Below are 57,671 nucleotides of genomic sequence, written 5' to 3'. Positions count from 1 at the left end.
ACTGCGGCAGGAAGGCGGCCAGGGCGCGCGGCGGGACCGGCTCGACCTCCTGGCGCAGGGCCGCCAGCGAGCGGCGGCGCAGCCGGCGCAGCACCTCGGCGTCGCACCACTCGGGGGCGGTGTGGCTCTCGGAGGGCCTGAAGCGGCCCTGGACCAGCCGGCCGGCGGCGGTCAGGCGGTGCAGGGTGCCGGCGACCACGGCGCCGCCCAGGCCGTAGCGGGCGGCGGCCTCCGCGGCGGTGAACGGGCCGTGGGTACGGGCGTGGCGGGCGATCAGATCGCCCAGCGGATCCTTGACCGGTTCGGTGAAGGCCTCCGGGACACCCACCGGCAGCGGCGTGCCCAGCGCGTCGCGCAGCCGTCCGGCGTCCTCGATCGCGGTCCAGCGCCGCTCGCCGGCGATCCGGACCTGGATCACCCGGCGGGCCGCCTCCAGCTCCAGGGCCCAGAGCGGATCGGCGCCGCGGAGCGTCAACTCGGCCTCGGTGAGCGGGCCGAGCAGGCGCAGGGCGTCGGCGACACCCTCGGCGTCCTTGATCCGGCGTTCGGGGGTGAGGCGCTGGAGCTCGGCCTCCAGCTCGGTGAGCACCTGCGGGTCGAGCAGTTCGCTCAGTTCGGCCTGGCCGAGGAGTTCGGACAGCAGCCGGGAGTCGAGCGAGAGGGCGGCGGCACGGCGCTCGGCGAGCGGGGTGTCGCCCTCGTAGAGGAACTGGGCGACGTAGCCGAACAGCAGCGAGCGGGCGAAGGGCGAGGGCTCCGGGGTGGTGACCTCGACCAGGCGGACGGCGCGGGACTCCAGATCGCCCATCAGCTCGACCAGGCCGGGGACGTCGAACACGTCCTGCAGGCACTCCCGGACGGCCTCCAGGACGATCGGGAACGAGCCGTACTCGGAGGCGACTTCGAGCAACTGGGCGGCGCGCTGGCGCTGCTGCCAGAGCGGGGTGCGGCGGCCGGGGCTGCGACGGGGGAGCAGCAGGGCGCGGCCGGCGCATTCCCGGAAGCGGGAGGCGAACAGGGCGGAGCCGCCGACCTGGTCGGTGACCAGCTGTTCGATCTCGCCGGGGTCGAACAGGGCGGCGTCGGCGCCGACCGGTGCCTCGTCCGGGACCGCCTGCTCCGGGGGGCCGCCGAAGTCGAAGTCGGCGGCCAGCAGGTCGGCGTCGGGCAGGCGCAGCACGATGCCGTCGTCGGCGTGCATGACCTGCGGGTCCAGACCGTGCTTCTCGCGCAGCCGGGCGCCGAGGGCGAGCGCCCAGGGGGCGTGCACCTGGGCGCCGAAGGGGGAGTGGATGACGATCCGCCAGTCGCCGAGTTCGTCCCGGAAGCGCTCGACCACGATGGTGCGGTCGTCCGGGAGGTGGCCGCAGGCGGCGCGCTGCTCGGCCAGGTAGTCCAGCAGGTTGGCGGCCGCCCAGTCGTCCAGGCCGGCCTGCTGGAGGCGCGCGGTGGCGGCCTCGGGCCGGAGGGCGCCCAGTTCGCGGGTGAAGGCGCCGAGGGCGCGGCCGAGTTCGAGCGGACGGCCGAGGGTGTCGCCCTTCCAGAACGGGAGCCGGCCGGGGACACCGGGAGCCGGGGTGACCAGCACCTTGTCGTGGGTGATCTCCTCGATCCGCCAGGAGGTGGTGCCGAGGGTGAACACGTCGCCGACGCGGGACTCGTAGACCATCTCCTCGTCGAGCTCGCCCACCCGTCGCCCGCCACCGTCCTTCTTCCCCGTCTTCGAATCGGACGCGGTGGTGCCGGCGATGAACACGCCGAACAGGCCGCGGTCGGGGATGGTGCCGCCGGAGGTGACGGCCAGCCGCTGGGCGCCGGGCCGGCCGGTCACCGTGCCGGCCACCCGGTCCCACACCAGGCGGGGGCGCAGCTCGGCGAATGCATCCGAGGGGTAGCGGCCGGCCAGCATGTCGAGCACGCCGTCGAACGCGGACTGCGGGAGGGTGGCGAAGGGGGCGGCGCGGCGGACCACGGCGAGCAGCTCGTCCACCGGCCAGGCGTCCAGGGCCGTCATCGCGACCAGCTGCTGGGCGAGCACGTCCAGCGGGTTGCGCGGGACGCGCAGCGACTCGATCCGGCCGGCCCGCATCCGCTCGGTGACCACGGCGGACTGCACGAGGTCCCCCCGGTACTTGGGGAAGAACACACCGGTGGAGACGGCGCCGACCTGGTGGCCGGCCCGGCCGACCCGCTGCAGGCCGGAGGCGACCGAGGGCGGGGACTCGACCTGGACGACCAGTTCGACGGCGCCCATGTCGATGCCCAGCTCCAGGCTGGAGGTGGCGACCACGGCGGGCAGCCGGCCGGCCTTCAACTCCTCCTCGACGAGCGACCGCTGCTCCTTGGAGACGGAGCCGTGGTGGGCCCGGGCGATCACCGGGGGCGCGCCCTTGGCCGCGCCCGAGCCGCCCATCAGCTCGGCCGGGGCGTGCGCCCCGGGGACGGCGGTGCCGGTGGCGCGCTCGTGGGCGATCTCGTTCAGCCGGTTGCACAGCCGCTCGGCCAGCCGGCGGGAGTTGGCGAAGACGATGGTCGAGCGGTGCGCCTCGACCAGGTCGACGATCCGCTCCTCGACGTGCGGCCAGATCGACGCCTGCCGCTGCGGGTCGGTGCCGGCGGCGCCGCCGGTGGCCGGGGCGGCGGGCAGGTCGTCCAGGTCGGGGACGGGGACGACCACCGAGAGGTCGAAGTCCTTTTCGGAGGCGGGCTGGACCACGGCGGCGCCGCGCCGGGGGCTCAGGAAGCGGGCCACCTCCTCGACCGGGCGGACCGTCGCGGACAGGCCGATCCGGCGGGCCGGGCGGTCCAGCAGCTCGTCCAGCCGCTCCAGGCTGAGCGCGAGGTGCGCGCCGCGCTTGGTGCCGGCGACCGCGTGCACCTCGTCCAGGATCACCGTGTCCACGCCGCGCAGGGCCTCCCGGGAGGCGGAGGTGAGCAGCAGGAACAGCGATTCGGGGGTGGTGATCAGGATGTCCGGCGGGTGGGTCGCGAAGCGTCGGCGCTCGGCGGCCGGGGTGTCGCCGGAGCGGATGGCGACCTGGACCTCCGGTTCGGGCAGGCCGAGCCGCACGGCGGCCTGGCGCAGGCCGGCCAGCGGGGCGCGCAGGTTCCGTTCGACGTCCACCGCGAGCGCCTTGAGCGGCGAGACGTAGAGGACCCGGCAGCGGCGCCTGGGCTCGGCGGGGGGCGGGGTGGTGCTGAGGCGGTCGAGGGCGGAGAGGAAGGCGGCCAGCGTCTTGCCGGAGCCGGTGGGGGCGACCACCAGGACGTCCGTCCCCCGCTGGATGGCCCGCCAGGCCTCGGACTGGGCGGCGGTGGGGGCGGAGAAGGCGCCGGTGAACCAGGCCCGGGTGGCCGGGGCGAAACCGGCCAGGGGGTCGTCGGCGGGCGGGGTCGGGTGCTGGGGCGCCATGCCCCCATGGTGCCGGGTGGGACCGACAAGTGGAGGTGGGCCGGGACGGGGGCCGGGAGGGGACGGGCTTGAGGTGCGGGGAGGGCGGGCGGAAGGCGCGGGGGGAGGGGTGCAAGCCGGGGAGCAGAAACAACAATCCGCTCATATGGTGAGGAATCGGATGCTTGATCCAGCCGTGACCCACCGGACCGACGAGCGGAGACCGTGCGATGGCGCAGGTGCACCCGTCGGGCAGGACCGTCCGGCGCCGCCGGGTCGGCGGGCCCGCCCGGGCGCTGCTCGCGATGCTGCTCACGGCGCTCGTGGTGGGTGGCGCCGTCCCGTACGTGTCCGGATCGGGGCGGGCGTACCTCAGCTACCTGGTGCTGGCCGAGGGCGAGGACGCCGCCGGCGCGGCCCGGGCCGGTGCGGAGAGCCGGGCCGCGGGCGGGCAGGTGGTCCAGGAGTACCCGCAGATCGGGGCCGCGCTGGTGTACGCGACCGGCCCGTTCGCCGACCGGGTGCGAGCCCGGCCCGGGATCGCCGCCGTCGGGGCGACCAGGACCGCGCCGGTGGTCGCGCCGCCGCGGGTGGTGGCGGGGGCGGGCGACTTCTCGGCGGGCACCGGCACGGGGCCGGCGGCCGGGACGGGGCGGAGCGGGGACGTCCTTCCGCGCGGTGGTGACCGGGCGGACTCGGGGACCGTGACGGTGCCCGATCCGGGGGAGGCGGGCGCCTGGAACCTCGCCATGGTCGGGGGCGCCGGCGTCCGGGCGGGCGATGCCTCGGCGGTGTCCGGTGGCGCGCGGCCGGCCGCAGGCGCGGTGCAGGGCGGGGCTTCGGTGCAGGCCGGGGGTGCGGTGCCGGGCGCCGACGTGCTGCACAAGGTGCTGGTCGCCGTGCTGGACTCCGGCGTCGACGACACCCACCCGGACCTGCGTGCCGCCGTCGACCCCAAGGCCTCCGCCTCCTGCGCGGACGGCCGGCCCGACGCCCGGACCGGCGCCTGGCGGCCGGACCCCGGGGTGGTCGAGAGCGGCCACGGCACGCACGTCGCCGGGATCGTCGGCGCCACCCGGGACGGCCACGGCGTCACCGGGGTCGCGCCGGGCGTACGGATCGCCGCCGTCCGGCTGCTCGGACCGCTCGGGCAGTACTACGCCGAGAATGTCGTCTGCGGCATGCTCTGGGCCGCCGACCACGGGGCCAGGGCGATCAACAACAGCTACTTCGCCGACCCGTGGAAGTACAACTGCCCCGAGGACCGGGACCAGGCCGCACTGACCGCGGCCGTCGGGCGGGCCGTCGGGTACGCCCGGCGGAAGGGGGCGGTGGTGGTCGCCTCGGCGGGCAACGACGGGCAGGACCTCGGCGCCGGGCGGACCGACGACCGGAGCCCCAACGACCGGGTCTCGGGGCCGGCGCCCGTCCGCCACCTGGGCACCGAGTGCGTGCGGCTGCCCGGCGAGCTGCCCGGGGTGGTCACCGTCACCGCGGTCAACCGGGACGGGCACCCGGCGGGCTACTCCAACTACGGGCGCGGACGGGTCTCGCTGGCCGCGCCGGGGGGCGACCCGGACGGCGGGCCGCAGGGCGCGATCGTCTCCGACTGGCCGGACGGGCGGTACGCCGCGCTGGCGGGGACCTCGATGGCGGCCGCGCACGTGACCGGGGCGGTGGCGGTGGTGGCGGCCCTGCGTCCGGAGCTGGGGGCGGACGGGTTGGCGGGGGTGCTGGCGGGGGCGGCGGCGCCGGGGTGTCCTGCGGGGGTGTTCGGCTGCGGGGAGCGGCAGTACTTCGGTGCGGGGCTGCTGGCGCTGCCCCGGTGACGGGGGCGCGGTTTCCGTTGCGGGCGCGCGGGCTGCGCCCCGCGCGCCCGTCGGGTGGTGGGGCGGGGAAAAGCAGGTGACGGGGCGGCGGGACGGGGGTGAGGATCGGGGCATGGGTGAATCGGACGCGGCGGTGTTCCTGACGACCGAGCGGCTGGTGCTGCGGCGCTTCACGGCGGCGGACGCGGACCGGCTCGTGGAGCTGGACGGGGACCCCGCGGTGATGCGCTTCCTCACCGGGGGGAGGCCGAGCCCGCGGGAGTGGGTCGAGGGGGAGTTGTTGCCGCAGTACCTGGAGCACTACCGGCGGTACGGCGACCTCGGCTGGTGGGCGGCCGAGGAGCGGGCGGGCGGGGCGTTCCTGGGGTGGTTCGAGTTCCGGCCGACGCGGGAGGGGGAGCGCGGGGAGGTCGAGCTCGGGTACCGCCTGCGGCGGGCCGCGTGGGGGCGCGGGTACGCGACGGAGGGAGCGCGGGCGCTGGTCCGGCGCGGGTTCGCGGAGCTGGGGGTGGAGCGGGTGGTGGCGTACACCATGACGGTGAACGCGGGCTCGCGGCGGGTGATGGAGAAGAGCGGGCTCTCGTACGTCCGTACGTTCCGCGAGGACTGCCCGGAGACGATCCCGGGCAGTGAGCACGGTGAGGTCGAGTACGCGCTGACGGCCGGGGACTGGCGGGCGCGGTCCGGGATACTCGAGGCATGAGGCTGACGGATTTCTGGCGACGGATGTACGCGCACTTCGGGGAGTCGTACGCGGAGTCGTTCGCGACCGATCATGTGATGAGCGAGCTGGGCGGGCGGACGGTGCGCCAGGCGCTGGAGTCGGGCTGGGAGGCCAAGGACGTCTGGCGCGTGGTCTGCGAGACCCAGGGCGTCTCCGGCGTGCTGCGCTGAGTGCCGGCCCCCGGGCGGCATGGGACAGACTGTTCGGGTGACAAATAGCGCAGAGCAGAAGAATTCGGACCGGAGTGCCGAGGGCGCTCCAGTGGGCGGGGGGCTCTGGGGCGGCGGGATGCCGCGCTGGCTGCCGCGGGCGATGGTGCTGTTCCTGGTGCTGGTGGGGGTATTCCAGCTCGCCGACTGGGCGTTCCGGCAGCTGATCGACCTGTTCGTGATGCTGCTGGTGTCGTTCTTCCTGTCGCTGGCGCTGGAGCCGGCCGTGGACCGGATGGCGGCGCGCGGGGTGCGCCGGGGAGTGGGGACCTTCCTGGTGTTCGTGGCGGTCGGGGCCGCGGTGGTGGGCTTCCTCGCCGCGCTCGGCACGCTGCTGGTCGACCAGGTGGCGAAGATCGCGGGGGACCTTCCGCACCTGGTCGACAATCTGATCGGCTGGATCAACCAGACCTTCCACCAGGACCTCTCGCTGGGCGAGTTGCAGAATCGGTTGCTCAAGGACTCCGGCACCATCGAGAACTACGTCCAGCAGGCCGCCGACAATGTCTGGGGCGTCTCGTCCACCGTGATCGGCGGGCTCTTCCAGGCCTTCACGGTCGGGCTGTTCACCTTCTACTTCACCGCCGAGGGCCCGCGGGTGCGCCGGACGGTCTGTTCGATGCTGCCGCCCGCCAAGCAGGGCGAGGTACTGCGGGCCTGGGAGATCGCGCTCGCCAAGACCGGCGGCTACCTGTACTCCCGGGCGCTGCTCGCGGTGGTGTCGGCCGCCGGGCACTGGGTGATGTTCGAGCTGCTGGACCTGCCGTACGCGGCGGCGCTGGCGGTCTGGGTCGGCGTCATGTCGCAGTTCGTGCCGACCCTCGGGACGTACCTGGCCGGGACGCTGCCGGTGCTGGTGGCGCTGACGGTGGAGCCGGTGGACGCGCTCTGGGTGCTGGTCTTCGTGGTGGTCTACCAGCAGGTCGAGAACTACCTGCTGCAGCCGCGGATCACCGCGCGGACGGTGGACGTGCACCCGGCGGTGGCCTTCGGCTCGGTGATCGCGGGCGCGGCGCTGCTCGGCGCGGTCGGCGCGGTGATCGCGATCCCGGCGGCGGCCACGCTCCAGGGCTTCGTGGGGACGTACGTGCGGCGGTACGAGGTGGCCACCGATCCGCGGATCGACCGGGGCGAGCAGCGGCGGGCGCGGCGGGAGCTGCGCCGGGAGGCGGCCCGGCGGCTGCGCCGGATGGTCGGCGGGGACGGGACGAGGCGCGGGGAGTGACCCGGGGCGCCGCTCCCGGGGGGTGTCCCCGGGGGCGGCACGGCCCGGACGTGCGACGCTTGAATCGAACAGATGTTCTTTGTACTCTCCGGCGAGGAGTTTTCCACAGGCCGAGCCCGGTCGAGCCCGTTTGTCAGTGGGACGCGCTAGCGTCGAGGACGATGAAGCGCACAGCACAGAACCCGAGGGAAAAAGCCATGGCAGGTACGGACCGCGAGAAGGCCCTGGAGACCGCTCTCGCCCAGATCGAGCGGCAGTTCGGCAAGGGCTCGGTGATGCGCCTCGGCGAGAAGGCCAATGAGCCGATCGAGGTGATCTCCACCGGGTCCACCGCCCTGGACGTCGCCCTCGGGGTCGGCGGCATCCCGCGCGGCCGGGTGGTCGAGATCTACGGCCCCGAGTCCTCCGGCAAGACCACCCTGACCCTGCACCTGGCCGCCAACGCCCAGAAGGCCGGCGGCACGGTCGCGTTCGTCGACGCGGAGCACGCGCTCGACCCGGAGTACGCCAAGAAGCTCGGCGTGGACACCGACGCCCTGCTGGTCAGCCAGCCGGACACCGGTGAGCAGGCGCTGGAGATCACCGACATGCTGATCCGCTCCGGCGCGATCGACCTGGTGATCATCGACTCGGTCGCGGCGCTCGTGCCGCGCGCCGAGATCGAGGGCGAGATGGGCGACTCGCACGTCGGTCTGCAGGCCCGACTGATGAGCCAGGCGCTGCGCAAGATCGCCGGTGCGCTGAACCAGTCGAACACCACCGCGGTCTTCATCAACCAGCTGCGCGAGAAGATCGGCGTGATGTTCGGTTCGCCGGAGACCACGACGGGTGGCCGGGCGCTGAAGTTCTACGCCTCGGTCCGCCTCGACATCCGCCGGATCGAGACCCTGAAGGACGGCACCGAGGCGGTCGGCAACCGCACCCGCGTCAAGGTGGTCAAGAACAAGGTCGCCGCGCCGTTCAAGCAGGCCGAGTTCGACATCCTCTACGGCGTGGGCATCAGCCGCGAGGGCGGCCTGATCGACATGGGCGTGGAGCACGGCTTCATCCGCAAGTCGGGCGCCTGGTACACCTACGAGGGCGACCAGCTCGGCCAGGGCAAGGAGAACGCCCGCAACTTCCTGCGGGACAACCCGCAGCTCGCCGACGAGATCGAGCGGAAGATCAAGGGCAAGCTCGGCATCGGCCCGAAGGTGGAGGAGCCGGCCGAGGGCGGGGCCGACGCCGCTGCCGCTCCCGCCGCCGACGGCGCCGCCAAGCCGATCACCGCGACCGCCACCAAGACGGCCGCGGCGAAGAAGACGGCGGCGGCCAAGGCCTGATCCGTTGACGCAGTACGACACAGTGGGCGGCGGCCCGGCGGGCCCGGAGGACGACGACTACGGCCCGCCGGACTGGTTCGCCGCGGTCGCGGAGGAACCGGAGCCGGCGGCGAAGAGGCCCGGGCGGCGGCCCTCCCGGCGCGACCGCCGCTCCACCACGCAGTGGGCATCCGGCCCCGAGCCGGAGTTCGACCTGGCTCCGGACCGGGCGGTGCGCGGCGCGGCGCCCGGGCCGGAGCCGGCGGAAGCATCGGTCGAGGAGCTCGGCCTGGTCTCCGCCTCCGAGCTGCCCACCGGCCGCCGACGGCGGCGCTCGGCCCTGGAGGCCGAGGAACTCGAAGCGGCGGGGCCCGCTTCGGCACCGGCGGCCGTGGAGAGCGGCCGGGGCGGAGGCGAGGCGGCCGGTCACGGGGGTGCGGCCGCCTCGGCCTCCCGTCGCGGCGCCCGTCGGGGCCGTTCCGCGGCCGGGCCGTCCGGGGAGGAGGGCACCGGCCGTGCCTCCCGGAAGCAGGCCGAGGAGTCGGTCGATCCGGAGACCCGCGCGCGGGACATCTGCCTGCGGCTGCTCACCGGCGCCGCCAAGACCCGCAAGCAGCTCGCCGACGCCCTGCGCAAGCGGGAGATCCCGGACGAGGTCGCCGACGAGGTGCTCACCCGGCTCGAAGAGGTCGGGCTGATCGACGACGCGGCCTTCGCCGCGGCCTGGGTGGAGTCCCGGCACGCCGTCCGGGGCCTGTCCCGGCGGGCGCTGACCCAGGAGCTGCGCACCAAGGGCGTCGCCGCCGACCTGGTCGAGCAGGCCGTCGCCCAGGTCGACCACGACGACGAGACGGACGCGGCCCGGGCGCTGGTGGAGCGCAGACTGCGTGCCACCCGAGGGCTGGACGAACAGGTGCGCACCCGGCGGCTGGTCGGGATGCTGGCGCGGCGCGGCTACTCCGAGGGACTGGCGTTCCGGGTGGTGCGCAGTGCGCTGGAGGAGGAGCGGAGTGAACTGTCGGGTCGGGAGTAGTGGCAGTTCTGTAGGCGTCCTGGAGTGAACCAGGTCAACCCTTGACCCTTTCATGACCCCCACCTAGCCTCGCCATCAGTTCCCGGGGCGCCTCCGTACGGCGGCCCGCGCGGCGACGGGGGAGTGGGCGGCACATGGGGATCTCGGCGGGCACCGACCCGGGCGGCTCGCTGGTGGCGGTCGCCGGATCGGCCGCGTTCCTGCTGCTGGTGTTCGCGGTGGCCGCCGGGCTGGTGGTCAGGCGGCTCCGGGCGGCCCGGCACAGCGCGCTGGCCGAGGCCGAGCAGACCCGTCGGCGGGCCGAGGAGCAGAGCGCCGGGCAGCGGGCCGAACTCGCCCGGCGCGAGCAGGACATGGCCGAGGAGCTGCGCAGGCTGCGCCGCCGCGAGGACGAACTGGTGGAGCGCTCGACCGAGTTGGAGCGGTCCCGGAGCGAGTCCGAGGCGCTGGTCGCCCGCCGGGTGGCGGCGCTGGAGCGGGCCGCCGGGCTCTCCGCCGAGCAGGCCCGCGCCGAACTCCTGCGGGAGGCCGAGGAGTCGGTCCGGCGGGAGGCCGCGGTCACCGTCCGGGAGATCGAGCGCGAGGCCAAGGAGGAGGGCGAGCGCCGGGCCCGGGACATCGTCGCCGGGGCGATCCAGCGGCTGGCGACGGAGCAGACGCTGGAGAGCGCCGTCACCGTCCTGCCGCTGCCGAACGAGGACATCAAGGGCCGGATCATCGGTCGGGAGGGCCGCAACATCCGGGCCTTCGAGGCGGTCACCGGCGTGAACCTGATCGTCGACGACACCCCGGAGTCGGTGCAGCTGTCCTGCTTCGACCCGGTCCGCCGGGAGACCGCCCGGCTCACCCTGGAGCAGCTGGTCGAGGACGGCCGGATCCACCCGACCCGGATAGAGCACCTGCACGAGCGCAGCCGCGAGGAGGTCGGGCAGCGCTGCGTCCGGGCCGGCGAGGACGCCCTGCTGGACGCCCGGGTCGGCGCGATGCACCCCGAACTCGTCCGCACCCTGGGTTCGTTGCGCTACCGGGCGTCGTACGGGCAGAACGTGCTCGGGCACCTGCTGGAGTCCGCGCACCTGGCCGGGATGATGGCCGCCGAGCTCGGGGTGGACCCGGAGCCGGTGCGGCGCGCGGCGCTGCTGCACGACATCGGCAAGGCGCTCACCCATGAGTCGGAGGGCAGCCACGCGGCGGTGGGCGCGGAGCTCGCCCGGCGGTACGGCGAGTCCCCCGAGGTGGTGCACGCGATCGCCGCCCACCACAACGAGGTCGATCCCCGGACGGTGACGGCCGTGCTGACCCAGGCCGCGGACGGCTGCTCGGGCGGTCGGCCGGGCGCGCGCAAGGAGTCGCTGGAGCTGTACGTGCGGCGGCTGGCGCGGCTGGAGGAGATCGCGCGCTCGCACCAGGGCGTGGCCGAGGTGTACGCGATGCAGGCCGGCCGCGAGGTCCGGGTGATGGTCCGCCCGGACGCGGTGGACGACCTGGGCGCGGAGCTGATCGCCCGTGAGGTCGCCCGCCAGTTCTCCACCGAGCTGACCTACCCGGGCCGGATCCGGGTGACGGTGGTCCGGGAGAGCCGGGCCACGGCGGTGGCCGGCTAGGACGCCCCGCCAGGAGACCTGCCAGACCCGCCAGGACCCGTCAGGACACGCCAGGACCTGCCGGGCCGTCCCGCCATGATCCGCCAGGACCCGTCAGGACACGCCCTGGCTCGGGGAGTCCACCTCGCGGGGCGCGGGCTGCTCGGCCGGGTCGGGGGTCGGGGTGAGCGTGGCCGGGCCGCCGCGGGCGCGGTCGGCGAGGGCGAGGAGGTCCTCGGCGACGGCACCCTGGGTGACGCCGACGAGGTGGCCGTCCGGGCGGATCAGCAGGACGGTGTGCGGGCCGGCGCCCGGGTAGTCCTCGGTGACCAGCACCTCGGCGGGGACGGGCAGGGCGGCGGCGACCTCGGCGAGGCGGGGCATCAGGCCGGCGCCGAGCCAGTGCTCGGAGGACCAGACGGCGGTGCCGGGGGCGACCAGCAGCAGCAGGAAGGTGGTGCCGAGCCGGGCGTGCAGGTGGTCGGGGGTGCCGTCGTCGGCGAGCACCGGCAGGTCCGGGACGAGCACCCCGGGGGCGGTGGCGGGCAGCAGCTCGCTGAGCGAGGTGGCGCCGCGCGCGCCGCGCTGCAGCGGGACCCGGCCGGGGACGCCGGAGGGCGCCGCCGGGTAGGCGGGCGCGCCGCCGAACCGGCCGGTGCCGAGCTGGCCGTCGGCGAGCAGCGGGGCGTGCTTGCGGAAGCCGCCGACCAGCAGCGAGCGCCGGGTCTGCTGCCAGCCGCGCAGCGGGCGCAGCAGCGGCATGGACTGGTCGACCGCGCGCAGCCGGGCACCGACCGCCCCGCGCCGCTCGGCCTCGTAGCCGTCCAGCAGCGATCCGCCGGGCTGCGGGCCGCCGGAGTGGAGGTGCCAGGCGAGGGCCAGCCGCCAGGCGAGGTTGTCGGCGTCGCGCAGCCCGTCCGGGAGGTTCTGCATGCCGAGGGCGCCGTGCAGGTGGGCGGCGTCGCCGGCCAGGAAGCAGCGGCCGATCCGGAAGCGGGCGGCGAGCCGCTGCTGGGCGGTGTGGTCGGCGGCGGCCAGCAGTTCGAAGCGGGGCAACTCGCCGCACCAGCCGGTGAGGGTGGAGGTGACCCGGGTGAGCAGGGTGTCGCCGGTGACGATGCCGGGCCAGGTGGCGTGCGGGTCGACCGTCTCGGTGGCGGCGGGCCGGCCGGGGGGCAGTCGCCAGTCGAGCCGCCAGACGCCGTCCGGCAGCGGACGGGCGGAGGCCTCGCGGTCGCCCCGCCACGGGGGCTCGCGGTGCAGTCGGGCGCCGTCGAAGGGCAGGTCGACCCGGACGGTGGCGATGGCGTTGCGGTCGACCGCGGGGCGGCCGGGGAAACGGATCTTCAGGAGCTTGCGGACGGTGGATCTGGCGCCGTCGCAGCCGACCAGGTGGCTGCCGCGCCACCAGGTGGTGGAGCCGTCCTGGGTGCCCATGGTGCGGATGCTGACGCCGTCCCGGTCCTGTTCGAGTTCGACGACCCGGTTGAGCGGGACCAGCCTGATCAGCGGGGTGCCGGTGAGGGCGTCGCGCAGCCCGCGCTGGAGGCGGTGCTGGGGCAGGTGGTAGGTGGGCGAATCGGTGAGGTCGATCCGCAGCACCTCCTGGCGGCGGCGCCAGACGGCGAAGGAGTCCCACAGCGCGGAGTCCGAGGCGGCCCGCGGGTAGCCGATCCGGGTCAGGAAGGCGGCGGTGTCGGCGCCGAGCACGAGGCTGCGCGGACCTTCGGGACAGAGCCCGGAGCCCTCGTCCAGGACGATGGTGGGTACCTCGTGCCGGGCCAGGGCGAGGGCCAGGGCCAGACCGACCGGTCCGGCCCCGACCACGATCACCGGGTCCATGAGGGAACCTCCGGGCGCGAACCGGCCGATCGGCCGGCGTCAGTTACCGCTGCCGCATATGCCGCGTGGATGCTCCCGGGAGGTGTCACGAAGAGCAATGCAACAGTTCACCTGCGTGTCCGTCAAGCAGAAGCTGAAGTGCGCCGGTTCGCGCCGCGACGGCCACGTGCTTCGATCCAGCGTGCGAGCGCGGTCAACAGAAGGCACATCACGATGTAGATCGGGCCGATCACGAGCACCACGGGGATGTAGGGGAAGCCCGCGGCGTTGATCGGCTGGCTGGCGATCGCCTTACCGACGAACAGCAGCTCGTGGTACGTGATGACGAAGCCGAGTGAGGTGTCCTTGAGGGTGACGACCAGCTGGCCGATCATCGTGGGCAGCATCGAGCGGACGGCCTGCGGCACCAGGATCGACATCATCACCTGGGTCTTGCGCATACCGAGCCCGTACGCCGCCTCGCCCTGGCCGCGCGGGACGGCGTTGACGCCACTGCGGATGATCTCGGCCTGGACCGCCCCGTTGTAGAGGGTGAGACCGAGCACCAGCGCCCACATCGGCTGCTGGGCGAAGAAGGCGTAGTAGAGCCCGACGATCAGGATCAGCAGCGGCATCGCCCGGAAGAACTGGGTGAAGGCCGTGCAGAACCAGCGGACCGGCCGGTGGTCGGAGAGCTGACCGGCCGCCAGCAGCGCGCCCAGGGTGAGCGAGAACAGCGCGGCCAGGCCGAAGGCCTCCAGGGTGGACAGCAGGCCGTCCACGATCCGCTGCTGGACGAAGGTGTACTGGAAGGCGTCCCAGAGGCCGGCGTCGAACTGGCCGTTGTCGTTCAGCGCGTTGAAGACGTACCAGAGGAGACCGGCGATGCCGAGCACCGAGAGGACGCCGAACGCGCGGTACCGGGTACGGGCCTTCGGGCCGGGGGTGTCATAGAGGACACTCGCCGACGCCTGACGGTTCAGAATGCTCATCGGGCCACCGCCAGTCGGGATTCCAGGAAGCGGAAGAACGTGGCGACCGTGGCGCTGATCAGCAGGTAGGCGCAGGCCACCCAGAAGAAGATGGCGAAGATCGAGTAGCCGCGCTCGGAGAAGGTCTGCTGGGCGCTGTACAGCTCGGGGACGCTGAACGCGCCGGCGATCGCCGAGTTCCTGGGCAGGGCGATGAACACGCTGCTCATCGGGCCCAGGACGGTCCGGGCGGCCTGCGGCAGGACGACCAGGGTGAGGGTCTGGCCGAAGGTCATGCCCAGGCTGCGGGCGGCCTCCGCCTGGCCCAGCGGCACGGTGTTGATGCCGGAGCGGATGACCTCGCAGACGAACGAGGCGGTGTACCCGCCGAGCGCCAGCACCGCGAACGCCAGGTGGCTGAAGTGCACGCCCAGCGGCGGCAGGCCGAAGGTGACGGCGAAGAACAGCAGGGTCAGCGGGGTGTTGCGGAAGAGCGTCACCCAGGTGGTGCCGAAGGCGCGCAGGACCGGCACCGGGGAGACCCGGAAGGCCGCCAGCAGGGTGCCCAGCAGCAGGGCGAGAAGAGCGCTGAGCGCGCTCACCTCGATCGTCTGTAGGAAGCCGTCGCGGAACAACGCGAAGTTGTCGTCCTCGAACAGGAACCCCATCCGGCGGCCCTCCTCTCAGTTCATGGTCGGGAGTCGACGTACGGCGGGCGGATCAGTAGCGCTCGAGGGCCGGGACGTCCGGCGCCGGGGAGCCGGAGGCGCCCAGGGTCGCGTCGTAGGCCTTCTTCCAGTCGCCGTTGTCCTCGTGGGCCTTGAGGGCGTCGCTGATCGCGTCGCGCAGCGCCTTGTCGTCCTTGTTGAGGCCGACGCCGTAGTTCTCCTTGGTGAACGGCTTGCCGACCACCTTGAGCTTGGGGCTGTACTTGGAGGCGTAGCCCTTGAGGATCGCGTCGTCGGTGGTGACCGCGTCGACCTCGCCGGACATCAGCTTCTCGACGCAGGCCGAGTAGGTGTCGAACTGGGTGACCTTCGGGTTGTACTGCTGGATGTTCTTGATCGAGGTCGAGCCGGTGGCGGTGCAGACGTTCTTGCCGCCGGTGCTCTCCGGGCCGGTGATCGTGGTGTTGTCGGCCTTCACCAGCAGGTCCTGGCCGGCGATGTAGTACGGGCCGGCGAAGGAGACGCTCTTCTTGCGCTCGTCGTTGATGCTGTAGGTGCCGACGTAGAAGTCGATCTGGCCCTTGGCGATGGCCGGCTCGCGCTGCGAGGAGACCAGGGTCTGCCACTTGATCTGCTGCGGGGTGAAGCCGAGGTCGGCGGCGATCATCTTGGCGATCTCGATGTCGAAGCCGCTGCGGTCGCCGCTGGCGACGTCCTCCCAGCCGAGGTTCGGCTGGTCGGCCTTGGCGCCGATGATCAGCTGGCCGCGCTTCTTGGCCTCGGCGAGGATCGCGGAGTCCACCTTGACGTCGGTCTTGACCGTGTAGCTCGGCAGCTTCGGGGCGCCGGCGCCGCTGCTCGCGGCGGTGGCGCCGGGGGTGCCGTCCTTGCCGCAGGCGGCGGTGGCGGTGAGCGCGACGGCACAGAGCGCGACGGCGAGGGTGCGGGACGTCCTCATGAGGGTTCTCCTGGGGCTGGGCCGCGGTGTCAACCGGGCTCTGGCGTCTGGAAGGCGTGCACGGGCGGGGCGGGCCGGCACTGCGGCCGGGGGCGGTCCCGCCGGTCTCGAAGCGTCAGTGGTGGAGGATCTTCGAGAGGAAGTCCTTGGCGCGCTCGGAGCGCGGCGCGGTGAAGAAGGCGTCCGGGGTGTTCTGCTCGACGATCTTCCCGTCGGCCATGAACAGGACCCGGTTGGCGGCGGAGCGGGCGAAGCCCATCTCGTGGGTGACCACGACCATCGTCATGCCGTCCGCGGCGAGCTGGCGCATGACCTCCAGCACCTCGTTGACCATCTCCGGGTCCAGCGCCGAGGTGGGCTCGTCGAAGAGCATCACCTTGGGCTTCATCGCCAGCGCGCGGGCGATCGCCACGCGCTGCTGCTGGCCGCCGGAGAGCTGGGCCGGGAACTTGTCCGCCTGCGCGCCGACGCCGACCCGCTCCAGCAGCTCCCGGGCGGTCTTCTCGGCCTGCGGGCGGGGCACCTTGCGCACCTTCACCTGGCCGATGACCACGTTCTCCAGCACGGTCTTGTGCGCGAACAGGTTGAAGCTCTGGAACACCATGCCGACCTCGGCGCGCAGCCGGGCCAGTTCCTTGCCCTCGTCGGGCAGCGGCCGGCCGTCGATCGTGATCGCGCCGGAGTCGATCGTCTCCAGCCGGTTGATCGTCCGGCAGAGCGTCGACTTGCCCGAGCCGGACGGGCCGATCAGTACGACCACCTCGCCCTGGGCGATCCGGAGGTCGATGTCCTGCAGGACGTGCAGCGCACCGTAGTGCTTGTTGACGTTGCTCAGCACGACCAGTGGGGCGGCTGCGGGGGTGGAGTCCTCGACCGGGCTCTCGGTCATCGCGCCTGCTCCCTCTGTCGTCGAATCACGCCTGTCCGAGAAGTCTCAACTCCCTTGACAGGCAATGGTGGTACGGATCCGGGGGCCGAGGCCGGCGGAGCCGCGGCCCCCGGTGGGCCGACCTTAGGAGCCATGACCGCGCGCCGTCAGCCGATCTGAGCGGAACTTGAGGATCACGAAACGGCCACACGGCGCTCGCACGCTGTTCGCGCGGGCGCCGACGGGGCATGTCACAGCGGGAATCCGCTCCGGTGCTCCCCGTTCCCCCCGGGCCCGGTGCGCGGTCGAACCTGGCGCCGGGCCGTTCACTGGCCCATACTGCGCAGGACCGGGACCTGAACGATCGGCCCGGTGATCATCGGTGATCACGTGGGGGAAGGAGGAGGACAGGATGCGACTGCTGCTCGTCGAGGACGACGAACGCGTGGCCGCCGCGCTGGTCGCGGTGCTGGGCCGGCACGGCTTCCAGGTCCGGCATGCCCGCAGCGGGCACGAGGCGCTGGACGCCCTGGTGCCGGACGGCAACGAGCCGTACCGCGTGGTGCTGCTCGACCTCGGACTGCCCGACCGCGACGGCTTCGAGGTGTGCAGCCGGATCAGGGCCGGCAGCGGCGTGCCGGTGATCATGGTCACCGCCCGCGCCGACGTCCGCTCCCGGATCCACGGCCTCAACCTGGGCGCCGACGACTACGTCACCAAGCCGTACGACATGGGCGAGCTGCTCGCCCGCATCCACGCCGTGGCCCGCCGCGGCGCCGCCCCCGCCGCGGTGGCGGCGCCCGCGCCCGACACCGTGCCGCAGCAGCGCGGCCCGCTGGAGTCCCGCGGCATCCGGATCGACCGGGAGCGCCGCCGGGTCAGCGTGGACGGCCGCGACGTGCCGCTCACCCGCAAGGAGTTCGACCTGCTCGCACTGCTCGCGCAGAGCCCCGGCGTCGTCTACCGGCGCGAGCAGATCTTCAGCGAGGTCTGGCGCAGCGGCTGGGAGGGCAACGGGCGCACCCTGGAGGTGCACATCGGCTCGCTGCGCAACAAGCTGGCACTGCCCGGCCTGGTCGAGGCCGTGCGCGGGGTCGGCTACCGGCTGATCCCCGACTGCCCGACGCCCGCCGCGGCCGAACCGGCCCCGAGCGCCCCCGCGGAGCACTGACCGCACGTGCGCACCCGCCTGCTCGGCATCCTGATCGCCCTCATGCTCTGCGTCCTGGCCGCCCTGGGGCTGCCGCTCGCGGCGGCGGTCGCGGCGGCCGAGCAGACCAAGGTGGTCGTCGACCGGCTCGACGACGCCGCCCGCCTCGCCCAGGACCTGCCCACCTCCGGCGCCGCCGACTCCGCCCGCAAGGGCGACCCGGAACCCGCCCCGGGCGACGGCAGCCGGCAGCGCGCGATCGAGGCCGAGGTCCGCCGCTACCACGACCTGTACGGCGTGCGCCTGGGCATCTTCCAGCGCGACGGCGTTCCGCTCGCCGTCGCCCCGGACGACTGGCGGGTGCCCTCCGGGGGCTGGGGCGCCCAGGCCTTCCAGGAGGCACTGGACGGGCGGCGCAGCCACAACCCGCCGCAGGTCTGGCCGTGGACGCCGGACCGGACGATCACCGTCGCCGCGCCCGTGGTGCGCGACGGCGACGTGGTCGCGGTGGTGCTCAGCGAATCCCCGGCCCAGGCGCTGCGCACCCGGGTGGTGCACAAGTGGCTGGTGATCGGCACGGGCGAGGCCGCCGCGATGATCGTCGCCGTGCTGCTCGCCGTCCGGCTCACCGAGTGGGTGCTGCGCCCGGTGCGCACCCTGGACCGGGCCACCCACGACATCGCCACCGGCCGGATGGCCGCCCGGGTCGCCCCGGGCGGCGGACCGCCCGAACTCCAGCGGCTGGCCCGCTCCTTCAACGAGATGGCGGACCACGTGGTGCTCGCCATGGACCAGCAGAAGGCCTTCGTCGCGGACGCCTCCCACCAGCTGCGCAACCCGCTGTCGGCACTGCTGCTGCGGGTCGAGCTGCTCGGCCTGGAACTGCCCGAGGGCCACGAGGAGGAGCTCAGCGGCGTACGGGAGGAAGGCGCCCGGCTGGCCCGGGTGCTGGACGACCTGCTCGGCCTGGCCACCGCCGAGCACGCCCGCCCCGAACCGGAGCGCACCGACCTCGCCGAGCTCACCCTGTCCCGGGTGGACGCCTGGCGGCCGGTGGCCGAGCAGCGCGGGATCGGGCTGCGCTGGGACGGCCCGGCGCTGGCGATCGGGATGGCCGACCCGATCGGCTTCGGCTCGGCCCTGGACGCCGTGGTGGACAACGCGCTCAAGTTCAGCCCGGCCGGCAGCGAGGTGCGGCTGCGGGTGACGGTGCGCCGGGACGAGGTCGCGGTGACCGTCACCGACGCCGGGCCCGGTCTCACCGAGGACGAGCTGTCCCGGGCCGGGGACCGGTTCTGGCGCAGCACGCGGCACCAGAACGTGGACGGTTCGGGGCTCGGGCTGTCCATCGCCCGCACCCTGCTGGCGGCCGGCGGCGGCACGCTCGGCTTCGCGCCGGTCAGGCCGACCGGGCTCGCGGTGACGCTGGCGGTGCCCCGGCCGGAGAAGTAGCCGCCGGGGCACGCCCTGCGCCTACGGCTCCACCGGGCGGCGGCCGCGCGCTACGGCTTCACCGAGCGGTAGTAGCGGGCCGCGCCGGTGTGCAGCGGGAGCGGGTCGGTGTAGACAGCGGTGCGCAGGTCGACCAGCTGGGCCGCGTGCACCTGGGCGCCGATCTGGTCCCGGCTGTCGATCACCGCGCGGGTCATGCCCTCGACCAGGCGCGGGTCCGCGTCGTCCAGGGTGATCAGCAGGTTGGGCACGGCCACCGTGGCGACGGCGTCCTTGGGCTCGGCGTTCGGGTACGTCCCCTTGGGCATGGTGGCCGCCCGGTAGGCGTCGGTGCCGCCGCCCTCGGCCTTGTGCAGGGCCTCGGCGAGGTCGCTCAGCGGCACGACCCGGATCGGGAAGTGGTCGGAGAGGTCGGTGAGCGCGCTGGTGGGCAGGCCGCCGGACCAGAAGAAGGCGTCCAGCCTGCCCGCGCGCAGGTCGTCGGCGGCCTCGCCGATCCCCTTCGGCACCGGGACGATGTCGTGGTCCGGGTCCAGGCCGGCCGCGCCCAGCAGCCGCTTGGTCACCAGGTTCACCCCCGACTGCGGCAGGCCGACGCCGACCCGCAGGCCCTTGAGGTCGGCGGTGCGGCGCACCGGGGAGGAGGCCGGGACGATCAGCTGCAGGTAGTCGTCGTACAGCCGGGCGATGGCCCGCAGCTTCTCCTTGCCCTGGCCCTGGTAGTCGGCGACCGCGTCGGCGGTGGCTATCGCGAAGGCGTCCCGGCCCCTGATCACCCGGGTGAGGTTGTCGATCGAGCCCTCGGAGTTGTCCAGGGCCAGCCGCACCCCGGGCATGGTCCGGGAGACGTGGGCCTGGAGCAGCTGCCCGTACCGGTCGTAGACGCCGCGCTGCACGCCGGTGGCGAAGCGGACCTCGCCGCGCGGGTACCCGGGCGAGCGGCCCGCCGACAGCCACCAGCCGCCGAACCCGGCCACCAGCAGTACCACCACCAGCACCGTGCGCCACAGCGGGCTCCGGGCCGCGGTGCGGACGGCGGCGCCGAGACGGGACGCAGTGGTGGGGGTCATGCAGGGATACTGCCAGGCGCTCCGGCCGAACGGGAGTGGAACGGGTGGTGGAAGCTCAGGGAAAAGCCCTTCGCCGCTGCCCGTACCCTGGTCTGGTGAGCGGTGAGAGCGGATTGAAGAGCTACAAGGTCGTCACGCACGGCTGTCAGATGAACGTCCACGACTCCGAGCGGCTGTCCGGCCTGCTGGAGGACGCGGGGTACGTCAAGGCCGGGCCCGAGGGCGACCCGGACCTGGTGGTGTTCAACACCTGCGCGGTGCGCGAGAACGCCGACAACAAGCTGTACGGCAACCTCGGCCAGCTCGCGCCGGTCAAGACCCGCCACAAGGGCATGCAGATCGCCGTCGGCGGCTGCCTGGCCCAGAAGGACCGCGAGAGCATCGTCAAGCGTGCCCCCTGGGTCGACGTGGTCTTCGGCACCCACAACATCGGCCACCTGCCGGCGCTGCTGGAGCGGGCCGCGGTCGAGCGCAGGGCCCAGGTCGAGATCCTGGAGTCGCTGGAGACCTTCCCCTCCACCCTGCCGACCCGCCGCGAGTCCGCGTACGCCGCCTGGGTCGCCATCTCGGTCGGCTGCAACAACACCTGCACCTTCTGCATCGTCCCCGCGCTGCGCGGCAAGGAGGAGGACCGCCGCCCCGGCGACGTCCTCGCCGAGATCGAGGCGCTGGTGGACGAGGGCGTCATCGAGGTGACCCTGCTCGGCCAGAACGTCAACGCCTACGGCTCCGACCTGGGCGACCGCGAGGCCTTCTCCAAGCTGCTGCGCGCCGCCGGGCAGATCGAGGGCCTGGAGCGGATCCGCTTCACCTCGCCGCACCCCCGCGACTTCACCGACGACGTGATCGCCGCGATGGCCGAGACCCCGAGCGTGATGCACCAGCTGCACATGCCGCTGCAGTCCGGCTCGGACCGCGTCCTCAAGGCGATGCGCCGCTCGTACCGGCAGGACCGTTTCCTCGGGATCATCCGCAAGGTCCGCGAGGCGATGCCGGACGCGGCCATCTCCACCGACATCATCGTGGGCTTCCCCGGCGAGACGGAGGAGGACTTCGAGGAGACGATGCACACCGTCCGCGAGGCCCGCTTCACCAACGCCTTCACCTTCCAGTACTCCAAGCGCCCCGGCACCCCCGCCGCGGACATGGCGGACCAGGTGCCGAAGGAGGTCGTCCAGGCCCGCTACGACCGGCTGATCGCCCTCCAGGAGGAGATCTCCTGGGAGGAGAACAAGAAGCAGGTCGGCCGCACCCTGGACATCCTGGTCGCCGAGGGCGAGGGCAAGAAGGACGATCAGACCCGGCGGCTCTCCGGACGCGCCCCCGACAACCGGCTGGTGCACTTCACGAAGCCGGACGAGCCGGTGCGCCCCGGCGACGTGGTGACCGTCGAGATCACCTACGCCGCCCCGCACCACCTGCTCGCCGAGGGCCCGGCGCTCGCGGTGCGCCGCACCCGTGCCGGCGACGCCTGGGAGAAGCGCCAGGCCGCGCCCGCCGCCAAGCCGACCGGAGTGATGCTCGGGCTGCCGAAGATCGGCGCCCCGGCCGAGCTGCCGCTGGCCGCGCCGGCGGGCGGGGCCTGCTGCGGCGACTGACCCACGGGTGTTCCGGGCGGCCCGGCGGGAGCTTCGGCTCCGGCCGGGCCGCCCGGCTTCTTGGCTAGAGTGATCCACATGCTGGTAGCCGCCGCCGTGTGCCCCTGTCCGCCGCTGCTCGTCCCCGAGGTCGCCGCCGGGGCCGCGCCCGAGCTGGACGCCCTGCGCACGGCCTGCGACGAGGCGCTGGCGGCGCTGGTCGCGGCCGGGCCGCAGCTGGTCGTGGTGGTCGGCACCGGGCCGACGGCCGAGGTCTGGACCGAGGGCGGGGCCGGCTCCTTCCGCCGCTACGGGGTGCCGCTGGTCGCCAAGCTGCCCGGCGACCGGGTCGAGGGGCCGGAGCTGGCCCCCTCGCTGACCGTCGGCGCCTGGCTGCTGGAGCGCGCCGGGGTGACCCTGCCGACGCACGCCTGCGCGGTGCCCGCCGACGCCCCCGCCGACCGGATGCTCGGCCTCGGCCAGGGCCTGGCCGGCCTGGCCGAGCGGGTCGCCCTGCTGGTGCTCGGCGACGGCAGTGCCTGCCGCTCGGTGAAGGCGCCCGGCTACCTGGACGAGCGGGCCGAGGGCTTCGACACCGCCCTGGCCGCCGCCCTGGGCACGGCCGACCTGCCCGCCCTGGCCGCGCTGGACCCGGGGCTGGCCGCCGAGCTCAAGGCCGACGGCCGGGCGCCCTGGCAGGTGCTGGCCGGCGCCGCGGAGGGCGCCGGCCTCACCGGGCGGCTGGGCTACCAGGAGGCGCCGTACGGGGTCGGGTACGTCGTGGCGTCCTGGTCCTAGCCGCTCGGGGCCGCCGGACCGGGACTCCCGGCCCTCGGGGCTCCCGGTCGGGGCCGCCGGACCGGCCAGGACCGGGACCGCGGGGTCAGGACTGCGGGGTCAGGACTGCGGGGTCAGGACCGAGGGGGCTGCCCCTCGTCGCCCGGCTTGGGCTTCTGGGCGAAGTCGCCGACCGCGTCCTTGGCCTTCTCGGCGCCGTGCTCGATCTTGTCGCTGTACTTGCCCTTGGTCGCCTTGTCGATGGCCCCGCCGGCCTTGTCCACGGCCTTCTCGATCTGGTCGCTGTGCTTGCCCGCGAACTCGCCGGCCTTGCCCTTGAGCTCCTCGGCCTTGCCCTTGAGGTTGTCCATCAGGCCCATGACGATCTCCTTCATCCGCTGTTCCCCGCACAACGAGCGGGCCGGGCAAAGCGTTCGCAAAACGGGCCCAAGCCGGGGAAACGGCCGGAAAATGTCCGGTAAACAGTCATATCGTCGCGCAGTCGCGGGCGGGCGGCAGCCCGGTCCCCGGTGGCCCGGCGGTTTTGGGAGACTGGAACGGTGAGCAGCTCCCGTACCCCGCATGTCGCCCCTCCCCGTGTGGTCTGCGTCGTCGGCGCGACCGCCGCCGGCAAGTCCGACCTGGCCGTCGCCATCGCCCGCAGCCTCGACGGCGAGGTGATCAACACCGACTCGATGCAGCTGTACCGGGGCATGGACATCGGCACCGCCAAGCTCACCACGGCCGAGCGCGGGGGAGTGCCGCACCACCTGCTGGACGTCTGGGACGTCACCGAGGCCGCCAGCGTCGCCGAGTACCAGCGGCTGGCCCGGGCCGAGATCGACCGGCTGCTCGCCGCCGGCCGCACGCCCGTCCTGGTCGGCGGCTCCGGGCTGTACGTCCGGGCGGCGATCGACGAGATGGAGTTCCCGGGCACCGACCCGGAGGTGCGGGCCCGGCTGGAGGCCGAGCTGGAGCTGGTCGGCCCGTCCGCGCTGCACGGGCGGCTGGCCGAGCTGGACCCGGCGGCGGCCGAGGCGATCCTCACCAGCAACGGCCGGCGGATCGTCCGCGCCCTGGAGGTCATCGAGATCACCGGGCAGCCGTTCACCGCCAACCTGCCGAGCAACACAGCCGTGTACGAGGCGGTGCAGATCGGCGTCGCCGTGCCGCGCCCGGAGCTGGACGAGCGGATCGCGCTGCGGGTCGACCGGATGTGGGAGGACGGACTGCTGGACGAGGTGCGGGAGCTGGAGAGGGCCGGGCTGCGCGAGGGCAGGACCGCCTCCCGGGCGCTCGGCTACCAGCAGGTGCTGGACCACTTCGCCGGGGAGTGCACCGAGGACGAGGCCCGGGCCGAGACCGTCCGGGCGACCAAGCGATTCGCCCGGCGTCAGGAGTCCTGGTTCCGCCGCGACGACCGCATCGAATGGCTCTCCCGGCCGGCCGGAACCGACCCCGTCGAGCTGCTGGAACGATCCCTCGAACTGATCGGCCGTCAGGCGGTTCCGGCCGTACAGGACGGGTTTTTGGCCAATCCGGCGGTGCACCTGCGCGCGCAGGCGACCGTGCAGGACGAACCGGCGGTCACGGCCCGATCACGTGATGGCCACGGATCACCCGTCGACCCCGGTCAGGCCCGGAACGCCTCTCTGGACATGCCATCATCGATGCCGTAGGGGTCGGCCGAAACGGGCCGACCGTGCCCGGCCGCGAGTCCGCTCGTGTCGAACTGTCAGGGGAGGCCGTGTGTCGACGGGTACCGGCCCCGAATCCGGCCAGGGCGGAAGTGTCACCGCGCCGGCCGAGGAGTTCGACGAGTCGACGATGGGTGACCTCCCCGTGCTGACCGGACTGGAGGCGCCGACCTCCTACGCGGCCGCGGTGCCCGCCCTGGACACCCGCACGCCGCCCGACGCCGCGGTGCACGAACGGGAGATCCGTCCGCTGCGCCGGCTGCGCTGGTGGCAGACGCTGCCGATCGCCCTGCTGGGCACCCTCGGCTCGCTGATGTTCGCCTTCCCGCTCGCCTTCGGCTCGGCCGGGGCGCGCGCCACCATGGTCGGGATGCTCGGGCTGCTGTTCACCGCCGCCTCGATGGGCTGGGGCGCGATGGCCGCCCGGCACGCCGGCTACAAGTGGCCGGGGCTGCCGCGGCGGGGTTCCGGGCAGCGGGCCGGCTGGAAGGCGATCGCGGTCTACACCCTGATCGCGCTGGCCGCCTGCGCGCTCGCGGTCTGGCGGGTCGCCTACCTGCGCTGAGCGCCGCCCGCCGGGAGCACCTCCGCCGTGCCTCCCGCTCCGGGAGCCTCCCGCCCCGAGCGGGCGGGTCGCCGCTCAGTACCATCGGAGGGGTGAGCGCATCCTCTCCCCAGCAGGGCGGCATCCCCTTCTTCAAGGGGCACGGCACCCAGAACGACTTCGTCATCGTCCCGGACCCGGACGGCGCGCTGGAGATCGGTCCCGAGACCGTCGCCGCGCTGTGCGACCGGCGGGCCGGCCTCGGCGGGGACGGGCTGCTGCGCGTGGTGCGCGCCGCCGCCGACCCGGCGGCCGCGGCGATGGCCGACCGGGCCGAGTGGTTCATGGACTACCGCAACTCGGACGGCAGCGTCGCCGAGATGTGCGGCAACGGCCTGCGGGTCTTCGCCCGCTTCCTGGTCGAGGCCGGCCTGGCCGAGCCGGGCGAGCTGGCCGTCGCCACCCGCTCCGGGGTGCTCACCGCGAAGGTCGCCGAGGCCGCCGAGGACGGCACGCCCGGCGACGTCACCATCGACATGGGCCGGGCCCGGCTGCCCGGGCCGGACGGCATCGAGGTCGCGGTCGGCGAGCGGCGCTGGCCGGCCCTGAACGTCAACATGGGCAACCCGCACGCGGTGGCCTTCGTGGAGAGCCTGGACCACGCCGGCGACCTGTTCGCCGCGCCGCTCACCAGCCCCGCGAGCGCCTACCCGGAGGGCGTCAACGTCGAGTTCGTGGTGGACCGCGGGCCGCGGCACGTCGCGATGCGGGTGCACGAGCGCGGCTCGGGCGAGACCCGCTCCTGCGGCACCGGCGCCTGCGCGGTGGCGGTGGCGGCCATCCGCCGGGACGGCGCCGACCCGGCGGTCACCGGCGAGTCGGTCGCGTACACCGTGGACGTGCTGGGCGGGCGACTGGTCATCACCGAGCACCCGGACGGCCGGGTGGAGATGACCGGGCCGGCGGTGATCGTGGCCGAGGGGCGGCTGGACGGGCACTGGTGGGAGTCGGTGCGCTGAGGCCTGCGGCCCGGTTTGCCCAATTCGTGTGGTGACGAATCCCCCCGATCGGGTGATACCGGTCGCGGACGGGAATCAGGGCGTCGCGGAACGTGCTCTGCTCGGTAGCATGGACCACCGGGTCGATCACCCCATGGGGAGGGGTGTCGAGATCACCCCCTCGGACGGGGCGGCGCCCGGCGACCGTTGCCGGAGGTGCCGATGACCATCGAAGCCGGGCAGTCCCTGACGGGGCAGCCGACGACCGTACGGCAGGCCGGGGCCAGGCGGCCCCTCGGGGAGCTCGGCCGGGCCGCTCTCGGCCGGGCCGGGCGGGCCGCGTTGCTGGCCACCGGCCGGCCGCCGGTGCCGGACGCCCTGGAGCCGCTCGTCCAGGTCCACCGCCGGCACCACCCGCAGGCCGACCTCGGCCTGCTCGCCCGGGCGTACCGGCTCGCCGAGGCCAGCCACCGCGGCCAGAAGCGCAAGAGCGGCGAGCCGTACATCACCCACCCGCTGGCCGTGACCATGATCCTGGCCCAACTCGGCGCCGGGACGACGACCCTGGTCGCCTCGCTGCTCCACGACACGGTCGAGGACACCGAGTTGACGCTGGACCAGGTGGGCGCCGGGTTCGGGCCCGAAGTCGCCTACCTGGTCGACGGGGTGACGAAGCTGGAGAAGGTCGACTTCGGCGCCGCCGCCGAGGCCGAGACCTTCCGCAAGATGCTGGTCGCCACCGGGGACGACGTCCGGGTGATGGTGATCAAGCTGGCCGACCGGCTGCACAACATGCGCACCATCCGGCACATGAAGCCGGCCAGCCAGGTGCGGATCGCCAAGGTCACCCGGGACGTGCTGATCCCGCTGGCCGAGCGGCTCGGCATCCAGGTGCTCAAGGCGGAGCTGGAGGACATCGTCTTCGCCACCCTGCACCCCGAGGAACACGCCCGCACCCGCGCCCTGATGACCGGTCACGAGGCCGAGCCGGACACCCTGCTGGAGCCCTTCGCCCGGCAGCTGGCCCGCCAGCTGGCCGAGGCCGGGGTGACCGCCGAGGTGACCGTCCGCCCCCGGCACTGCGTCTCGCTGCACCGGGTGCTGCTCCGCCGGGCCGCCGTGCCCGGGCCGGACGGCCGGCCGCAGGGGCCGCGGCCGGCCGACTTCGGGCGACTGCTGGTGGTGGTCGAGGAGAACGCCGACTGCTACGCCGTGCTCGGCGAGCTGCACACCTGCTGGACGCCGCTGCCCGGGGAGTTCAAGGACTTCGTGGCCGCGCCCAAGTTCAACCTCTACCAGTCGCTGCACACCGCCGTGGCGCTCAGCGGCGGCGCGGTGGTCGAGGTGCTGGTCCGCACCCGGCGGATGCACGAGGTGGCCGAGACCGGGGTGGTCGCGCTCGGGGACCCGTCCCCGGCCGGAGCCGTGCAGGACGCCGACGAGCTGGACCGTACCGACCCGGCCCGCCCGGGCTGGCTCAGCCGGCTGCTGGAGTGGCAGCAGGAGACGCCCGACCCGGACGCCTTCTGGTCCGCGCTCACCGCCGACCTGGCCGGCGACCGCGAGATCACCGTGGTGACGGAGAGCGGCGAAACGCTTCAGCTGAGGGCCGGCGCCACCTGCGTGGACGCGGCCTACCTGCTCGGCGAGGAGACCGGCCACCGATGTATCGGGGTGCGGGTCAACGGGCGGCTCACCGCCCTGTCCACCGTGCTGGAGGACGGCGACCAGATCGCGGTGCTCACCGAATCCCCCCCGGCCGGCGGCGGCCAGCCCTCCGGCCCCGCCCCCGAGTGGCTGGCGCACGCCCGCACCCCGGGCGCCCGGCTGGCCATCGAGCGCTGGCTGGCCGACCACCCGGCCCGGCAGCCGGTGGTCCGCACCGGCCCGACCGGCGGCCAGCCCGCCCCGCCCGGGCGCCCGACCGCCGAGCGGCGGGCCGCCCCGGTCGCGGTGGCCGGACGGCCCGGGGCGCCGGTCCGGCTGGCGCGCTGCTGCACCCCGGTGCCGCCGGACGAGGTGGCCGGCTATCCGATCCGCGGCGGCGCGGTCGCGGTGCACCGCACCGGCTGCCCGGCGGGGGAGCGGATGCGCGCGGACGGGCGGGCCGAGCTGGAGGTCCGCTGGCGGCCGGAGGACGCCCCGGCGACCGGGCACCGGGTCACCCTGCGGGCCGAGGCGCTGAACCGGCCCCGGCTGCTCGCCGACCTCACCGCCGCGATCTCCGGAGCCGGCGCCGGCGTCGGCATCGTCTCGGCCGAGGTCGAGCCGCCGCAGGAGTCCCGGGTCCGGCACACCTACACCGTCGAACTGCCCGAGCCGGCCGCCCTGCCGCGGCTGATGCGGGCGATGCTCAAGGTCTCCGGGGTGTACGACGTGAGCCGCCCGCAGGCCCCGGACGGCGGCCGGGAACCGGGGGAGCGGCCGCTCGGCCCGGCGGCCCGCGGAAAACGGGGATGACCGGCCCGCGGAAATGGGGATGACCGGCCCGCGCCGGGCGTGCGACCATCATGGGGAATTCACGGCCGGTCCACGGCGTTGTCCGGGCACAGGAGCCCGGGTCTCATCCGAGGACCCGAGGGGCAGCTCACCCCCGCCCGGACGGTAACCGGGGCGGCAGCTGGGCAGACTCCGTACGGGAGCGCGGAAGCGGTCCCCGAAGGCCACCCGTACCAGCGAGCCAAAGGACAGAATGACCTCCACGTTCGACACCCGCGACCACGCCGACGCTCCGCGCCGCCTCGACGGTCGGCGGGCGGAAGCCCTCATGGACGAGGACCTCGCGGCCATCGACGAGGACCTCGGCCACCACTACGACGGCGACCAGTACGACCGCAGCGAGCGAGCCGCCCTGCGCCGTGTCGCCGGCCTCTCCACCGAACTCGAAGACGTCACCGAGGTCGAGTACCGCCAGCTCCGCCTGGAGCGCGTGGTGCTCGTCGGCGTCTGGACGGACGGCACGCTGGAGGAGGCGGAGAACTCGATGGCCGAGCTCGCCGCGCTCGCCGAGACGGCCGGCTCCCAGGTGCTGGACGGCGTCATCCAGCGCCGCGACAAGCCCGACGCGGCCACCTACATCGGCTCCGGCAAGGCGAAGGAACTGCGCGACATCGTGGCCGCCAGCGGCGCCGACACCGTCGTCTGCGACGGTGAGCTCACCCCCGGCCAGCTGATCCACCTGGAGGACGTGGTCAAGGTCAAGGTCGTCGACCGGACGGCCCTGATCCTGGACATCTTCGCCCAGCACGCCAAGTCCCGGGAGGGCAAGGCGCAGGTCTCGCTCGCGCAGATGCAGTACATGCTGCCGCGCCTGCGCGGCTGGGGCCAGTCGCTGTCCCGGCAGATGGGTGGCGGTGGCTCCGGCACCTCGGGCGGCGGCATGGCCACCCGTGGTCCCGGTGAGACCAAGATCGAGACCGACCGGCGCCGGATCCGCGAGAAGATGGCGAAGCTCCGCAAGGAGATCGCCGACATGAAGAAGGGCCGCGACACCAAGCGCCAGGAGCGCAAGCGCCACCAGGTGCCGTCCGTGGCCATCGCCGGGTACACCAACGCCGGCAAGTCCTCGCTGCTCAACCGGCTCACCGGTGCGGGCGTCCTGGTGGAGAACTCGCTGTTCGCCACCCTGGACCCGACCGTGCGCCGGGCCGAGACCCCGAGCGGGCGGCTCTACACCCTGGCGGACACCGTCGGCTTCGTCCGGCACCTGCCGCACCACCTGGTCGAGGCCTTCCGCTCGACCATGGAGGAGGTCGCCGACGCCGACCTCATCCTGCACGTGGTGGACGGCTCGCACCCCGAGCCGGAGACGCAGCTGGCCGCCGTCCGCGAGGTCATCGTCTCGGTCGACGCGCAGAACGTGCCGGAGATCGTGGTGATCAACAAGGCGGACGCCGCCGATCCGCACGTGCTCCAGCGCCTGCTGCGCCGCGAGCCGCACGCCATCGTGGTGTCGGCCCGCAGCGGCGCGGGGATCGAGGAACTGCTGCAGCTCATCGACGACGAGCTGCCGCGTCCGGCGGTCGAGGTGCGGGCCCTGGTGCCCTACACCCAGGGCGCGCTGGTCTCCCGGGTGCACGCCGAGGGGGAGCTGCTCTCCGCCGAGCACACCGGCGAGGGCACCCTGCTGCACGCCAAGGTGCAGGCCGAGCTGGCCGCCGAGCTGGAGTACTTCGCGGTGGCCCTGCAGGGCTGAGGCCGGAGCGAACGAAGGGCCCCGGGACGGTTCGCCGTCCCGGGGCCCTTCCCGTGCCCCGCGGGGGCTACCGGACGTTCTTGGCGAAGTAGTCGAAGGCCTGCTTCGCCTGGTCGTGCAGGGAGGGCCCGGCCTGGTAGCCGGCCGGGTTGCGGTTGCCGACCGCGCCGACGCTGATCAGGTTGGGCTTGCCGTCCCTGATGACGAACCAGCCGCCGCCGGAGGCGCCGGCCGTCATGGAGCAGCCGATCACGTACATCGGCGGGCGGGTCCGGTCGAAGGAGAGCCGCCCGGGCGCGGCCGGGGAGTCGCAGCGTTCGAGCTCCAGGCCGTCGAACGGCCGCTCGGCCGGGTAGCCGTAGGCGGCGGCCGCGGTGATCTGCTCGCGCGGGGCGTTGAACCAGATCGGCACCGAGCCGCCGACCGTCTCCTCCAGGGACCGGCCGGAGCCGTCCTCGCCGCGCACCCGCAGCACGCCGTAGTCGTACTGGTTGCGGGCACCGACGCCGCTCTCCTGGCGCCAGGTCGGCGAGACCAGCGCGCGCACCGCCGTCCACCGGCCGTACGGGGCGGCCTGCTGGTCCGGGTTCGGCTTGCCGTGGACCACCCGGCCGTCCCGGTTGAAGGCCGGGACGAACACCAGGTTCTTCAGCCAGCCGCCGCCCTTGCCGTCGTGCAGGCAGTGCGCGGCGGTGTAGACGAGGTTGCTGCGGCCGGGGTTGACCGGGTCGGAGACCACGGTGGCGGAGCAGGCCGCGTCGCCCTGCGGCGTGGTCATGAAGAGCCGGCCGACCACCGCGCCGGCCTGGGCGTACGGGTGCGGCAGCGGCTGGGCCGGGACGGCGGCCGGCGCGGCGTCCTGTTCGACACCGGCCGCCGCGGGGGCGGTCAGGGAGTACTCCGGGGTGGGCCGGGGCTTGGCGGTGTCCATCCGGGCGGCCGTCCAGAAACCGGGCGCCGCGTCGCCGGCGAAGGCGCTGTCGGCGACGTAGCGATCCCAGTCCTCCACCTTCCAGCCGGTCAGGTCGCCCAGGCTGGTGGGCGCGGAGCGGGGCAGGGCGAGGGGCGCGGTGGCGGGCCGGGCCGGGCCGTCCGGGCCGCACCCGGCGGCGCCCAGCGCGAGCGCGGCGAGCAGCGCGGCGCCGGCCGCCCTGGCCCGGCGCCGCCGGCTGGTGGTTGTCGGCATGCTGGCTCGTCCCCCGTGCTGTGCTGGTGGTCCCGTGCCGCCCCCCGGCGGCTGCTTCCCGCGTACGGCTGCTACTTCTTCTTCGAGATCCAGTCCAGTGCCTGCCGGGCGACCGCCTCCAGGTAGGGGCCGCTCAGCGAGGTGTGCTCCTGGGTGCCGATCGAGGTGTTGCTGACCAGGGCGGTCCTGCCGTCGGGCATGGTGGCGAACCAGCCGCCGCCACTTGCGCCCTGGGTCATGGTGCAGCCGATGGTCAGCATCGTCGGGCGCTTGGCGTCGAAGGAGAGCCGGGTCGGCTTGCCGCCGTCGCACTTGTACAACTCCTGGCCGTCGAACGGCTTGACGAGCGGGTAGCCGACGGCCGAGACCCTGAGCTGGTCGCGCGGCGCGTCGAACCAGACCGGAACGGCCGAACCGACCGTCTCCTCCAGGGACTTGCCGGTGTCGTTCTGGTTGCGCACGCGCATCACCGCGAAGTCGTACTGATTGGCGGCGTCGCCGCTGCCGCCGCCCTCGACCATCCACTGCGGCGAGGCGGTGACCTGGTCGGCCCACCAGGTGCCCAGCGGGGCCAGCTCGGACAGTGGGGCCCGCTTGCCGCCGCTGGAGGCGCCCGAGTTGTTGTAGGCGGGCACGAAGACCAGGTCCTTGAAGAAGTTGCCGCCCTTGCCCTCGTGCACGCAGTGGCCGGCCGTCCAGACCAGGTTGCTCTTCCCCGGGTGCTGCGGGTCGGTGATCACCGTCGCCGAGCAGTTGCCGCGGCCGCCCTGGGCGGAGAAGAACACCTTTCCGGAGGGCTGCTTCGTGTACGGGCGGGGCACCGCCAGGGCCTTGACCACCGGGGGCTCGGGGTCGGTCACGCCGTCGTCGGTGGACGGTGCGGGGGTGGCGGGGGCGGGCTTGGCGGCGGGCGGGGCCGGCTCGGCGGGCTTGGAGTCGCCCATCTTGTCCGGGTCCCAGAAGTCCTTCACCACCGGGTTGTTGAAGACGTGCGTGGACGCCCACTTGTCCCAGTCCTCGAACTTCCACTTCTTCAGGTCGTCCCAGCTCCTGGGCAGTCCCTCCAGCAGGCTGGTCGGCAGCCCGGACGGGAGGGTGATTCCGCCGATCGCCCCGCCCGCGCCCGCGGCCTGGGCCGCCGCGGAGGAGGGCGGCGGCGCGGGGCTGGTCCCGACGCCCGCCGGGCCGTCGGGTCCGCAGGCGCTCACGGCGAGCAGGGTGCCCGCGGCCAGGGCGGCGGCCAGGGCTGACCGGTGGATCGTTGGCATCTGTGCGCTTCCCCCTGTGCTCGGGCGGTGGGTGCTGGGCGGTGCCGGGTCACCGGGTGGTCCCGGCTCGCCGGACGGTGCCGCGGTGGGCGGCCGCACACCGGGGCGGTGGGTGCCCGGCCGGTTCGCGGTGCGGCGGTCCGCCGTCGTGGAGTCTTCCATCGCACAGGAGGACGGCGGTGCCCGCCCCCCGGGTTGCGGCGCCGGCCGGAGGTCACCGATCCGTGATCCGGGCCCGGCCGGTGCACCGGCCCAGCAGGGCATCCGGTCCCGAATGTGCACAATCGCCGATTCTCACCCGGACGAGTGAGCGCTCCTTGTGATCACCCGTCATGGATAGGTAACCCTTACCTGACGCGACGGTGCGAGTGCCCGCCGATCCCCTCCACCACAGTGCGCGTCCGCACCCCCACGCGCCCCAAGGAGCAGCCTTGAGCACCGCCCTCACCGGAGCCCCGCCCGTACCGCCGCCCACCGCGGCACGGGCCTTCGGACACGACCTGCTGCTGCACCCCGACCCGGCCGTCGCCGCCGAACAGGCCGGACTGGAGGCCCTGCTGCGCTGCTGGACGCGGGAGACCGGAGCCCGGCCCGGCCCGGACGGCCGACTGCGGATCGCCGTCCTCGGCGGGGCCGCCCGGCTCACCGCCCCGGTCCGCTACTGGTCGCCCGGCGGCTGGCACCGCTTCGGCCCCGCCACCCTCGCGGCCGGCGAGGGCGGCGCCGAGGCCCCGGTGGACGCCGTCACCGCCGCCGCGCTGCTCGCCGCCGCGGCCGCCGAACGGCCCGACCCCGGGCAGGTCGCCGACCTGGCCGGCCGGGTCGCCGACTCGGTCGTGCGCACCGCCGAGATCCTCGCCCACCGCCGCACCGCCGCCGTACCCGGCGGGCCGGAGCGCTCGCACTTCCTCGCCGCCGAACAGTCCCTGCTGCTCGGCCACCCGCTGCACCCCACGCCCAAGAGCCGCGACGGCCTCGGCCCCGCCCAGAGCGCCGCCTACTCGCCCGAACTGCACGGCTCCTTCCAACTGCACTGGTACGCGGTGGACCGCGAACTGCTCGCGGCCGGCTCCGCCGTCGCCGAGAGCGCCGAGCAGCTCACCGCCGGCCTGCTCGACGGCGGCCCGGCGCTGCCGCCCGGCACCGCCGCCGTCCCGCTGCACCCCTGGCAGGCCCGCGAACTCGCCCACCGCCCGGCCGTCGCCGCCCTGCTCGCCGACGGGCTGCTGCACGACCTCGGCCCGGCCGGCGAACCCTGGTACCCCACCTCCTCGGTGCGCACCGTCTACCGGCCCGGCACCCCGTGGATGCTCAAGCTCTCGCTCGGCCTGCGGATCACCAACTCCCGCCGGGAGAACCTGCGCAAGGAACTGCACCGCGGCCTGGAGATGCACCGGCTGCTGGAGAGCGGGCTGGCCGCCGAGTGGCGGGCCGCCCACCCCGGCTTCGACATCGTCCGCGACCCCGCCTGGATCGGCGTCGACCACCCCGACCTCGGCGACCCCAACGGCCTGGACACCGTGCTGCGCGCCCAGCCCTTCGCACCCACCGACCGCGCGCTGTGCGTCGCCGGGCTGGTCGCCGAACAACCGCTCGGCGGCGGCGACACCGTGCCCTCCCGGCTCGGCGACCTCCTGCGGGCGCTGGCCCTGCGCTGCGCCCGCCCGCTGCGGACGGTGGCCGCCGAATGGTTCCTGCGCTACCTGGACGCGGTCGTGCTGCCCATCCTCTGGCTGGACGGCCGGGGCGGCATCGCCCTGGAGGCGCACCAGCAGAACAGCCTCGTGCTGCTGGACGCCGAGGGCTGGCCGTGCGGCGGCCGCTACCGCGACAACCAGGGCTACTACTACCGGGAGAGCGCCGCCGGCACGCTCGCTGCCCGGCTGCCCGGGCTCGGCACGGACAGCGACACCTTCCTGCCGGACGAGGTGATCGACCACCACTTCGCCTACTACCTCGGCATCAACCACGTGCTCGGCCTGATCGGCGCCTTCGGCTCCCAGCGGCTCGCCGACGAAACGGTGCTGCTGGCGGCGCTGCGCCGGTTCCTGGCCGGTCCGCGGGCCGCCGCCACCGGCTCGGCGCTGCCCGCCCTGCTGCTGGACGCGCCCACACTGCCCTGCAAGGCCAACCTGCTCACCCGGATCAACGGCATGGACGAGCTGGTCGGTCCGGTCGCCAGCCAGTCCGTGTACGTGGACATCCCCAACCCGGTGGCGGGCGCCTGATGCCGCACGAGCTGCCCGGGCGGGCACCGGTGCCCGCCCCGGCGGGCGAGTTCCGGCTCGGCCCGGTGTCCACTCCGGCGGGCGAGTTCCGGCTCGGCCCGGTGCTGCTGCCCGCCGACCTGGCGCTGCTCACCGGCTGGATGAACGACCCGGAGGTCGACGCCTTCTGGGAGCTCGCCGGGCCGCCGGAGGTCACCGAACGGCACGTCCGGGCCCAGCAGGACGGCGACGGCCGGAGCCTGCCCTGCCTCGGCCTGCTCGACGGCGAGCCGATGAGCTACTGGGAGGTCTACCGCGCCGACCTCGACCCGCTCGCCGCGCACTACCCCGCCCGGCCGTACGACACCGGCGTGCACCTGCTGCTCGGCCCCGCCGCCAGCCGCGGCCGAGGGCTGGGCGCCGTCCTCCTCGCCGCCCTCGCAGAATTGATTCTTCGTGGGAATCCGCGCTGCGAACGGGTGGTGGCCGAGCCGGACGTCCGCAACCGGCGGTCCGTCCGGGCCTTCGAACGGGCCGGATTCCGAGCCGCCGCCGAACTCGACCTGCCCGGCAAGCGCGCCGCCCTGATGGTCCGCGACGGGGCCGACGGGCCCGCCGCGCAGGCCCAACTCCCCGCCTAGGAAACCCCTGTGGACACCTCGACACCCCCCGCGTACGACCTGCTCGGCGTCGGCATCGGCCCGTTCAACCTCTCGCTCGCCGCGCTCGCCGAGCCCGTCCCCGGCCTGCGCACCCTCTTCTGCGACCAGCGCCCGGAGTTCCGCTGGCACCACGGGATGCTGGTGGACGGGGCCCGGATGCAGGTGCCGTTCCTCGCCGACCTGGTCTCCCTGGTCGACCCGACCAGCCCGTGGTCCTTCCTCAACTACCTGCGCGACCAGGACCGGCTCTACCCGTTCTACTTCGCCGAGCGCTTCCAGCTGCCGCGCCGCGAGTACGACCACTACTGCCGCTGGGCCGCCGAACGGCTGGCCGGCTGCCGCTTCGGCACCGAGGTCACCGCCCTGCACTGGGACGCGCCCTGGTACCGCGCCGAGCTGACCGACACCGCGACCGGCCGGCGCTCCGAGGTCAGGGCCCGCAACCTCGCCCTCGGCGTCGGCACCCGGCCGGTCCTCCCCGAGGCCTTCGCCGCGCTGGCCGGCCACCCGCACGCCTTCCACTCCGCCGAGTATCTGGACCGCCGCGCCGACCTGGCCGGCGCCCGGGACATCACCGTGATCGGCAGCGGACAGTCCGGCGCCGAGGTCTTCCTCGACCTGCTCCGGCGCCACGAGGGCGACGGCGTCCGGCTGCGCTGGCTCACCCGCACCAGGGCGCTCGCCCCCATGGAGTACTCCAAGCTCGGCCTGGAGCACTTCACCCCCGACTACACCCGCTACTTCCACAGCCTGCCCGCCCCCGTCCGGGACGCGCTGGTCGCCGCCCAGTGGCAGCTGCACAAGGCCGCCAGCGCCGAGACCCTCGCCGAGATCCACGACCACCTCTACGAGCGCACCATCGGCCGCCCGATCGGCACCGCCCCGGTCGAGATCACCCCCGGCACCGCCGTCACCGCCGCCCGACCGGGCCCCTGCGGCGGCCTCGAACTGCACTGCCGGCACACCGACTCCGGCGCCGAGCACCTGCTGCGCACCGACGCCCTGGTGCTCGCCACCGGCTACCGGGCGGCCCGCCCGGCCGCCCTCGAACCGCTCGCCGAGCTGATCGACTGGGACGAGGCCGGGCGCTACCGGGTCGACCTGGACCACCGGGTCGCCACCCGCCCCGAACTCACCGGCGGGCTGTACGTCCAGAACGCCGAACTCCACACCCACGGCGTCGGCACCCCCGACCTCGGACTCGGCGCCCACCGGGCCGCCGTGATCCTCAACGCCGTCACCGGGCGCACCGTCCACCGGCTGCCCGACCGCACCGCCTGGACCGGCTTCGCACCACCCGTACCCGCCGCCGACCCCGCGTCCCACCACCGGACCACCGTCGTCCCCCGCCCCCAGGAGTTGACCCGTGCCGCAACCGTCGGCCGCTGAACCGCCGCTCCACCTGCCCCCGCACCTCACCGCCGGGCACTGGCAGCGGGCCGGCCGGGCCCTGCTGGCCAAGATGCTGGGCGAGTTCGCCTACGAGGACCTGCTCCGGCCCGTCCCCGGCGAGGCGCCCGGCGAGTACCGGTTGGAGCTGCCCGAGGCCGAGTACCGCTTCACCGCCCGGCGCGGCGCCTACGACAGCTGGCAGGTCGACCCCGAGTCCGTCCGCTGCACCCGCCCGGACGGCCTGGACCCGCTGCGCTTCCTCCCGTACGCCCGGCAGACCCTCGGCATGCGCGGCGAGACCACCGGCCACCTGATCCGCGAGCTCTGCGCCACCCTGACCGCCGACGCCCGCCAGCTCGCCACCGCGCTGACCGCCGCCGAACTCGCCGACCTCGACCACGCCGCCCTGGAGGGCCGGCAGACCGGCCACCCCTGGATCGTGCCCAACAAGGGCCGGATCGGCTTCTCCGGCACCGACGCCGCCCGCTGGGCCCCGGAGGCCCGCAGCCCCCGCCCGCTGCCCTGGATCGCCGTCCACCGCCGGCTCGCCGAGTACCGCGGGGTGCCCGGCCTGGAACGGCCCGAGCAGCTGTACGCCCGCGAGCTGGACGACGTCGACGCGCTGCGTGCCGCGCTCGGCCCGGACGCCGGGGACTACCTGCTGCTGCCCGTCCACCCCTGGCAGTGGGACGAGACGGTCCTGCCGCTGTTCGCCCCCTGGATCGCCTCCGGCGAGATCGTCCCGCTGCCCTCGGACGGCGACCCACGGCTGCCCCAGCAGTCCATCCGCTCCTTCTTCAACACCGCCCACCCCGAGCGCTGCACCGTCAAGCTGCCGCTGTCCGTCCTGAACACCCTGGTCTGGCGCGGCCTGCCGGTCGAGCGCACGCTGGCCGCGCCCGCCGTCACTGCCTGGCTGCTCGGGCTGCGCGACACCGACCCGTACCTGCGCGACGAGTGCCGGGTGATCCTGCTCGGCGAGATCGCCTCCGTCACCGTCGACCACCCGCTCTACCGCGAGCTGCCCGAGGCTCCGTACCAGTACAAGGAGCTGCTCGGCGCGATCTGGCGCCAGCCGCTCGGCCCCTTCCTGGACGGCGGCGAGCGGGCCCGCACCCTGGCCGCGCTGCTGCAGACCGGCTCCGACGGGCGGGCGCTCGCCGCCGAGCTGATCGACCGCTCCGGCCTGCTCCCCGGCGACTGGACCGCCCGGCTGTTCGCCGCGACGATGCCGCCGCTGCTGCACTTCCTCTACCGCTACGGGCTGGTCTTCTCCCCGCACGGCGAGAACGCCATCGTGGTCTTCGACCCGTCCGATGCGCCGGTCCGGCTCGCGGTCAAGGACTTCGTGGACGACGTCAACCTCAGCGCGCAGAGCCTGCCCGAACTGCGCGCACTGCCCGCCGAGGTCGCCGAGGTGCTGCTGCGGGAGAGCCCGCAGGGACTCTGCCAGTTCATCCACTCCGGGCTCTTCATCGGCGTCTTCCGCTACCTCGCCCCGCTGCTGGAGGCGCAGACCGGACTGCCCGAGACCGAGTTCTGGGCGCTGCTGCGCGCCGAGGTGCTGCGCTACCAGGACCGCTTCCCCGAGCTGGGCGAGCGCTTCGAGCTGTTCGACCTGTTCCGCCCCCGGATCGACCGGCTCTGCCTCAACCGCAACCGGCTGCTGCTGGACGGCTACCAGGACCGCCCGCACCGCCCGCACGCCGCCCGGCACGGGACCGTGCCGAACGCGCTGGTCGCGGTGGAGGTGCGACTGCCCGGGCAGCGGGACCGGATTGTCACCCCCGCCCCGTAGGGTGGGAGGGTCATGACGAACGACTCCGAATCCCAGCCCGCGACGGCCCTCGGCGACGAGGCCGAGGAAGCCGTCGCCGTCCCGCGCTCGCGGATCCCCGAACTGCTGCACGCCGCGGTGGCGGCCGTCGGCGGCGCGGAGCGCCCCGGTCAGGTCCGGATGGCCGAGGCCGTCGCCGACGCCGTCGACCACGGCGAGCACCTGCTCGTCCAGGCCGGCACCGGCACCGGGAAGTCCCTGGCCTACCTGGTGCCCGCACTCGCCCACGGCGACCGCGTGGTCGTCGCCACGGCCACCCTGGCACTGCAACGCCAGCTGGTGGAACGGGACTTGCCGCGCACCGTCGAGGCGCTGCACCCCGTGCTGCGCCGCCGGCCGCTGTTCGCGATGCTCAAGGGCCGCTCCAACTACCTGTGCCTGCACCGGGCCAACGAGGGCACCCCGAGCGAAGAGGGCGAGGGCCTGTTCGACCCGGTGGACGCGCTCGGCGGGCCCACCGGGAAGCTCGGCAAGGACGTGCTGCGGCTGCGCGACTGGGCCGACGAGACGGACACCGGGGACCGCGACGACCTCAGCCCCGGCGTCTCCGACAAGGCCTGGGCCCAGCTGTCGGTCACCTCCAAGGAGTGCCTCGGAGCCACCCGCTGCCCGTACGGGCAGGAGTGCTTCGCGGAGAAGGCACGGGAGCGGGCCAAGCTGGCGGACGTCGTGGTCACCAACCACGCGATGCTCGCGATCGACGCGATCGAGGGCGCGCCGGTGCTGCCCGAGCACGGGCTGCTGATCGTGGACGAGGCGCACGAGCTGGTCAACCGGGTCACCGGCGCGGCCACCGCCGAGCTGACCGTCGGCGCGGTCAACCGGGCGGTCAAGCGGGCCGCGCGGCTGGCCAACGAGAAGGCGGTCGACGCGCTGCAGGCCGCCGCCGAGAACTACCACGGCCTGATGGAGACCGCCCAGCCCGGCCGGGTCGAGGAACTGCCCGAGTACCTGGCGTACGCGGTCACCGCGATCCGGGACGCCTCCCGCCAGGTGATCAGCTCGCTGGGCGAGACCAGGGACAAGGGGCTCAGCGACGAGGACGCCGTCCGCAAGCAGGCGATGGCCTCGGCCGAGGCGCTGCACGAGACGGCCGAGCGGCTGCTGGAGGACTCCGAGTACGACGTGGTCTGGATCGAGCGCAGCGACCGCTACGGGCTGGGCACCGCCTCGCTGCGGGTCGCCCCGCTGAGCGTCTCCGGGCTGCTGCGCGAGGGGCTGTACAAGGAGCGCTCGGTCGTCCTCACCTCGGCCACGCTCAAGCTCGGCGGGGACTTCAACGGCGTCGCCGCCTCCGTCGGCCTGCCCTCCGAGACGCGGCTGCCGGACGTCCGCACCGCCGGGGACAACCCGGAGTCCGGTCCGGCCTTCGGCGAGGACGCGGTGCCGCACTGGCGCGGGATCGACGTCGGCTCGCCGTTCAAGTACCCCAAGCAGGGCATCCTGTACGTCGCCAAGCACCTCGCCGACCCCGGGCGCGACCCCGAACGGCCGGACATGCTGGACGAGTTGGCCGAGCTGATCGGTGCGGCCGGCGGGCGGACGCTGGGGCTGTTCTCCTCGATGCGGGGCGCCCAGACGGCCGCCGAGGCGATGCGCGAGCGGTTGGACCAGCGCGTCCTGCTGCAGGGCGAGGACACCCTGGGCGAGCTGATCCGGGAGTTCGCCTCGGACGCCACCACCTGCCTGTTCGGCACGCTCTCGCTCTGGCAGGGCGTGGACGTGCCCGGCTCGGCCTGCCAGCTGGTCGTGATGGACCGGATCCCGTTCCCCCGGCCGGACGACCCGCTGATGAGCGCCCGCCAGAAGGACGTCGAGCAGCGCGGCGGGAACGGCTTCATGGCCGTCGCGGCGACGCACGCGGCGCTGCTGATGGCGCAGGGCGCGGGCCGGCTGGTGCGCGCGGCCGACGACCGGGGTGTGGTCGCGGTGCTGGACCCGCGGGTGGAGACCAAGCGGTACGGGAGCTTCTTCCGGTCCTCGATGCCCGAGTTCTGGTACACCACGGACCGTAACCAGGTGCGCCGCTCGCTGGCGGCGATCGACGCCTCGGCGGCGCCGGTGCGGCCGGTGGTGAAGCGGGGCTGAGGGCCGCGGCCCTCGGTCCCGGCGTTCCGGGCCCGGGGGCCGCGGGCTTCCGGGTTTGCGGGCCCCGGGATCGCGCGTCCCGGGGCCCCGTGGGTTGCCGGGCCGCAATGCCGGAGGGGCTCCCCGCACGAGCGGTGGAGCCCCTTCCCGGTGCCGTAGGTCGCGGCACAGGAGTCAGAGGCGGCGCAGGACCGCGACGACCTTGCCCAGGATGGTCGCGTTGTCGCCGTTGATCGGCTCGTACGCCGAGTTGTGCGGCATCAGCCAGATCCGGCCGTCCTCGCGCTTGAGCCGCTTGACGGTGGCCTCGCCGTCGATCATCGCGGCCACGATGTCGCCGTTCTCGGCGACCGGCTGGCGGCGCACGGTGACCCAGTCGCCGTCGCAGATGGCGGCCTCGATCATCGAGTCGCCGCGCACGGTGAGCGCGAAGAGCTCGCCCTCGCCGACCAGCTGGCGGGGCAGCGGGAAGACGTCCTCGACCGTCTGCTCGGCCAGGATCGGCCCGCCGGCGGCGATCCTGCCGACCAGCGGGACGTAGGAGGTGGACGGGCGGCCGGCCGTCTCGGCGGTGTTCGGGCGGGCCACCTCGACGCCGCGGACCTCGTAGGCGCGCGGGCGGTGCGGGTCCCGGCGCAGGAAGCCCTTGCGTTCCAGGGCCATCAGCTGGTGGGCCACCGAGGAGGTGCTGGACAGGCCGACGGCCTGGCCGATCTCGCGCATGGACGGCGGGTAGCCGCGGCGCTGGACGGAATCCCGGATGACCTCGATCACCCGGCGCTGGCGCTCGGTGAGACCGGCCTCGTCGGTGCGGATCCCGGGGGGGCGGCCGGGCATCGCGCGGGCGGGGGAGGGATGGCCGTCGTCCAGGGCGGCGGAGTGTTCGATCGGCTGGTCCGGAACGCGGGCCGTTCCGGACAGGGCCGCGCCGGGGAGACGGTGGTCTTCGCTACGGTCCATGCTGATGTCCAGACCCTGTTGATTCGTGGTGCGCTGCCCCACCTTGACCTGGGAGTGTTCCTGCACCGGGATGGTGTTGCTTTCGATCGTGTTCACGGCGGCCCCTCTCGACGGCTGTCCTCTCCCCTTTTCCAGCCCAACGCGCCTCCTATCGAAAGGTTGCGCCAAACACACGTTCGAGTGAATTATTCGGGAGTTGACTGACTCGATCAAGGCTTTGTTGTACATCGAGTAAATGTTCGAGCAGAACTCGACTCCGGCAGTCTAATCGGCGCCGTCGCGGCATCGACACGCCATGGTGCTCACCTCCCCCGGACTCCTAGATGTAGTGGCTACAGTCATCATCCGTGCCCAGTACTAGTGGTCACCCCGCATGATCGGCTTGCCCAGGCCGGGGGCACATCGCATAGACTCAAGAGGTCCGAACGTTCTGCCAGGGAGGGATCCCGAGGTGCACTGCCCCTTCTGCCGGCACTCCGACAGCCGTGTTGTCGACAGCCGGACCACCGAGGACGGCAGCTGCATCCGCCGCCGTCGGCAGTGCCCGGACTGCGGCCGCCGCTTCACCACGGTGGAGACGGCCGCACTGATGGTCATCAAGCGCAGCGGCGTCACCGAGCCGTTCTCCCGGCAGAAGGTCATCACCGGCGTCCGCAAGGCCTGCCAGGGCCGCCCGGTCACCGAGGACGCGCTGGCCCAGCTCGGGCAGCGGGTCGAGGAGTGCGTGCGCGCCAGCGGCAACGCCGAGCTGACCACCCACGACGTGGGGCTGGCCATACTCGGCCCGCTCAAGGAGCTCGACGTGGTCGCCTACCTGCGCTTCGCCTCCGTGTACCAGGCGTACGACGGACTTGAGGACTTCGAGGCCGCCATCGCGGAACTCCGCGTGGAACGGCCCCGCGCCCCCGAGGCGGACGACACCCCCGTGTCCGTCTCCGCCGCCGCGCCCTAGCGGGCGCCGGCACCGGGCCCCGGGCGGGCCCCGTCGCACCACCACGGCCCCGTGGGGCCCACGCGTGCCCGAAAACTGGGCACAGAACACTACAAACCGTGCGTAAGCAGGCAAGGTCTCCGCCTGCCCGCACACCGGAAGAACGAACCAGCAGTGCCCGGACTTTTCAGGGCACTTCGGGCGTTTGCCCAGGAGGAGGAGCGAGAAGTGACAGACACCACGAGCGGTTCCGCGCGCGGGTCGAAGTCCGAGAAGGCCGCGGTCAAGGGCGCCAAGGCGCCGAAGGGCGGCCTCCCGATGGAGCGCATCTACACCACTCCTGGCGTGCACCCGTACGACGAGGTCCGCTGGGAGCGGCGTGACGTCGTCATGACCAACTGGCGCGACGGCTCGATCAACTTCGAGCAGCGCGGCGTCGAGTTCCCCGACTTCTGGTCGGTCAACGCCGTCAACATCGTCACGTCCAAGTACTTCCGCGGCGCCGTCGGCACCCCGCAGCGCGAGTGGAGCCTGAAGCAGATCATCGACCGCGTGGTGCTCACCTACCGCGCCGCCGGTGAGAAGCACGGCTACTTCGCCACCAAGGACGACGCCGAGATCTTCGAGCACGAGCTGACGCACGCCCTCCTCCACCAGGTGTTCAGCTTCAACTCGCCGGTCTGGTTCAACGTCGGCACCAAGCAGCCCCAGCAGGTCAGCGCCTGCTTCATCCTGTCCGTCGACGACTCCATGGAGTCGATCCTCGACTGGTACAAGGAAGAGGGCATGATCTTCAAGGGCGGCTCCGGCGCCGGCCTCAACCTCTCCCGGATCCGCTCCTCCAAGGAACTGCTCTCCTCCGGCGGCAACGCCTCCGGCCCGGTCTCCTTCATGCGCGGCGCCGACGCCTCGGCCGGCACCATCAAGTCCGGCGGCGCCACCCGCCGCGCGGCCAAGATGGTCGTGCTCGACGTGGACCACCCGGACGTCGAGGCCTTCATCGAGACCAAGGTGAAGGAGGAGGAGAAGATCCGCGCCCTGCGCGACGCGGGCTTCGACATGGACCTCGGCGGGGACGACATCACCTCCCTCCAGTACCAGAACGCCAACAACTCGGTCCGCGTCAACGACGAATTCATGACCGCCGTCGAGAACGGCACCGAATTCGGCCTGCGCGCCCGGATGACCGGCGAGGTCATCGAGACCGTCGACGCCAAGAAGCTGTTCCGCAAGATGGCCGAGGCCGCCTGGGCCTGCGCCGACCCCGGAATCCAGTACGACACCACCATCAACCACTGGCACACCTGCCCGGAGTCCGGCCGCATCAACGCGTCCAACCCCTGCTCCGAGTACATGCACCTGGACAACTCCAGCTGCAACCTCGCCTCGCTGAACCTGATGAAGTTCCTGCGCGACGACGACTCGTTCGACGCGGCGACCTTCGCCAAGGTCGTCGAGCTGGTCATCACCGCGATGGACATCTCCATCTGCTTCGCGGACTTCCCCACCGAGAAGATCGGCGAGACCACCCGCGCCTACCGCCAGCTCGGCATCGGCTACGCCAACCTCGGCGCCCTGCTGATGGCCACCGGCCACGCCTACGACAGCGAGGGCGGCCGCGCCCTGGCCGGCGCCATCACCTCGCTGATGACCGGCACCGCCTACCGCCGCGGCGCCGAACTCGCCGGCGTGGTCGGCCCGTACGACGGCTACGCCCGCAACGCGGCCCCGCACCAGCAGGTCATGAAGCAGCACGCCGACGCCTCGCTGGACGCCGTCTCCCACGACGACCTGGACGCCCCGGTCTGGCTGGCCGCCAACAAGGCCTGGCAGGACGTGCTGCGCGTCGGAGCGCAGAACGGCTTCCGCAATGCCCAGGCCTCGGTGCTCGCCCCGACCGGCACCATCGGCCTGATGATGGACTGCGACACCACCGGCGTCGAGCCCGACCTGGCCCTGGTCAAGTTCAAGAAGCTGGTCGGCGGCGGCTCGATGCAGATCGTCAACGGCACCGTCCCGCGCGCCCTCAAGCGCCTCGGCTACCAGGACGAGCAGATCGAGGCGGTCGTCGCCCACATCGCCGAGCACGGCAACGTGGTGGACGCGCCCGGCCTGAAGGCCGAGCACTACGAGGTGTTCGACTGCGCGATGGGCGAGCGCTCCATCTCGCCGATGGGCCACGTGCGGATGATGGCCGCGATCCAGCCCTGGATCTCCGGCGCCATCTCCAAGACCGTGAACATGCCGGCCGCCGCGACCGTCGAGGACGTCGAGGAGATCTACTTCGAGGCGTGGAAGATGGGCGTCAAGGCGCTCGCCATCTACCGCGAAAACTCGAAGGTTGGCCAGCCGCTGTCGGCCAAGAAGAAGGACTCCGAGGAGAAGGCCGCGCAGGCCGAGGCTCCTGTCGCGGTCGAGAAGGTGGTCGAGTACCGCCCGGTCCGCAAGCGCCTGCCCAAGGGCCGCCCGGGCATCACCACCTCCTTCACGGTCGGTGGCGCCGAGGGCTACATGACCGCCAACTCCTACCCGGACGACGGTCTGGGCGAGGTGTTCCTGAAGATGTCCAAGCAGGGCTCGACCCTCGCGGGCATGATGGACGCCTTCTCCATCGCCGTCTCGGTCGGCCTCCAGTACGGCGTGCCGCTGGAGACGTACGTCTCGAAGTTCACCAACATGCGCTTCGAGCCGGCCGGCCTGACCGACGACCCGGACGTGCGGATGGCGCAGTCGATCGTCGACTACATCTTCCGCCGCCTGGCGCTCGACTTCCTGCCGTTCGAGACCCGCTCGGCGCTCGGCATCCACTCCGTCGAGGAGCGCCAGCGCCACCTGGAGACGGGCTCGTACGAGCCGTTGGAGGCCGAGGAGCTCGACACCGAGTCGCTCGCCCAGTCCGCTCCGGTTGCCCCGGTCGCCGCCAAGCCGGCCGTGGTCCCGGCCCCGGCCGTCGAGGCGCCCAGGACGGCCCCGAAGCAGGCCCACAACTCCACGGAGTTGATGGAGATCCAGCTCGGCCTCAACGCCGACGCCCCGCTCTGCTTCTCCTGCGGCACCAAGATGCGCCGCGCCGGCAGCTGCTACCTCTGCGAGGGCTGCGGCTCCACCAGCGGCTGCAGCTGAAACTGGGCGGAATTGCATCGAGTGCAACACTCGGCAGTTCTGATCTGACAAGCGAGTACTGAGGGAGGGGCGCAGGCTCCTGACCTGCGCCCCTCCCTCAGCGCATCCTGCGGACGTCGTCCGTTCTCGCCAGCGACCTGGCGCCGTACAGCACAGTTCCGAAGATCTTCCAGTGGTGAGAGCTGCTGGAAAGACGAACGCCCGGCCCACGTCTAGGGCCGGGCGCTCGGTGCAGTCAGGACGTGGTGTCCTGCTCGCGTCAGAACCTGCATCACACCACGTTCCGAGCTGCGACGCAAAACAGCTCGGAGGGAGGTGAATCGTATGGCAAAGAACCCGAAGCAGACTGGGAAGAAGGCGGCCTCGGCCGCTGGCAGGGTCCTGTCGGACCCCAAGGCGACGAAGGCCGAGAAGGCCGCTGCGGGCAGCGCCCTCTCGCAGGCGCCGTCCGGTAAGAGCAAGAAGAAGTAGTACCTCGCCGCCCTGGGCTTCGGCCCAGGGCGGCGGCTTGCCCATGCTTGGCGACGCACGCAGTGTGTCGTGGGTCCGTAACCGATTCAACGATGTTGCGTTGGATACAACGTGACCAAAGCGGCTGAACTCGCCGGATCGGCGCGATTGATGCTCGTGGACGGCGTCAGGTTCCTTGACCCCGCTCCCGCAGTCTTCGAAGCGATGCTTGGGGGATGGACCACGCAGCAGCGGGCGCGGTTTCTCAAGGCAGACACGATCAGAGCGAGGATCGATCTGGTACGCAGGTTCGCCGACTTCACCAACCAGTACCCCTGGCAGTGGCAGGCCGCAGAGGCCGAGGAGTTCATTACGCACCTTAGATCGGGGCGTCGGCCGGTGATGGTCTCGACGGCACGGGGTTACCAGAACGCACTGCGGCTGTTCATGGACTACGTGACGGATACGCGCTATTCGTGGCCAGCGGTCTGCCACGAACGGTTCGGAGAGGCGCCGGCCCAGATCCTGCACGAGTGGAACACCGTGGCCCACACATCGGAGTACGAAGGGCGACCAGGCCGCAGGCCGCTGACGTATGACGAGGTGCAGTCGCTGCTCGACGCGGCTGACGGAATGGTCGAGGAGATCAGAGCGCGTCGCCGGAAGGGCGCTTCAGCTGCCTTCCGTGACGCAGTTCTGCTGAAGACGGTCTATGCCTTCGGGCTCCGACGCAGGGAGGCGTGGGGGCTGGATGTTGTGGATCTTCGGAGGAACCCGCGGGCTGCCGACTACGGGAACTGTGGGGCCCTGTTCGTTCGATTCGGCAAGTCATCACGTGGCGGGCAGCCGAAACGCAGAACGGTGCTGACCGTGCCAGAGATGGACTGGATCGTCCCGGTGATTCAGCAGTGGGTATCGGAGGTCCGACCACTCTTTGGGGCTGGTAGCCATCCTGCATTGTGGGTGACCGAACGCCTGGGCCGCCTGTCCTGGCGTGGTATCAACGAAGCCTTCGAGCAAGCTCGTAACGCTGCCGGGCTGCCGGAAGAGCTGGATCTGCACTGTCTTCGGCACTCCTATGTGACGCACCTGGTCGAGTTCGGCTACCCAGAGAAGTTCGTCCAGGACCAGGTAGGTCACTCCTACGCCTCGACGACTGCCCTCTACACAGGAGTGTCGGACGAGTACCGCAATCGGCTGGTGCAACAGTCACTGCGTCAGCGACACGCAGACCTATGGGAGCCGCAGCAGTGATCAAGAAAATGGGGTATCACTGGCACCTGCGCCAAGTGATGGCTACGCGTGGGATGTTCCAGACCAGTGAGTTGGTGCCGCTGCTTGCCGACCGCGGGGTTCACCTGTCCCGAGAGCAGGTCTATCGCCTAGTCACGCAACCCCCGCAGCGAATGTCGATGGACACCCTTGCCGCGTTGTGCGACATCCTGGACTGTGGGGTCCAGGAGTTGATCGAAGTGTCCGTAGTTGAGCAGGCTGTTCGCAAGACCGCCACTGGATCAGCAGTCAATGCGGGAACGCCCCCACAGATCCGACGAGCCACAATCCGCCGGCCGGACCTCACGTGAAGCGTCCCCAGCGGCTCGCAGGGATCGTCGATCTTCTAGCGCCGCAGTTGCCTTCGATGTCTAGGGCCGACCTTCAGGACATCGTCGACCGAGCCGCGCCACAGAAGGCGCTCTATTGATTGTGTGAGCACATGGAGAGCCATCCGGATGCCTTGACGAGTGGTAGTCCAGCTCTGCCCGCAGCCATGTTCCGGCTCCTCGAAGGGCTGGAGGCTGCTGGATGTACGCAGGTGACGGTGCCATCGTGTGGAGGCTGCGGGAAGCGCCGCTCCCTGCCACGCACCGATTCACGCGGTGCCCGCATCTGCCAGACGTGTGCAGCTTGGAGATCAGCTCGCCCCTGCTGTAGATGTCGTAAGACAGCACCAGTTGCTACTCAAGAAGCCGAGGGTGCGGTCTGCCGGGACTGTTATCGCGCTGACCCCGTTCGACACGAAGTCTGTGTTGTATGCGGCCAGCTCAGATTTGTTGCAACACGCGGACCGAACGGGGAGCCACAGTGCTCCAATTGCTACATCCGTCCGGCGAGGCGTTGTATCCGTTGCGGTGAGGTACGGCCGACCAAAGCGATGGCTGACGCTGGCCCTGTATGCGCGAGCTGTTACACGCACCCTAGGCGGGAGTGTGGTGCCTGCGGTCAAGTTCGCCGTATCAAGAGCCGTGCCCGAGATTCACAGCCGGATCTCTGCGCCAACTGCGACCCAGGGCCAGTGGCGACCTTGCGGCGCTGTGGGCGCGAGCGGCCCTGCCTCCACGTCAAAGCGGGCGAACCAGTCTGCCGCACGTGTCGTGATCGCCCGGGTGTCATCTGTGTGCGATGTGAACGCTCGCGGAGAGTTACGGCACGCTGGCCCATGGGGCCGGTATGCGGGAGTTGCTACAAGTACGTCTGCGCTAACCCCGCCGAATGTGCGGCGTGTCAGAAGTGCCGCCCGCTGATTGGGAACGATGAGCGAGGACGGCGAATCTGCGGACCATGTGCCGGGGTTGACCTGATCTACGCTTGCTCCAGCTGTGGTGAAGCAGGTGACATCTACAGGTACGGTGAATGCTCTCGGTGTGTCCTGCAAGTCACGCTGAACGACCAGTTCGGTCCGTCGGAGGAGGGTTCGCCGCTGGCGCCTCTGATCGTCGCGCTGACTGCGGCCTCAACGCCCCGATCTGTGCTGCTGTGGATGCGCAAGGAGACCAGCGGGGCGGCGCTACTTCGAGACCTGATCGCGGCGGGCTACCCCATCACCCACGAACTTCTCGACACGTTCCCAGGCCGACAAGCAGCAGTCCATCTTCGACACTTGTTGGTTCACGTCGGAGTCCTGCCGAAGCGGGACGAGTACGTGGCAGGTTTGGAAGTCTGGCTGAGGCACTTTCTAATGAAGGTTACAGCCCGACATCGAACCGTCCTGCAACCGTATGCTCAGTGGGTAGTCCTCCGACGGGTGCGGTACCAAGCCCGTACGCGAGGGAATAGCAGATCCAGCATCAACTATGCCCGTGCACAGGTATCGGTAACGTTCGACTTCCTGGAGTGGATCGCGGCCGAGCAACTCACGCTGGTGAGTGCTGCTCAGGCCGATGTGGACCGCTGGCTGGCTTCAGGGGCCACCACACGGCGGCGGCTGCGTGATTTCCTTCGGTGGGCTCGTCGTTGCCACCTCGTCGGGGACCTGCAGGTGCCTTGGCAGCCAGACGGCGAACCCGCCAACTTCCTTGATGAGGACGAGCACCTGTCCCTGCTGCACCGATGCATCAACGATCCCGCCCTACCACTGGATGTACGGGTGGCTGGTGCGCTGATCCTGCTCTACGGGATGCCTGCTACCAGGGTCGTGCGGCTTACCCGCGAGGACATTTTGCCGCGCAAGGATGCGGTCTACATCCGGCTGGGTGATGACCCTGTTGTGATGCCTCCCGCCCTTGCCCAACTGCTGGAGCAGCAAACGCGGGTCGCCGTACCGTCTGTTGCCGAACGCGGGATGGGATGCCGAGAAAGTTGGCTGTTCCCGGGAAAACTGATGGGTCAGCCTCTGAGTGGGGCCAAGCTCTCCCAAAAACTGCTGAGGCACGGCATCGATGTCCGCTCTGCCCGCAACTCTGCACTGATGGCGCTGGCCGCAGACCTACCTGCGCCGATCCTGAGCAAGGTTCTCGGAATCCACATCAACACCGCTGTGGACTGGGTCTCCTACGTCAAACGGGATTGGTCCTCCTACCTCGAAGCTCGGAGGGCCCCTGAGCTGCACCCGTGACAGTGAACTGAGTCCTCGCTGCCTATCGAGCTCCTTGACCGAGAGGACTGGCGTGAGACAGCCTGCCTTGGTCTCGCTGCGAAGGACGGCTGATTGCAATGGCTCGTTGGCTCAGGACGCCCCTAACCGGGCCTGCAGGTGTTCGCAGGAAGCGTGGGGGTTGCCCCTGACCCTGTGGTGATCAATGAGATTCGGCCGACGGCCCCTCCTGAGGCTGCCGGCCGAGTGACAGGAGGTGGGTCGCTGCCGGCGACCCACCTCGCGACGGGATGGCGCTACCTGCTACTGGGCACGAGCGCCCGGACCAGAGCCAGCAGTTGCTTGCTGCTGTCTAGCGCAAACGTCCTGGTGGAGGTCGATGGGATCAGCATCGCGAGGAAAAGCATGACGCCGACCACCAGCACCGCAATGGTCACCGGAATCGCGAGTGCGAGCCGCGCCCACACGCTGATGGGGACTGTCACCGGCGCCCCCTGGTGGGGGAGGCGCTTACGGATTGCTCTTTACCAGCAACCCAGTTGTGAGTTATCGTCAGGGCCAAGCGTACCTTCCCTAGTCATCGCGGGCGAAGGGCGAGACGGCTCCCGCTGGCACGGGGGCCGTCGGCATATTGGCCGACGGCCGGTCTGCCTCGGTGAGAACGAGGCTAGAGCACCCATGGTTGCCGTTCGCGCAAGGGGCCTTACGTGCAGCAGCCCCAATTTGACAACCCAATCACGAAGTTGGTGTGGTCTCGGTTTGGATAGCAGGGCATCGTCTGGTCGACAGAACGTCGCCTTGAGCTGCGGTGTCATACCCGGTGAGCGCGGGCCTGAGGCCCCGCGCGGCCAGTCTCCGCAGAGTGCCGGATGACTGGAACACCTCTGTCCTGCCACCAGAGTTGTCAGTTAGCGTTGACGGTTATGGGGGATCGAGACCGCTGGAGTGGCCCGTCGTACTTCGACGGCTGTACCGAGTCCTACGGTGACGGACTGGAGTTGGGGCCAGCTACGCGGGTGCTGCGCGAGGCGGTTCAGCGGCTGCGGGAGCTTGTCCCCCGGGATCGGGGGCGTCCGGTCGATGAAGTCTTGGACGCACTGGCGCGGCTGTCTGCGATTGAGCAGGCATTGACCGCCGAGCGTACTCTCCTTCTGGCGGAGGCCAGCTACCTCGGTGCGACCTGGCAGCAGATGGCGAAGATCTGCGGGGTTACCAAGCAGTCTCTGCACAAGCGCTATGCGGACGCCGCGCGACGCGTCATGACGATCTGCTCCGATCCGCACCCGGAGAAGCCCCTTCGGTTGATCATGGAGCTTCATCAAGGCACGTTCCATCGTTTGCTGAGACTTGGCGTGCTGATCACTGAGCCAGCCCGTCACGGCGAACACTGGCGGCCTGGCTTCCGGCGCCATGTTCATGCTACTGCCCTCGCAGGTCAGCAGGCGGTCCGAGAAGCTGAGGTGGCACATTCATTGCCCGCCACCATCCCTGCCCAGAGGGCCCTGATGGCGGCGAAGCACTCCTCCGGACGTCCGCGCGCTGACCCGGGTGGCTAAGGAACGGCGGGACCTGGGAATCCGCGCTGACACGGCGGTGCATGCTGCCTGTTCTGTAGATGGCAGTGCCGACCTGCCGGTCGTCTCTTTGGCCCGTGCCTGAGAAATGCTTGGCTGGCCGGCTGGTCTTTGGTTTGTGTGTTGGTGACCGCCGTGACTGGGACTGCTGTCGGTGCGGCTGTATTGGCGCGCCCAATTGTCGCGGGCTGGAGGGAGGCTGGTCGCAAGTGAAGCAGACCGTCGCCCAGTTCACGCCTCGCCCGGATAGCATCTCGTGCCTGGGACCTTCATCTGACAAAGGGGAACGGTGGACCTTCGCGACAGGCTCACCAAAGCTAAAGACCTGCTGATAGCGGGAGAAGACGAATCAGAGGTGCCCGACGTCATCGGGTACCAGGACGTTCAGCACCAGTGGGAGCGGGGCTATCGCGAGACGCTGGAACGGGCCGTTGAGAGCGGCGCCTGCGGCCCGGACAGCACCAGCATCATCGACTTCCCTAAGACCGATCTGACCGTTCGCCCGCTAGCCCGATTCTCCACCCGAGACCGACTTATCTACGATGCTCTTGTCTTCACCATCGCCGATCAGATTGACCGTCAGCTTCACCCTAGCGTCTCCAGCTACCGATGGAACCACTTCAAGGGCGAGCCCGTCCGATGGTGGTCCAGCTGGACGTCCTATCGGCAAAAGTCTCTGAGGGCGATCCGGTCTGACGCTTCACTCAGGGTCGCCTACCTAGACATCGCGGCCTTCTACGAGCACATCGATGTGGCCATCCTCGGAGACGATTTGGAGGCCCTCGGTGGCGACCGCCGGCCTGCCGGCCACATCATCGATTTCCTCACCCGATTCCAGACCATCAACCACGCTTGGGGCCTGCCCCAAGGACCGGATGCTTCCGGCATACTTGCCAATCTCTACCTTGCCCCCGTCGATTCCTATCTGAACCAGAACGGCGCCCGCTTCCTGCGCTACTCCGATGACATCAAGGTCTTCCACCCCGACTGGAGCGAGCTGCGTGATCTCTTCCTTGGCGTGAACAGTCAACTGCGCTCTAGGAGGCTCGCTGTCTCCTCCAGTAAGACCGTCATCCTCGACCCTCAGGACGCCCGGGAGCGTGAAACCGACATCCGGCATGACTCGCTGGCTCGTGCCATCAGGTATGGGCGCCCGCGGGCCCGGGAAGATCTCGTGGCCTACTTCGAGAAGATTGCCAAGGAGGGAGATTTCAACGGCAACCAGGTTCGCTTCGTCCTAGGCCGGCTCCGCAATATCAAAGATGATCGCGCCGTGGGCTGGTGCCTGGAGAATCTCACCCGTCTCCCGCACGCCATCACGAACGTGTTCAAGTATCTTGACGCGGCCAAGAGCAGAACCCCCGAGGTTGAAAGCTCCCTGATCCGGTTCCTGCACTCCAGCCACAGCGCTTCTTACCCCCTGATCGAACAGCGTGTCCTGCGTTACTTCATTGCCATGGGCGGCAAGGATGAACGAGTTAAAGAAGCCGCATGGACCGTTCTCGGGGACCGCAACCGGGTCGACTACGCCCGCGAGTTCGCCGCTCGCTACATCGGACAGCACGCATCCGTTGCTGAGGCCCAGATGCTCCGCCACCGTTTCGAGGGAGAGACCAGCGCTGCCGCCCGGCGTGCCGTACTTGTTGCACTGTATGAGGCTGGCTACCTCACTACCCGCTACCGCAACGAAATCAAAGCCTCCGTCCCCGGCATGGAATGGATCTGCAACTTCCTTGCCTTTGAGCCTCGCATACGCCCACCCCGGATTGGACCCTATGTCTACTTCTGACACACAGTTCGAAAGTATCAAGTCGGAGCTAGAGCGCATCCAGAGCAACTGCCTCTATACCGCCCAGGGCTACTTTGAAGCGGCCAAGAGCGCCGAGAAGTGGGGGCGGCTGATGGTGTTCATCCCCGCCTGCGTGACCGCGATATCCGGCTTCCTGGTCGCGGTCAAGGTTGGTCCTGAAGCGTTCTTCAGTGGGCTCGGTGCCGTCGCCGGAGCCGTCGCGGCCACCGCGGCCTTCCTTGGCTCGCCGAAGGCGGCCGCTGACCATCTCGCGTCTGCTCGCGCCTACACCGCGCTCAAGCATCGGGCGGACGCTGAGATCAGCCTCATGACCGAAGCCTCCAACTTGGCGGCTCTCGAAGCGAGAACCCGGGAACTGAGCACCGACTACATACGCATCACGTCCACCGACACCCCAATGGCCAACAAGTTCTACGAGAAGGCCCGCCAGCGGATACAGCAGGGATCGGCCGGGTAGCAGTGGTCGGGTCCGACCAAGCGGCAGGTAGTGGCGAGATTGATCTCGCCCGTGGAACCCGGCGCGGATTCGGCGCTGTGTCTTGGAGATCGGATGCACCGTAGAACAGCAGGAGGTCCTTCGGGCGGCCTACCTCTCTGCACTCGACCGCGAAGGTAGATCCGGGCTGGAGTCACCGGCCTTGCTACGGAGGACCACCGATGCGGTGACTCGCGGACTGCTGAGTGCCGAGCTGAGGCTGCATGCCTTCCCCGATCGAGCCCTTGATGCTGGGGAATAGCGCACGCCGAGAATAGGTACTCTCCGCCAGTATCACGCTCGACCCCGGTTTCACCCGATGAGGTGAAAACCTGAGGCGGGGCGAGGACTTCACGGTCCTCGCCCCGCCTTTTTCGTGTTCCCGGGAATGCCGATGTCACGTTCGGGGGTGGTGTCCGGTCCGTAGGGGGTGACGGGTTCTGCCGAGAAGGAGTGGTGCGGTGATGGGAACGGTGCTGGTGACCGGGGCGACGGGGACGCTCGGGCGGGAGGTGGTGCGGTTGCTGGTGGCGCGCGGGGTGGCGGTGCGGGGGTTGAGCCGGCGGGTGCGGGACGGGGGTGACGGGGTCGAGTGGGCGGTCGGCGATTTGGTGAGCGGCGCCGGGATCGCGGAGGCGATGGCCGGGGTCGAGGTGGTGGTGGACTGCGCGACCACGCAGAAGAAGGCGGACCTGGCCGGGGTCCGGACGCTGGTGGCGCGGGCCCGGGAGGCCGGGGTGCGGCACCTGGTGTACGTGTCGATCGTCGGGATCGACCGGGTGCCGATCGCGTACTACACCACGAAGCTCGCCTGTGAGCGGGTGGTGCGGGAGTCGGGGCTGGGCTGGACGGTGCTGCGGGCGACGCAGTTCCACGACCTGGTGCTGAGGTTCTTCGACGCCTCCGTGAAGCTGCCGGTCTTCCCGGTGCTGAGCGGGACGGCGTGCCAGCCGGTGGACGTGCGGGAGGTGGCGGCGGCGGTCGCGGACCTGGTGGGGGAGGAGCCGGCCGGGTTCGCGCCGGAGGTGGGCGGCCCGCAGGTGCGTTCGTACCGGGAGCTGGCCGAGGCCTACCTGCGGGCGGCGGGCAGGCGCCGACTGCTGCTGACGCTGCGCGTGCCGGGCGCGGCCGGCCGCGGGTTTCGGGCGGGCGGCAACCTGACGCCGGACCGGGCGGTGGGCCGGGGGACCTTCGAGGAGGCGCTGGAACGGCGGTTCGGCGGCCGATAGGGCCGGCCACCGGGGTGTGAACCGTGGCACGCGGGTGGGCGTCGGCGGTGTCGCAGTGTGGTGTGGACGGTGTGAAAGCAGGAGATTGGCCGTCAACTGGCCACTTGAGGCCTATGTCTGAATCGATATGATCGGCCGAAAGCGTGAACCGATCAGACGCCCGGAGACGTTTCATGACGTCGCCGGGCGGTCCGGTATGCGCCCGACCCAGCTGTCGGTGGCCGCGACCGTCGCCGATCCGCCGCCCGCGCCGCCGCCCGCCGACGTTGCCGAGGACCGCACCGATGAGAGAAGCCACCAGCCCCGACGGCGGATCGCGCCGACGGCCCGCGCCGCGCACCGTCGCCCTGACCGCGGCAGCCGTGCTGCTGGCGCTGGTCGCCGCGCCGGTCGGCGTCGTCCGGGCGTTCGGTGCGCACCAGCCGCTCACCGCCCTCGCGGTGGTTGCCGTCACGGTGCTCTGGCTGATCGCCGTCGGCCTCGCCTCGACCGGTGCGGAGCGCGCCCGCGGGCTGACCGAGGAGCTGGCCGCTCAGCACGAGGAGACCCGGGCCGCGCTGGTCGCCGCGGGCACGGCCCGGCAGGCCGAGACGGCCGCCGCGGACCGCACCGCCGCCGCGCTCGCCGAGCGGGACGCCGCCCGCGCCGAGCAGTCCCGCGCCGAGGCGGACGTCACCGCCGCGCACACCGAGCTGGCCCGGCTGCGGGCCGAACTCGACGCCGAGCGGGCCGGGGCGCAGACGGAGCGGGCCCGGGCCGAGGCCGAGCGCGCCGAGCTGGCCCGGATCACCGAGGGCGTGCTGCCCGAGGTGGTGGCGAAGCTGCGGTCCGGCGCGGCCGTGGACAGTGTGCTGGCCGTCCACCGCAAGCACCCCCAGTACGCGCTGCTGCGAGCCGTCGGCGAGGAGATCGGCCGCGGCGAGCGGCTGCGGGCCGCCGCGCTCGCCGTCTGCGCGACCGCCGCCGGGCGGGTCCAGGCGCTGGCCACGAGCATGCACGCCGAGCTGCGCGAGATGCAGCACCGGCACGACGAGGAGGTCCTCGGCGACCTGCTGAGCCTGGACCACTCGACCGCCCAGGCGGGCCGGATGGCCGACAGCATCGCGGTGCTCACCGGCGCCCGTTCGGGCCGCCGCTGGGCCAAGCCGATCGCGGTGGAGTCGGTGCTGCGCGGCGCGCTCGGCCGGATCGGCGCCTACCAGCGGGTGCGGCTGCACAACGCCAGCACCGCCGCGGTCGCCGGGTACGCGGCCGAGGGCGTGATGCACGCGCTGGCCGAACTGCTGGACAACGCCACCAACTTCTCCGCCCCGCCGGCCGAGGTGCACGTCTACGTCGAGGAGGTGCCGGCCGGGCTGGTGGTCACCGTCGAGGACAGCGGGCTGGGGCTGAGCGACAGCTGGCTGCGCCGGGCCGAGCGGGCCGTCTGCGCCGAGCCGCTGGACCTCACCACGCTCTCCGCCGGTACCCGGCTGGGGCTCGCGGTGGTCGGCGTGCTGGCGCGCAAGCACGGGCTGCAGATCTCCTTCCGGCCGTCGGCGCGCGGCGGCACCGGCGTGGTGATGCTGATCCCGCCGCGGCTCGTCACGCACCCGGTGCCGACCGCCGCCCCGGCGCCCGTCCAGGCGTCCGTCCCGGCGCAGAAGCCGCCCGTGGAGACCACGCGCCCCGCGCTCACCTCGGCGCGCCCCGCACCCGTCTCCCTGCCTCCGGTGCCCGCCTCCCCGCCTCCGGCGCTCTCCGCGCAGCGGACCCCGGCCGGGACGCCGACCGCCACCGGGACGCAGACGTCCAGCGCGCCCGCCCTGCCGGCCGCGCCCGCCCGGATGACCGACAGCGGCCTGCCGCAGCGCCGGCGCGGACAGACGCTGGCGACCAGCACCTCCGCGACGGCCCGGACCGCGAAGGCCGTGAGCACCGACGCGGTCGGCGCGGCCGCCCGGTTCGGCGCGTTCCGCCGGGCCGCCGCCCGTCCCGCGGGGGCCGAGCAGCCCCCCGCCGGGGCGCCGACCACGGATCCCGACACCATGCCCGACGCTTCCCCCGTCACCGAGAAGGACACCTGATGAGCAGTGCCACCGACCGCGACCTCGACTGGCTGTTGGAGAACCTGCTGGCGGCGACCCCCGGCACCCGGCACGCCCTGGTCCTCTCCGCCGACGGCCTCAAGCTCTGCCACACCGCCGGGCTGAGCACCGACCAGGCCGACCAGCTGGCCGCCATCGCCTCGGGCCTGCAGAGCCTGGCGCACGGCGCCTCCATCGAGTTCGGCGACGGCAGCGGCGGCGTGCGGCAGTCGATGACCGAGTTCCACGGCGGCATCCTGTGCATCGTGGCGGCCGGTGAGGGCGCGCACCTCGCGGTGGTCACGGACGACGACGCGGACGTCGGCGTGATCGGCCACAACATGCACGGCCTGATCGAGCAGATCGGGGTCCACCTCAGCGCGCCCGCCCGGGAGGCGGAGGGCGAGGCCGCCGCGCAAGAGAGCGCCGTTATATGACTGCCGGGCCGGTGCTGCCGGGCCGTGACGACGACCCGGACCGTCTCTACACCATCACCCGGGGCCGAAGCCGGGCGCCGGAGAACGCCTTCGACCTCGTTACCCTGATCGTCGCCGAGCGGCA

At 72.2% G+C, this 57,671-nt stretch carries 45 protein-coding genes and 1 pseudogene (2 of these 46 running past the window's edge); 34 read left to right on the top strand and 12 right to left on the bottom strand.

Translation table 11 applies throughout. From position 1 onward, the window contains the following. Positions 1–3,412, bottom strand: the 5' portion of a protein-coding gene (locus ACFVUY_RS34025) for an ATP-dependent helicase (RefSeq protein ID WP_387736166.1). The gene continues 1,298 nt to the left of window position 1, outside the view; 3,412 of the gene's 4,710 nt are visible here — the first part of the coding sequence; the start codon lies at positions 3,410–3,412; its stop codon lies beyond the left edge, outside the window. A gap of 209 nt (positions 3,413–3,621) precedes the next feature. On the opposite strand from ACFVUY_RS34025, the gene ACFVUY_RS34020 reads away from it, so the two are divergent. The 7 genes from ACFVUY_RS34020 to rny all read left to right on the top strand — a co-directional run bounded on the left by ACFVUY_RS34020 (position 3,622) and on the right by rny (position 11,316). After that, positions 3,622–5,220, top strand: a complete 1,599-nt coding sequence (locus tag ACFVUY_RS34020; protein ID WP_387736164.1) for a S8 family serine peptidase — start codon at positions 3,622–3,624, stop codon at positions 5,218–5,220. A 112-nt stretch (positions 5,221–5,332) separates the two neighbouring features. Next, complete coding sequence (locus ACFVUY_RS34015; protein ID WP_387694062.1) at positions 5,333–5,923, top strand: GNAT family N-acetyltransferase; 591 nt, start codon at positions 5,333–5,335, stop codon at positions 5,921–5,923. Continuing rightward, entirely contained in the window at positions 5,920–6,114 is a 195-nt protein-coding gene (locus ACFVUY_RS34010; RefSeq protein WP_387736162.1) for a DUF3046 domain-containing protein, read from the top strand. The genes ACFVUY_RS34015 and ACFVUY_RS34010 overlap by 4 nt, the downstream gene beginning before the upstream one ends. A gap of 118 nt (positions 6,115–6,232) precedes the next feature. Next, the gene (locus tag ACFVUY_RS34005; RefSeq protein ID WP_387694112.1) at positions 6,233–7,378 is read left to right on the top strand and encodes an AI-2E family transporter; all 1,146 of its coding nucleotides are present in this window, start codon (positions 6,233–6,235) and stop codon (positions 7,376–7,378) included. Between the two features lie 197 nt (positions 7,379–7,575). Then, complete coding sequence (gene recA / locus ACFVUY_RS34000) at positions 7,576–8,700, top strand: recombinase RecA (RefSeq protein ID WP_387694063.1); 1,125 nt, start codon at positions 7,576–7,578, stop codon at positions 8,698–8,700. Positions 8,701–8,704: 4 nt separating this feature from the next. After that, positions 8,705–9,712, top strand: a complete 1,008-nt coding sequence (gene recX / locus ACFVUY_RS33995) for a recombination regulator RecX (protein WP_387736160.1) — start codon at positions 8,705–8,707, stop codon at positions 9,710–9,712. A gap of 134 nt (positions 9,713–9,846) precedes the next feature. Then, on the top strand, positions 9,847–11,316 hold the full coding sequence (gene rny, locus ACFVUY_RS33990; protein ID WP_387736158.1) for a ribonuclease Y: 1,470 nt from the start codon (positions 9,847–9,849) through the stop codon (positions 11,314–11,316). Positions 11,317–11,409: 93 nt separating this feature from the next. On the opposite strand, the gene ACFVUY_RS33985 is transcribed toward rny, so the two are convergent. From ACFVUY_RS33985 to ACFVUY_RS33965, 5 genes are all read right to left on the bottom strand, one after another. Then, the gene (locus tag ACFVUY_RS33985) at positions 11,410–13,137 is read right to left on the bottom strand and encodes an FAD-dependent monooxygenase (protein ID WP_387736156.1); all 1,728 of its coding nucleotides are present in this window, start codon (positions 13,135–13,137) and stop codon (positions 11,410–11,412) included. Between the two features lie 122 nt (positions 13,138–13,259). After that, entirely contained in the window at positions 13,260–14,108 is an 849-nt protein-coding gene (locus ACFVUY_RS33980) for an amino acid ABC transporter permease (RefSeq protein ID WP_387736154.1), read from the bottom strand. Further along, on the bottom strand, positions 14,105–14,755 hold the full coding sequence (locus ACFVUY_RS33975; protein ID WP_387694068.1) for an amino acid ABC transporter permease: 651 nt from the start codon (positions 14,753–14,755) through the stop codon (positions 14,105–14,107). Before ACFVUY_RS33975 ends, ACFVUY_RS33980 begins: the two co-directional genes overlap by 4 nt. 52 nt (positions 14,756–14,807) lie before the next feature. Further along, a complete protein-coding gene (locus tag ACFVUY_RS33970) occupies positions 14,808–15,713 on the bottom strand; it encodes a glutamate ABC transporter substrate-binding protein (RefSeq protein ID WP_387694069.1) in 906 nt (301 codons plus the stop codon). 115 nt (positions 15,714–15,828) lie between these two features. Further along, complete coding sequence (locus ACFVUY_RS33965; RefSeq protein ID WP_359907100.1) at positions 15,829–16,602, bottom strand: amino acid ABC transporter ATP-binding protein; 774 nt, start codon at positions 16,600–16,602, stop codon at positions 15,829–15,831. Positions 16,603–16,993: 391 nt separating this feature from the next. Here ACFVUY_RS33965 and ACFVUY_RS33960 point away from each other — a divergent pair, with 391 nt between their 5' ends. Together ACFVUY_RS33960 and ACFVUY_RS33955 are read left to right on the top strand one after the other, a co-directional pair. Then, positions 16,994–17,752: a response regulator transcription factor gene (locus ACFVUY_RS33960; protein ID WP_387736152.1), complete on the top strand. Its 759-nt coding sequence runs from the start codon at positions 16,994–16,996 to the stop codon at positions 17,750–17,752. Between the two features lie 6 nt (positions 17,753–17,758). Beyond that, positions 17,759–19,183, top strand: coding sequence for a sensor histidine kinase (locus ACFVUY_RS33955; RefSeq protein WP_387694071.1), 1,425 nt, complete (start codon positions 17,759–17,761; stop codon positions 19,181–19,183). Positions 19,184–19,233: 50 nt separating this feature from the next. Here the strand turns inward: ACFVUY_RS33955 and ACFVUY_RS33950 are convergent, their stop codons facing one another. Beyond that, a complete protein-coding gene (locus ACFVUY_RS33950; protein ID WP_359907091.1) occupies positions 19,234–20,253 on the bottom strand; it encodes a TAXI family TRAP transporter solute-binding subunit in 1,020 nt (339 codons plus the stop codon). 95 nt (positions 20,254–20,348) lie between these two features. On the opposite strand from ACFVUY_RS33950, the gene miaB reads away from it, so the two are divergent. Together miaB and ACFVUY_RS33940 are read left to right on the top strand one after the other, a co-directional pair. Next, positions 20,349–21,851, top strand: coding sequence for a tRNA (N6-isopentenyl adenosine(37)-C2)-methylthiotransferase MiaB (gene miaB, locus ACFVUY_RS33945; RefSeq protein ID WP_387736150.1), 1,503 nt, complete (start codon positions 20,349–20,351; stop codon positions 21,849–21,851). 78 nt (positions 21,852–21,929) lie between these two features. Further along, positions 21,930–22,628 (top strand): class III extradiol dioxygenase subunit B-like domain-containing protein, encoded by a 699-nt coding sequence (locus tag ACFVUY_RS33940; protein WP_387694073.1) that lies wholly within the window; start codon positions 21,930–21,932, stop codon positions 22,626–22,628. 113 nt (positions 22,629–22,741) lie between these two features. On the opposite strand, the gene ACFVUY_RS33935 is transcribed toward ACFVUY_RS33940, so the two are convergent. Beyond that, positions 22,742–23,002, bottom strand: coding sequence for an antitoxin (locus ACFVUY_RS33935; protein ID WP_359907083.1), 261 nt, complete (start codon positions 23,000–23,002; stop codon positions 22,742–22,744). 165 nt (positions 23,003–23,167) lie between these two features. On the opposite strand from ACFVUY_RS33935, the pseudogene miaA reads away from it, so the two are divergent. The 5 genes and pseudogenes from miaA to hflX form a co-directional block, all read left to right on the top strand. Then, positions 23,168–24,106 (top strand): annotated as a pseudogene (gene miaA, locus ACFVUY_RS33930) (tRNA (adenosine(37)-N6)-dimethylallyltransferase MiaA); the annotation flags it as partial. Between the two features lie 250 nt (positions 24,107–24,356). Next, complete coding sequence (locus tag ACFVUY_RS33925) at positions 24,357–24,869, top strand: hypothetical protein (RefSeq protein ID WP_387694074.1); 513 nt, start codon at positions 24,357–24,359, stop codon at positions 24,867–24,869. A gap of 92 nt (positions 24,870–24,961) precedes the next feature. Further along, positions 24,962–25,867 carry a diaminopimelate epimerase gene (gene dapF, locus ACFVUY_RS33920; protein WP_387736148.1) on the top strand — a complete coding sequence of 302 codons (906 nt, stop codon included), beginning with the start codon at positions 24,962–24,964 and terminating at the stop codon, positions 25,865–25,867. A 201-nt stretch (positions 25,868–26,068) separates the two neighbouring features. Further along, the gene (locus ACFVUY_RS33915; protein WP_387694076.1) at positions 26,069–28,306 is read left to right on the top strand and encodes a RelA/SpoT family protein; all 2,238 of its coding nucleotides are present in this window, start codon (positions 26,069–26,071) and stop codon (positions 28,304–28,306) included. A 232-nt stretch (positions 28,307–28,538) separates the two neighbouring features. Continuing rightward, positions 28,539–30,041 (top strand): GTPase HflX, encoded by a 1,503-nt coding sequence (gene hflX / locus ACFVUY_RS33910; RefSeq protein WP_387694077.1) that lies wholly within the window; start codon positions 28,539–28,541, stop codon positions 30,039–30,041. Between the two features lie 67 nt (positions 30,042–30,108). Here hflX and ACFVUY_RS33905 read toward each other — a convergent pair whose 3' ends face one another. Both ACFVUY_RS33905 and ACFVUY_RS33900 read right to left on the bottom strand, forming a co-directional pair. After that, complete coding sequence (locus tag ACFVUY_RS33905) at positions 30,109–31,227, bottom strand: trypsin-like serine peptidase (protein WP_387736146.1); 1,119 nt, start codon at positions 31,225–31,227, stop codon at positions 30,109–30,111. A 71-nt stretch (positions 31,228–31,298) separates the two neighbouring features. Further along, a complete protein-coding gene (locus ACFVUY_RS33900) occupies positions 31,299–32,495 on the bottom strand; it encodes a trypsin-like serine peptidase (protein ID WP_387694079.1) in 1,197 nt (398 codons plus the stop codon). Positions 32,496–32,926: 431 nt separating this feature from the next. On the opposite strand from ACFVUY_RS33900, the gene ACFVUY_RS33895 reads away from it, so the two are divergent. Genes ACFVUY_RS33895 through ACFVUY_RS33875 form a run of 5 tightly spaced genes read left to right on the top strand, consistent with a single transcriptional unit; the run spans position 32,927 to position 40,681 of the window. Further along, on the top strand, positions 32,927–34,723 hold the full coding sequence (locus ACFVUY_RS33895) for an IucA/IucC family protein (protein ID WP_387694080.1): 1,797 nt from the start codon (positions 32,927–32,929) through the stop codon (positions 34,721–34,723). Continuing rightward, on the top strand, positions 34,615–35,343 hold the full coding sequence (locus ACFVUY_RS33890; RefSeq protein WP_387736190.1) for a GNAT family N-acetyltransferase: 729 nt from the start codon (positions 34,615–34,617) through the stop codon (positions 35,341–35,343). The genes ACFVUY_RS33895 and ACFVUY_RS33890 overlap by 109 nt, the downstream gene beginning before the upstream one ends. Before the next feature lie 9 nt (positions 35,344–35,352). Next, complete coding sequence (locus tag ACFVUY_RS33885) at positions 35,353–36,753, top strand: lysine N(6)-hydroxylase/L-ornithine N(5)-oxygenase family protein (RefSeq protein ID WP_387736144.1); 1,401 nt, start codon at positions 35,353–35,355, stop codon at positions 36,751–36,753. Further along, on the top strand, positions 36,731–38,554 hold the full coding sequence (locus tag ACFVUY_RS33880; RefSeq protein WP_387736142.1) for an IucA/IucC family protein: 1,824 nt from the start codon (positions 36,731–36,733) through the stop codon (positions 38,552–38,554). Before ACFVUY_RS33885 ends, ACFVUY_RS33880 begins: the two co-directional genes overlap by 23 nt. Before the next feature lie 12 nt (positions 38,555–38,566). Beyond that, a complete protein-coding gene (locus ACFVUY_RS33875; RefSeq protein WP_387694083.1) occupies positions 38,567–40,681 on the top strand; it encodes an ATP-dependent DNA helicase in 2,115 nt (704 codons plus the stop codon). Between the two features lie 174 nt (positions 40,682–40,855). Here ACFVUY_RS33875 and lexA read toward each other — a convergent pair whose 3' ends face one another. Then, complete coding sequence (gene lexA, locus ACFVUY_RS33870; RefSeq protein ID WP_380350895.1) at positions 40,856–41,641, bottom strand: transcriptional repressor LexA; 786 nt, start codon at positions 41,639–41,641, stop codon at positions 40,856–40,858. A gap of 451 nt (positions 41,642–42,092) precedes the next feature. Here lexA and nrdR point away from each other — a divergent pair, with 451 nt between their 5' ends. From nrdR to ACFVUY_RS33840, 6 genes are all read left to right on the top strand, one after another. Then, positions 42,093–42,593, top strand: coding sequence for a transcriptional regulator NrdR (gene nrdR, locus ACFVUY_RS33865; protein WP_359907050.1), 501 nt, complete (start codon positions 42,093–42,095; stop codon positions 42,591–42,593). A gap of 207 nt (positions 42,594–42,800) precedes the next feature. After that, positions 42,801–45,695, top strand: a complete 2,895-nt coding sequence (locus ACFVUY_RS33860; RefSeq protein ID WP_387736140.1) for a vitamin B12-dependent ribonucleotide reductase — start codon at positions 42,801–42,803, stop codon at positions 45,693–45,695. A gap of 324 nt (positions 45,696–46,019) precedes the next feature. Then, on the top strand, positions 46,020–46,166 hold the full coding sequence (locus tag ACFVUY_RS33855) for a hypothetical protein (protein ID WP_387736138.1): 147 nt from the start codon (positions 46,020–46,022) through the stop codon (positions 46,164–46,166). A 150-nt stretch (positions 46,167–46,316) separates the two neighbouring features. Beyond that, entirely contained in the window at positions 46,317–47,399 is a 1,083-nt protein-coding gene (locus tag ACFVUY_RS33850; protein ID WP_387736188.1) for a tyrosine-type recombinase/integrase, read from the top strand. Then, positions 47,396–47,728: a helix-turn-helix domain-containing protein gene (locus ACFVUY_RS33845; protein WP_387736136.1), complete on the top strand. Its 333-nt coding sequence runs from the start codon at positions 47,396–47,398 to the stop codon at positions 47,726–47,728. The genes ACFVUY_RS33850 and ACFVUY_RS33845 overlap by 4 nt, the downstream gene beginning before the upstream one ends. 1,175 nt (positions 47,729–48,903) lie before the next feature. Beyond that, complete coding sequence (locus ACFVUY_RS33840) at positions 48,904–49,977, top strand: hypothetical protein (protein WP_387736134.1); 1,074 nt, start codon at positions 48,904–48,906, stop codon at positions 49,975–49,977. 275 nt (positions 49,978–50,252) lie between these two features. On the opposite strand, the gene ACFVUY_RS33835 is transcribed toward ACFVUY_RS33840, so the two are convergent. Then, on the bottom strand, positions 50,253–50,441 hold the full coding sequence (locus tag ACFVUY_RS33835; RefSeq protein WP_387736132.1) for a hypothetical protein: 189 nt from the start codon (positions 50,439–50,441) through the stop codon (positions 50,253–50,255). Positions 50,442–51,044: 603 nt separating this feature from the next. Here ACFVUY_RS33835 and ACFVUY_RS33830 point away from each other — a divergent pair. From ACFVUY_RS33830 to ACFVUY_RS33800, 7 genes are all read left to right on the top strand, one after another. Beyond that, on the top strand, positions 51,045–51,512 hold the full coding sequence (locus tag ACFVUY_RS33830; RefSeq protein ID WP_387736130.1) for a hypothetical protein: 468 nt from the start codon (positions 51,045–51,047) through the stop codon (positions 51,510–51,512). A gap of 307 nt (positions 51,513–51,819) precedes the next feature. Further along, positions 51,820–53,319, top strand: coding sequence for an RNA-directed DNA polymerase (locus ACFVUY_RS33825; protein WP_387736128.1), 1,500 nt, complete (start codon positions 51,820–51,822; stop codon positions 53,317–53,319). Further along, complete coding sequence (locus ACFVUY_RS33820) at positions 53,306–53,797, top strand: SLATT domain-containing protein (protein ID WP_387736126.1); 492 nt, start codon at positions 53,306–53,308, stop codon at positions 53,795–53,797. Before ACFVUY_RS33825 ends, ACFVUY_RS33820 begins: the two co-directional genes overlap by 14 nt. A 482-nt stretch (positions 53,798–54,279) precedes the next feature. Further along, the gene (locus tag ACFVUY_RS33815) at positions 54,280–55,044 is read left to right on the top strand and encodes an SDR family oxidoreductase (RefSeq protein ID WP_387736124.1); all 765 of its coding nucleotides are present in this window, start codon (positions 54,280–54,282) and stop codon (positions 55,042–55,044) included. A gap of 284 nt (positions 55,045–55,328) precedes the next feature. Further along, positions 55,329–57,110 carry an ATP-binding protein gene (locus tag ACFVUY_RS33810; protein WP_387736122.1) on the top strand — a complete coding sequence of 594 codons (1,782 nt, stop codon included), beginning with the start codon at positions 55,329–55,331 and terminating at the stop codon, positions 57,108–57,110. Then, positions 57,110–57,547 (top strand): roadblock/LC7 domain-containing protein, encoded by a 438-nt coding sequence (locus ACFVUY_RS33805; protein WP_387736120.1) that lies wholly within the window; start codon positions 57,110–57,112, stop codon positions 57,545–57,547. The genes ACFVUY_RS33810 and ACFVUY_RS33805 overlap by 1 nt, the downstream gene beginning before the upstream one ends. Further along, positions 57,544–57,671, top strand: the beginning of a protein-coding gene (locus tag ACFVUY_RS33800) for a DUF742 domain-containing protein (protein WP_387736118.1). 241 nt of this gene lie beyond the right edge of the window; 128 of the gene's 369 nt are visible here — the first part of the coding sequence; its start codon is at positions 57,544–57,546; the stop codon falls past the right edge of the window. Before ACFVUY_RS33805 ends, ACFVUY_RS33800 begins: the two co-directional genes overlap by 4 nt.

Source organism: Kitasatospora sp. NPDC058063 (assembly GCF_042885395.1).
In the GTDB taxonomy this organism is placed as follows: domain Bacteria; phylum Actinomycetota; class Actinomycetes; order Streptomycetales; family Streptomycetaceae; genus Kitasatospora; species Kitasatospora lactacystinica.
The sequence above is the reverse complement of the archived record's forward strand: the minus strand, read 5'-3'. Positions and strand labels throughout refer to the sequence as shown.

What these genes read in the sequence shown, in the direction of transcription:
- ACFVUY_RS33935 (WP_359907083.1), bottom strand. Translation starts at nt 23,002, where the DNA reads ATGAAGGAGATCGTCATGGGCCTGATGGACAACCTCAAGGGCAAGGCC.
- ACFVUY_RS34020 (WP_387736164.1), top strand. Translation starts at nt 3,622, where the DNA reads ATGGCGCAGGTGCACCCGTCGGGCAGGACCGTCCGGCGCCGCCGGGTC.
- rny (WP_387736158.1), top strand. Translation starts at nt 9,847, where the DNA reads ATGGGGATCTCGGCGGGCACCGACCCGGGCGGCTCGCTGGTGGCGGTC.
- lexA (WP_380350895.1), bottom strand. Translation starts at nt 41,641, where the DNA reads ATGGACCGTAGCGAAGACCACCGTCTCCCCGGCGCGGCCCTGTCCGGA.
- ACFVUY_RS33900 (WP_387694079.1), bottom strand. Translation starts at nt 32,495, where the DNA reads ATGCCAACGATCCACCGGTCAGCCCTGGCCGCCGCCCTGGCCGCGGGC.
- ACFVUY_RS33840 (WP_387736134.1), top strand. Translation starts at nt 48,904, where the DNA reads ATGCGCAAGGAGACCAGCGGGGCGGCGCTACTTCGAGACCTGATCGCG.
- ACFVUY_RS33850 (WP_387736188.1), top strand. Translation starts at nt 46,317, where the DNA reads ATGCTCGTGGACGGCGTCAGGTTCCTTGACCCCGCTCCCGCAGTCTTC.
- recA (WP_387694063.1), top strand. Translation starts at nt 7,576, where the DNA reads ATGGCAGGTACGGACCGCGAGAAGGCCCTGGAGACCGCTCTCGCCCAG.
- ACFVUY_RS33805 (WP_387736120.1), top strand. Translation starts at nt 57,110, where the DNA reads ATGAGCAGTGCCACCGACCGCGACCTCGACTGGCTGTTGGAGAACCTG.
- ACFVUY_RS33960 (WP_387736152.1), top strand. Translation starts at nt 16,994, where the DNA reads ATGCGACTGCTGCTCGTCGAGGACGACGAACGCGTGGCCGCCGCGCTG.
- ACFVUY_RS33905 (WP_387736146.1), bottom strand. Translation starts at nt 31,227, where the DNA reads ATGCCGACAACCACCAGCCGGCGGCGCCGGGCCAGGGCGGCCGGCGCC.
- ACFVUY_RS33975 (WP_387694068.1), bottom strand. Translation starts at nt 14,755, where the DNA reads ATGGGGTTCCTGTTCGAGGACGACAACTTCGCGTTGTTCCGCGACGGC.
- ACFVUY_RS33970 (WP_387694069.1), bottom strand. Translation starts at nt 15,713, where the DNA reads ATGAGGACGTCCCGCACCCTCGCCGTCGCGCTCTGTGCCGTCGCGCTC.
- ACFVUY_RS34015 (WP_387694062.1), top strand. Translation starts at nt 5,333, where the DNA reads ATGGGTGAATCGGACGCGGCGGTGTTCCTGACGACCGAGCGGCTGGTG.
- ACFVUY_RS33875 (WP_387694083.1), top strand. Translation starts at nt 38,567, where the DNA reads ATGACGAACGACTCCGAATCCCAGCCCGCGACGGCCCTCGGCGACGAG.
- ACFVUY_RS33980 (WP_387736154.1), bottom strand. Translation starts at nt 14,108, where the DNA reads ATGAGCATTCTGAACCGTCAGGCGTCGGCGAGTGTCCTCTATGACACC.
- ACFVUY_RS33985 (WP_387736156.1), bottom strand. Translation starts at nt 13,137, where the DNA reads ATGGACCCGGTGATCGTGGTCGGGGCCGGACCGGTCGGTCTGGCCCTG.
- ACFVUY_RS33965 (WP_359907100.1), bottom strand. Translation starts at nt 16,602, where the DNA reads ATGACCGAGAGCCCGGTCGAGGACTCCACCCCCGCAGCCGCCCCACTG.
- ACFVUY_RS33820 (WP_387736126.1), top strand. Translation starts at nt 53,306, where the DNA reads ATGTCTACTTCTGACACACAGTTCGAAAGTATCAAGTCGGAGCTAGAG.
- ACFVUY_RS33815 (WP_387736124.1), top strand. Translation starts at nt 54,280, where the DNA reads ATGGGAACGGTGCTGGTGACCGGGGCGACGGGGACGCTCGGGCGGGAG.
- ACFVUY_RS34010 (WP_387736162.1), top strand. Translation starts at nt 5,920, where the DNA reads ATGAGGCTGACGGATTTCTGGCGACGGATGTACGCGCACTTCGGGGAG.
- ACFVUY_RS33810 (WP_387736122.1), top strand. Translation starts at nt 55,329, where the DNA reads ATGAGAGAAGCCACCAGCCCCGACGGCGGATCGCGCCGACGGCCCGCG.
- ACFVUY_RS33915 (WP_387694076.1), top strand. Translation starts at nt 26,069, where the DNA reads ATGACCATCGAAGCCGGGCAGTCCCTGACGGGGCAGCCGACGACCGTA.
- ACFVUY_RS33950 (WP_359907091.1), bottom strand. Translation starts at nt 20,253, where the DNA reads ATGACCCCCACCACTGCGTCCCGTCTCGGCGCCGCCGTCCGCACCGCG.
- hflX (WP_387694077.1), top strand. Translation starts at nt 28,539, where the DNA reads ATGACCTCCACGTTCGACACCCGCGACCACGCCGACGCTCCGCGCCGC.
- ACFVUY_RS34005 (WP_387694112.1), top strand. Translation starts at nt 6,233, where the DNA reads ATGCCGCGCTGGCTGCCGCGGGCGATGGTGCTGTTCCTGGTGCTGGTG.
- ACFVUY_RS33940 (WP_387694073.1), top strand. Translation starts at nt 21,930, where the DNA reads ATGCTGGTAGCCGCCGCCGTGTGCCCCTGTCCGCCGCTGCTCGTCCCC.
- ACFVUY_RS33855 (WP_387736138.1), top strand. Translation starts at nt 46,020, where the DNA reads ATGGCAAAGAACCCGAAGCAGACTGGGAAGAAGGCGGCCTCGGCCGCT.